A 57,671-nucleotide genomic window follows, 5' to 3' on the forward strand; every position below is an offset into this window, starting at 1 on the left:
GGCAAAGCCACGCTGGCGGGCACGCTGGTCGCCGCCTCCGCGCTCGCCGTGCGCGCCAACGCCGGGCTGACCGTGGCGGCGACCGGCGCCTTGCAGGCCGGCGTCAGCGCCACCGACGGACAGTCCGGCAGCATCGGAACGCTGACGCTCACCGCCGGTGACACCCTCGACAACGCCGGCTCGCTCGCCGCGACCGGCAGCCTCACGGCGACCGCGCAGACGCTGTCCAGCACCGGCACGCTGTTCGGGAGCGGCGTCGACCTGAGCGCCGGCAGCGCGACGATCGGCGGCAGCGTCTTCGCGCCCGGAACCGTCTCGATCCGCACGGCCTCCGGCGCGCTCGCGCTGAGCGGCATCGTGGAGGGCGGGACCATCGCCGTTTCCGCCAGGGGCGGGGACCTGGGCCTGTCGACCGACGCCCGCCTGACCGCCACCGGGACCGGCGAGGACGGGACGCTGTCGCTCACCGGCAGCGGCAACATTGAGATGCGCGGCGTGCTTGCGGCGAACAACACCGTCACGCTCGACGCCGGAGGCAGCCTCTATGTCGGCGCGGACCGCGCGGGCACAACGCCCCTGCTGGCGGTCAGCACGCTGGGCAACGCCACGCTGCGTGCCGGTGCAGGGCTGGTCAATGACGGCACGGTGGCGGGAGCGAGCCTGAGCATCACGGCCGCGCGCCTCGACAGCAACCATCTGTCGGCCACGGGCGGGATCGTCGCGGATATCGCCGGCGGAATCACGCTGCGCGGGACGACCAATGCGCGCGGCGCGGCGGGGGTGGCGCTTGCCGCGCGTGGCGGCGATCTCGCGCTGGCGGGCGGCGCGAAGGTGGAGGCGGCCGGGACCGTCGCGCTTTCCGCAACGGGCGCGCTGACCAACCAGGGCGCGATCGTCGCGGGCACGGTGGGCGACGGCGGACCGGAGGGCAGCATCACGCTGACCAGCGGCGGCGCGCTGATCTTCACCGGCGCGATCATCTCGAACAATGGGGCGGTCACGCTCGGCGGGGCCAGCCTGACGCTGGGCGGTGCGCTGGGTCAGGATGGCGGCGTCTATGCGGCGGGCACGCTGACACTGAACGCGCCCGCCGTCACCTTGCTCGCGGGCGGGCAGGCGGTGGCGAACGGCGGCCTCGCCGCGTCGGTGACCAGCCTGACGCTGGGGGCGGGCAGCCTGCTGCAATCGAACCGTGATATCGCGCTCACCCTCGGCGATGCGAACACCGCCGGCAGCTATGTCTCCGCCGGCGATCTCGTCGCGCTCGGCGACCTGTCGCTCGGCGTGAACGGCGGCGCGATCGGCAATCAGGCGGGCGGCGGCATCTTCGCCGGGGGCTCGGGCGCGGCGGCCGGCGGCGGGTCGATCACGCTGCGCGCCGATACGATCGCCAATGCCGGCGCGATCGTCGCCACCGCCGCGACGGACGGGAGCGGCGGCAAGATGTCGCTGACCGCGTCGGGCATCACCGATGCCGGGCTGCTCCATGCCGACCGGACGCTGGCGGTGACGGCGAGCAGCGTGACGATCAGCGGCGCCGCCGAAGCCGGCGACGCGATCGCCTGGTCGATCCCGACGCTCAGCGTGACGAGCGGCGGCGTGGTGAAGAGCGCGGGCGCCATCGCCCTGTCCGGCGCCAGCTTCGCCAATGGCGGTATGGTGGCAGCCGGCGGCGATCTCGCGATCACCACCAGCGGCGACCTCACCTCGAGCGGCGCGCTCACCGCACGGGGGGCGATCGCGCTGCAGAGCGGCACCGTTCTTACCCTGGCCGCCACCAGCGGGACCTGGGCGGGCGGCGTGCAGGATACGCCGGCGATCGACGGCGGCAACGTCACGCTGCGCGCGGCGAGCGCCGCGAGCCTCGGTACGCTCTCCGCGACCGGCTCGCTCGGCATCACCGCCGACGCCGCGACGATCGGCGGCGCGAGCGTCGCCAATGGCGATATCACGCTGGCCGGCTATGGCGGCGATCGGTCGGCGCTTACCGTCACCGCCGGCGGGACGCTCACCAGTTATCTCGGCGACGTGAAGCTCGGCAAGCTGTCGGGGCTGAACCTCGCCGGCGCGCTGGTCGCGACCCATGGCGGCATCGCCTTCAGCGCCGGCGGCACCAGCATCGGCGCGACCGGGCGGCTCGCCGCCGGGCAGGACGTGGCGATCACCACCACCGGCGGCGGGGCGCTGACGATCGACGGGCAGCTCGTCGCGGGCAACGACCTGTCGCTGAGCGGCGGCACGCTGGCGATCGGCGGCAGCGGGTTCGTGCAGGCGGGACGCGACCTCGCCTTCGACACCGGCGATATGGCGAACGACACCGGCACGGTGACGGTCAACGGTATTGATTATGAACGCAGCAGCCTGCCGGTCGCGGCGCGGCTGGCGGGAAAGATCAGCGCGGGGCGCGATCTGCGGCTATCCATGACCGGCGCGCTGGTCGCCGAGAGATCGGCGCAACTGATCGCCGGCAACGACATGACGCTGAGCGCGGCCCCTGCGCTGATCGACGCGCGCTATACGGTCGATAGCGCGGGCAATCCGCTGACGCTGGGCGTGATCGCCGGGCATGACCTGCGCTTCACCAGCAGCACCAACCCTGTCATCCTGCAAGGCGAGCCCGGGCTGATGCTCACCGGATCGATGCAGGCGGGCAACGACCTCAGCGTCCAGGTCAGCGGCGAGGTGAACTCGACCGCCGCGTCGCAGTTCGTGGCGGGTGTTCATCTCGCGCTTACCGGCTCGGCGCTCCGCCTTGCCGGTTTCAACTCTGGCCAGAACCAGGTATCGCTGACCGCAACCGGCGTACCGCCAACGCTGCTTGCCGCCGAAGGGGACCCTTCGGCGGTTCCGCCCGGCAGTGTTACGCTGGCCGGCGCCACCACCTCGAACGGCCGGATCAGCGTGACGGCCGCGACCGCGACGGTCACCGCCAGTGGGTCGCTCACCGCCCGGGGCGGCGCGGCCAATGCCACCGCGCTCGGCCGTGATATCGGCGCGCAGGCCAATATCGATCTGGAGACCGGCGGCGCGCTCACCAACAATGGCGCGATCTGGTCGGACGGGGTGATCTTCCTCAAGTCGTCGAGCAGTGACATCGTCAACGACGCCACTGGCACCAATGGCGGGATCACCGCCAGGACGCTGGCGATCCAGGCCGATCACGGGCAGTTTTACCAAAGTGCCGGCGCGTTCAAGGCCGACGATACCGGGCTGTTCCTCGGCGGCGACCTCGTCAACAGCGGCAGCCTCGCCCCGTCAGGCAATTTCCGGATCGAGGCGACCAATATCCGCAACTCCGGGCTGCTGGCGACCTCGGGCAACCTGACGCTGCTGGCGAGCGGCGACCTCTACAATGTCGGGACGCTCTTTGCCGGTCAGACGATGTCGCTGACCGCCGGCGGCGCGCTCACCAACGATTATGTCGGCGACGATCAGGGTAATGGCGCGCATGGCTCCATCCTCGCCCAAGGCGACATCGCCATCACCGCGCACGATGTGCTCAATCAATCTGCGACGATACAGTCGCTTGCCGCGGGCATATCAATCAATCTCTCCGGGGGCGAGCTGCTGAACTCCATAAAATATATAATGCTTAGATCCGCGAAAGCCGGAAAAGTACTGAGAGATTCAGAGCCGATCTATTGTAAGGGACTAGGCTTGCGTTCTACATGTTCACCATCCGCTGACCCAGATGAAGAGCCTCAAAAAAACGTCATTTTAGCTGAAAAAAACAGTGGGTCATCAAAGATTGTTTCAAACAATAGCATTGATATCGGAGGCGGGAATGGAAACGTGATAAACAGAAACTCATCAATCCTCGCTGGCGGAAATATTTCCATATCCTCCACCGCGAAGGTCGACAACGTTTCAGATCTGCTCGTTGAAAATTCGGGCTCTACCGCGATCAACACGATCATTCCCGGCGCCCCGACGATCATCCAGGCCGGCGGCACAGTCACGATCAACACAAAAAATTTCAACAACATTGCCAATAACCTCGTCGGCGCGGACACTTTCACCGCCAAGCAGCGGGTCGAGCATGTCGCGCCGAACGCCACGTCACAGACGACGCCGCAGACCGGCAGCACCGGTAATGGCGCTTCGGCCGTTGCCAGTATCACAAGCGCGGCGGCGACCGGTTCAGTCGCGGTCTTGGGAAGCGCCGCGGCGGGGCGGAACGACCGGGGCTGGTTTGCGCGCGAGGGACGGGGAAGCCGCACCCGCGCAGCGCTTGCGACCGACGATGTCTCCATCACCGGAACCCACGCGGCAGGGAGCGGCAGGAACCTTGCCCTCAAGACGCAGAGCGCCTCGGCGGCGGGGCCGATCGCGGCCGGGAACAGCATCGACCTCGGCGGCGTGGCCGGCGCGCAGGTGGTCGGCACGGTACGTGCGGGCTCCGATGGCGTAGCCGCGGCCGAGTTCTCCAGCACGCCGGTCAGCGGTGCCGTTCTTGCCGCGGGCGGAGCCATCGCGATCTCGACCGGGTCGGGGGCGGACCGCGTCGTGAGTGGTATGTTGTCCGCGGCGCTGGACGCGCGGTCTGCGCTCGCGGTCGATGCGGGAGGTATGCATCCTGGTGGTGCGATCCCTAGCGTCGGGCAAGGCGTCGGCCCGGTCTCTTCCGGCAAGGTCGACACTGCGACGTTCAGCACGGTGGCGCTATCTGGCGCTGCCACGGTAGCTCCAGGCCTTCTCGCCCCGGTTCCGGGGATTGACGTGTCGCTGCCTTCCGCCGCCACGATCGTGCATGGCCTCGTCTCCAGCCTCAACGACGCGGATGCACCGACACTCGCCGATCAGGGATTCGGGACGTTCCTCGGCGGCTTCCTGGCGGGCTTCAACCTTACCGGCAACACGCCATCGCTATTCACCTATAACGCCAATCCCGATTCCGCTGCGCTGTTCCACAGCGCCGCGGGGCTGTCATCGGAGGCGGATCTCTATGATTCGGCCTGGTTCTTCAAGCATTTCACGCCGGATCGGCCAACGACCTATACCCGTCTCGGCGACGGCTTCTTCGAGGCGCTGCTGGTCTCGCGCGAGGTCCAGGCGGCGACCGGCCAGGCGCAGCTGAAGCAATTCGGCTCGGTGCTCGATCAATATCAGGGACTGCTGAAGAACGCCGAGCAGGCGCGTGAAGGGCTCGGGCTGCAACTCGGCGTCGCGCTGACCCCGGCGCAGGTGGCGGCGCTCACCGAGCCACTGGTCTGGTATGTTCACAGTCAGGTCGAGGGGCGCGACGTGCTGGTGCCGGTCGTCTATCTCGCAGCGGGCGATCCAAAGGCGATCAATGGCGGCGCGCTAGTGGGGGGCAACAATGTCGCGATAACCGCCAGCGACGGGATCACTAACAGCGGAACGATCCAGGCGAAGAACATCGCCGCGCTGGCGGCGAAGGGCGGCGATCTCGTCAACGCCGGCGGCGGGACGATCAGCGGCGGCACGGTGCTCGCCAGCGCCGGGCGCGACCTGGTCAATGCCAGCGGCGCGACGATCAGGGGTGGCGAGGTGATCGCGCGGGCGGCGCGCGACGTGCGGCTCGCCGGCGGCAGCACCATCCACGCCGATGCCGGGCTCGGGCTGGACGCCGGACGCGATGTCACCACCACCACCGTCTCCACCACCAGCGCGAGCGCGACGTCGAGCTATCGCGACGGCCGCCACTGGTCGAACAGCTACAAGGTCACCGAACAGGTGACGGGCGCGTCGATCACGAGTGGCGGCGAGATGACGATCCACGCGGGCCGCAACCTCAACCTCAACGCCGCGACGCTGACTGCCGGTGGCGCGGCGCAGCTTGCCGCGGTCGGCGACGTCACGCTCGGCGGGACCAGCGCGACGACGACCACCAGCACCTCGGCGCGCACGGGCAAATATATCAACGCCACCAGCACCATGACCGAGACGCGCTTCGTCGGCACCAGCGTCACCGCCGCGGGTCCGATTACGGTCGTCGCGGGCGGAAAGCTGACGGTTACCGGCGGCACGGTGCAGACCACCGATCCGGCAGCGGGCGGCATCACTTTCTATGGCGCGCAGGGCATCTCGCTGCTGGCCGCCGAGGAACATGCGACGCTCCGCCTATCCGAGCAGACGGGCAAGAAGAGCCACAGCGACACCACCGCCAGCAGCACCACCCACCAGCTGGCGAACATCGACGCGGCCGGCGGCATCGCGCTCGTCAGCCTTGGCGCGGTGCAGGTGGCGGGCGCGAACGTGACCGGGCAGGGCAAGCTGGTGGTGGATGCCGCCAGCCTGAACGTGACCGGGGTGATCGACACGGTCGACAGCCGGGTGGACACGGTCTCGAGGCGGTCCGGATTGTTCTCCTCGACCACCCGGCGCGGCAGCACGACCAGCCATAACGAGACGGCGGTCGCCTCGACCCTGTCGGGCGACACCGGGGAGGTGACCACGACCGGCGCGGTGACGATCACCGGCGCGAATGTGGTGGGCGCGCATGGCCTGAATCTGTCGGCGGGCGGGCCGGTGACGATCGGGGCGCTGGCCACCACCAATACCGAGCAGAGAAGCTCGTCGGTGAAGAAGAGCGGCTTCTCGCTGGGCGGCGGCGGGTTGTTCCTGGGGGTCGCCAAGACCAGCACCACCGGTGGCGTGACCGATGTGACGCAGACCGGCTCGGTGGTCGGCTCGGGCTCGGGCAAGGTGACGATCCGCAGCGCGGGCGCGCTCAATATCACCGGCAGCACGGTGGCGGGCAGCGACGGCCTGCTGCTGCAGGGCAAGTCGGTCCGCATCGACGATGCGCTCGAGACGCGCGACAGCAACTCGACGACCAAAACGTCGAGCATCGGGGTGACGCTGGGTGCGCAGGGTCAGCTGGTGCAGAGCGCGACCAATCTGGTCGGGATGGTGAAACTGGCCGGTTCGACGCGCAACGAGCGGGTGGCGGCGGTGGCGGGGCTGGCCGGGGGCACGGCGGCGGTCAACACGTACAATGCGGCGGCCGATCTCGCCGATACGCTCAAGAGCGGCAAGGGCGATCTGGGCGTCGCGGTGGGGGCGAGCTTCGGCATCTCCCGATCGCGCGCGACCGATAGCGCGCATGGCGAGACGGTGGCCGGCAGCACGATCCGCGGCCATGACGTGACGATCGTCGCCGATGGTGCGGGTGCGGACGGTACGATCGAGATACGCGGCTCCAGTCTCGACGTGGGGCATGACCTCACGCTGGCGGCGAACGGCGGGATCACGCTGGCGGCGGCGACCGAGACCGACCGGCAGAGCGGTACGTCGCGGAGCAGCGGGGTGACGCTGGGCGCGACGTGGAAGCTGGGGCTGGACAAGGGCAAGCCGGGACTGGGCGGGCCGACGGTGTCGCTGGGCGTGTCGGCGTCGAACGGCAGCTACAGCGGCAGCGAGACGTACAACGCCGAGACGGTGCTGAGCGCGGGCGGCACCACGACGCTGCTGACGCCGGGGGCGCTGACGCTGGACGGCGCGGTCGTGCGCGGCGCGCGCGTGGAGAGCGACGTCGGCAGCCTGACGATCACCAGCCTGCAGGACACGAGCAGCTATCAGTCGCGCTCGACGAGCGTGTCGGCGGGGGTGAGCGTCGGGCCGGGCGGGCAGGTGTCGGTCAGCGGCAATTTGTCGAACGGGCGGCAGCAGGGCGACTTCGCCAGCGTCGCCGAACAGGCGGGGATCTTCGCCGGCGACCAGGGCTTCGGGCTGCGGGTGGCGGGCGACACGTCGCTCACCGGCGCGGTGATCGCCAGCACGGCGGACCCGTCGAAGAACAGCCTGACCACCGGCACGCTGCACGCGGTCGACCTGGAGAATCACGAAAGCTGGCGGGCGAGCCAGACGTCGCTGGGCGGCGGGCTGGGCGGACTCGGTGCTGACCGGCAGGGCCGGGCCGATCCCAATGGCGCGACCCCGCTGCCGGGGGTGCAAGTGGGCGGGCTGGGCACGCTGACGGCGACCGCGCCGCTGGCGATGGGGGCGGGCGACGGGCAAGCGGGGGTGACGCGCTCGGCGATTGCGCCGGGCGCGATCACCATCACCAGCGGCGATGCGGCGAGCCAGCGGACCGCCGATATCCTGAGCCGCGACACGCAAGGCGCGAATGCCGGCGCGCTGGTACAGCAGTTCACCGACGCCAAGCGCCAGGAGATCGCCGAGGGCTTCCAGGCCGCGCAGGTGCTGGCGGCGGAGACGAATGCGTTCCTGAGCACCCAGTCGGCGAAGGCCGACCAATGGACCAGGACGCATCCCGACGAGGACGCGAAGTCCAACCCCTATGCGCTCTGGGGCGCGGGCGGCACCGGGCGGCTCGCGTTCACCGCGATCAACGGCGCGGCGGGTTCCGATATCGGCGGCTCGCTCGGCGGCCTGGTGCGCGGCGCGATAGTCAACGTCGCGCAGCAGGAAGGCGCGCGGCTGATCGGCGAGGTTGCGCACAGGCACGATGACTTCGGTACCGCCGTCGAGGTGGCGGGCCTGCACGGACTGCTCGGTTGCGCGGGCGCGATCGCGGCCGGCGGCAATTGCAACGCGGGCGCCGCAGGCGGGGCGGGTGCGAGCCTGATCGGTGACGTGGTGACGCGTGTCGCCCCGACCGCGACCATGGCCGACAAGCAGGCTGCGGCGCGACTGATCGAGACGGTCGTTACCGGTGCCGCGAGTGCGGCGGGGCTGGACCCGGCCACGGTAGCGACGAGCGCGGCGGGCGAGGTCTATAACAACACGCTCGGGCCGCGCGGGCAGGCCTTGTACGAGAAACTGCTCGCCGGCTGCACCACCGAAAAGTGCAAACAGTCGATCGAGTCGCGGTTCCAGCGCTACAAGGATGCACCCGAGACCTACGACGATTTCCGGCTGGTGCCCGGAAGCGACCCCGCGCTCGACGGCTATGATTGCGCAAAAGGTGCGTGCCTGGAGTCAGCGGCGCCGCAAGCTGGAGCAGCGGCAAGCGCTGCCGTCTCCGGTGTCCAGGCCCAGCAGCATCACGGCATCGCCTCTGGCACGCGCGACGGCGAAACGAAGCCGGCATTAGCGGAAGGAGCGCAACCCGCCGCATCGCTGCCCGACGCCAGCGCGACCGGGCTGCTCGAAGGATTGGTGGGCAGCGAGTCGCCCGATCAGGTGGCCGCGCTCGCCCGCCTGCCGGGCGGGCAGCTCTTTGCGCCGTACGTGGAGCCGATCCGCCGCGCCACCGAGGTCACCACATCGGCACCGGAGGGCTTTGGCACCGTCGCCGGGGCCGGGTTGCTCGCGGGCGGTATCGTCGCGAACGCCGTGGCGCCGCTTGTGACGACGGCGCCCGACAGCGATGGCGCCGCCAATGCGGCCACACCGCCGCTGAACACGGTGGAGGTCACGTCGGGCGGCAAGGGAGGCTGGAGCAAGGAGCTCAACAATCCGGCACCCAACACGATCTACAAGGTGGATGGCGCCTTCACCTATACGACGGACGAGCTGGGCCGCGTCAGACAGGTCGAGGCGACGCTCAGTCGTGAGACGTCCGAAGGCGATCGCAATAACCATCAGCAATGCAAGGCGGGCAAATGCGGGCTGGACAAGGACGAAGGAGGTCATCTGATCGCCACGGTGCTGGGCGGCCCCGGAGAAGCGATCAATCTCGTGCCCATGGATGCCAACCTCAATCGCCGGGCATAGCGGACAATGGAAATGCTCTGGCAGGATACCGTCAAGAATGACAAGAAAGTTGAGGTTTCGATCGAACCGGTTTACACGGATAATACTAAACGCCCCTCCTCTTTTAAGGTAAATTACCGAATAGATGGAGGTGAATATGTTGGAAGAAACTTCTCTAATAATTCAGGTGGATAATGAAAAGCACTACTGATATTGAGGCAATGCAAAATATTGCTAGACTTGTACTTCGAAGCTCACCAGATGATGCCAAAGAGGTCTACCTTGAAGCAAACTTCCTAATTTCAGACGAAGGGGATGTTGCAACAACAAGGTGCAAATATCTAAATGAAGATGGAGGCATAATCAGTTTTCCACTGACAAGCGGAATTGACAGTCATTACATTTCCTTGTCACTAAAGGAGCATAAGGAGTTCTTCATTGAAAACGGCATGGGTGAGTGGGAAACTTTTTACCTGACGATAAATCCCGAGACGGGGAAAATTGTTCTCAATCTTAAATATGAAGAATGATCTGATATAGGAAAGTCAGCAAGCCGCCGCGGGCGATGCGGGGAGCGCCGAGCGGCTCAAGGGCGAAGCGGACGGGCTGCGCAAGGATTACGGCGCGGGGAGCCCGGCGCGTCTGATCGCCACCGCTTTGTCGGGCGCGGCGGGTGGCGACGTGACCGGATCGCTGGGCGGGCTGGCCCGGGCCTCGGCGGTGAACGTGCTGCAGGGGCTGGCGACGACGGAAGCGAAGCACCTCGCCGACGGGCTGGGCGGCAGCGGCACCGGGCGCGAGACGGCGCGCGCGGCCTTGCAGGCGGTGGTGGGCTGCGGCGGGCGGCGCGGGCGATTGCGGCAGCGCAGGCCTGGGCGCGGCCGCGGCGGTGGTGCTCAACAACCTGCTCAGGAGCGGGGCGACCACCGCCACCGACAGGGACGGCAAGCCGCTGACGCTGGAGGCGCAGCAGGCGCGCGACCATCTGGTGTCGACGCTGGTCGCGGCGGTCGCCACGGGCGCGGGGCTCGATGCGCATGCGGCGGTCACGAGCGCGCAGATCGAGACGCAGAACAATTCCGAGCGGATGGCGGACGGAAGCCTGAAGGCGGTTCCGCCCCGCCCGGTTCCCTTCTCGATCGAGGAATTGACGAAGCGGGACCCGGGCGGTTTCGGCGCCGCTGTGAAGGCGATCGCCGACGCGAAAGATGTTTCCGTCGATCAGCTTGTTGCGGCCTACAATGAATACGTAGCCTGTAAGGCAGCCCCGGGGACCGCGTGCGTGACCGACGCAGATGCGTCGCTCGACAAGCTGGCCACGCTTTACGGTCAGGCGTCTGACAAGGCGGTGCAAGCTCAGGATTTGGGCAGCACGCTATCGAACGCTGCCTCGGAGTTCCTCGACGATTTACGGAGCGACTATTTCCAAAGGGTCAATGGCAGCGTCGCGTCGATAAAGGATGGTTGGGCCACGCTCAACAATGACAGCGTATATACGAGTGGAGATGGAGTTGCCGCCAATCTGAACACGTTGTCCGGCCTCGCTTCGATCAGCGGTGGCGCTGTTCAATATGTCTTCTCGCCCATATTGGGTTCAGTCGATACGATGGTCGGACGCCCGATCGCAACGGTCTCGAATGGTGGTATCCCATCGACTACTGCCGGAGATGGCGCCCTCGCCATCGGTTCGTTATTCCTCGGCCCCGAAGTAGCAACGGGTACGCGGATCGGTGGTGCCGGTACCAGCGAAGTTTTGAGTTTGCCGGACATTGAGGGTGCGCTCGACATCACTGGTCCGCTTCGTGGAGGCGTCAATCACGAGATCGATCGATTGGCCCAACTCGGCGTGCCCAAGAATAATACGATATGGAGACCCACCCAGGCCGATATGGATAGTGATGCATTTAAGGTGATCGTTGGTGAACCTAAATTCACTGACGGTGGATTGCCGGTAGGCACAATTTTCGATGGAACTATAGGCGGAAATCTGGAAATCAAGGCTGGTTCGAGTATGCTGGACTCAAGCTATCAACTTAGGCTCCAAACTTATAAATTCTTGAAGGCGGATACACCTTCGACGATAGAGACTACGAGGCCTATTAACCCCAGCTTTCAAAGCTATCTTAATAGATGGGGTGTCTCCGTTGTAAGGCCGAAGTGATAAGTGTCTTTTTAAAGCGTCGGGAGGTAGCGCGTATGGAATTCATTATGACTAAGAGGCATGTTGCAAGAGGTGCGCGACCAGACATCGAAGCAAATAACAACCTGTATCTCATAAAGAATGTATCATCATTACGACCCACTTACCAAATACGCCTTCTTCTATATCGTGCAACCCAAGAGGGTGTAAAGCTGGTGATAGAGGTTCCAAAATCGTGTAAGATTAGTACTTCACTAAAGGCGCTTATTAAATCTAACTTACGCAATATTAGTATAAGGGCGATCTAATGGGTCTTTATCTTGCTATTTTTGATGGCGACGAAGAAATTGATGGTGTGGAGGTGGGGTCGTATGCTGATTTTGCGACCTTTCGCTCCGCTGTTTCGACCCATGTAGAAGGCGGCGTTGCGGGCTCGCGCTGCCCCACGTTGATGAACCATTCTGACTGCGACGGGCTATGGTCCCCGGAAGAATCTGCTCTTCTGCAATCCGAACTTGTCTTGATCGCTAAGAGGTTCATGGAGTTGCCGCCTGAACCCCTCGGCGATGGTTGGAAGACAGGAGTTGCAAAGATGTTCGGAATACGACCGGCCAGCCTTTATGAAAGCTTCTTCGATATAGATGGTGAGCCTCTCTTGGATCGATTGATGGGGCTAGCTCGAATAAGCGTAGAGCGGAAGCTACCGATCTTGTTCCAATAGCTCGGACCTGCTTCCAGGCCGTCATCCGCTGCCGAACTGGCGACCAAGACGTCGAGCATTGGCGTGACGCTGGGTGCGCAAGGGCGATCTGGGTGTCGCGGTGGGGGCGAGCTTCGGCATTTCCCGATCGCGCGCGACCGATAGCGCGCATGGCGAGACGGTGGTCGGCAGCACGATCCGCGGCCATGACGTGACGATCGTCGCCGACGGCGCGGGTGCGGACGGTACGTTCGAGATACGCGGCTCCAGTCTCGACGTGGGGCATGACCTCACGCTGGCGGCGAACGGCGGGGTCACGCTGGCGGCTGCGACGGAGACCGACCGGCAGAGCGGCAGGTCGCGGAGCAGCGGGGTGACGCTGGGCGCGACGTGGAAGCTGGGGCTGGACAAGGGCAAGCCCGGGCTGGGCGGGCCGACGGTGTCGCTGGGCGTGTCGGCGTCGAACGGCAGCTACAGCGGCAGTGAGACGTACAACGCCGAGACGGTGCTGAGCGCGGGCGGCACCGTGACGCTGCTGACGCCGGGGGCGCTGACGCTGGACGGCGCGATCGTGCGCGGCACGCGCGTGGAGGGGGAGGTCGGCAGCCTGACGATCACCAGCCTGCAGGACACGAGCAGCTACCGGGCGCGCTCGACGAGCGTGGCGGCGGGGGCGAGCGTCGGGCCGGGCGGGCAGGTGTCGGTCAGCGGCAACCTGTCGAACGGGCGGCAGCAGGGCGACTTCGCCAGCGTCGCCGAACAGTCGGGGATCTTCGCGGGCGACCAGGGCTTCGGGCTGCGGGTGGCGGGCGACACGTCGCTCACCGGCGCGGTGATCGCGAGCACGGCGGACCCGTCGAAGAAGAGCCTGACCACCGGCACGCTGCAGGCAGTCGACCTGGAGAATCACGAAAGCTGGCGGGCGAGCCAGACGTCGCTGGGCGGCGGGCTGGGCGGACCCGGGGCTGACCGGCAGGGCCGGGCCGATCCCAATGGCGCGACCCCGCTGCCGGGGATGCAGGTGGGCGGGCTGGGCACACTGACGGCGACCGCGCCGCTGGCGATGGGGGCGGGCGACGGGCAAGCGGGGGTGACGCGCTCGGCGATCGCGCCGGGCGCGATCACCATCACCAGCGGCGATGCGGCGAGCCGGCGGACCGCCGATATCCTGAGCCGCGACACGCAAGGCGCGAATGCCGGCGCGCTGGTGCAGCAGGCCGCGTCAGACAGGTCGAGGCGACGCTCAGTCGTGAGACGTCCAAAAACGATCGCAATAACCATCAGCAATGCAAGGCGGGCAAATGCGGGCTGGACAAGGACGATGGCGGGCATCTGATCCCGACGGTACTGGGCGGCCCCGGAGAGGCGATCAATCTCGTGCCCATGGATGCCAACCTCAATCGCGGGGTATGGCGGACAATGGAGAAGGAATGGCAGGATGCAGTTAAGAATGACAAGAAAGTGGAGGTTGCGATCAAACCGGTTTATACGGATAATAGCAAGCGACCCTCCTCTTTTGAGGTTAATTACCGAATAGACGGATGTAAGTATGCCGAAAAGGAGTTTTCTAATTCTCCAGGGGGGAAATGGTGACTACCGCTGACATTGAGGCGATGCAAAACATTGTCAGAATTCTTCTTCGGCACGTTCCAGGTGACGCCAGAGAGGTTCAGATGGAGGCAAATTTTCTGATTTCTAAGGAAGGAGATGTTGCAACAAGAATGTGCGAATACATTAGTAAGAATGGAGAGAAGATTAGCTTTAGGATAACTAACGGAATTGACAGTCTCGATATTTTGAAGTCTCTTAAGAAGCATAAAGAGTTTCTTATTGCAAGTGATGCAGGTGAGTGGAAAGTTTTTTACTTGACTGTAAATTGCGAGACAGGAAAGGTTACTCTAAATCTTAAGTATGAAGAATGATCTGATGTAGGAAACCAGCAAGCCGCGGCGGCGGGTGATGCGGGGAGCGCCGAGCGGCTCAAGGGCGAAGCGGACGGGCCACGCAAGGATTACGGCGCGGGGAGCCCGGTGCGTCTGATCGCCAGCGCTTTGTCGGGCGCGGCGGGCGGCGACGTGACCGGATCGCTGGGCGGTCTGGTCCAGACCTCAGATCGATGGCGTGCAGGATGACGGCGACGCGGCGGAAAAGCTCTCCCCATGTGCGCCGCTGGAGCTAAGCTCCCGCATGGTTGACCCTGAAAATGCCGGAGCGCGGCACGAACGACACCGCTCGACGATTATGAGCGCCGCATCCTCCGCGAGCTGTAGCGCGACGGGCAGCAGACCGTCGCAGAGATCGCCTTCAAGATCGGCCTGTCCGCCTCGCCGTGCTGGCGCCGCATCGAACGGCTCGAGCGCGAGGGCGTGATCCGCGGCCGCGTCGCACTGGTGGATCGCCGCAAGGTCGGGCTGAGCGCACACATCTTCGCGCAGGTGCGGCTCAACGCGCACGGCCGCGCCAACCTCGACGAATTCACCGAGGCGATCTGCGGCTTTCCCGAGGTGCTCGACGCCCACATGGGGCGCGTGGTGCGTGGCCGCGCGTATCGGGACGGCGCACCAGGCGGATGTCGCACCAAGGCGGCAGACTGGAGCTGGCGGAGAGACGCCGCCGACGCGCGGAGGTGCGCCGGTTCGCGACGCGACGAGGACGGTTCTTCAGCAAGCCGTTCGGCTGATGAACTCGTATAGCTCCGGCGCTCCGGTTCGTGGGAACAGGATGAAGCTTTCGCGCGCAGGGCATGTGTTGACGAGTGCCATTGGCGCTATATCGCTGGAAGAAACATGGCGATCTTCGTAAGTCTTCGCGGGCAAGCGCGCCGCTTGAAACAGATTTTACATGGGCGTCAGACAAACGGATCGGCGCCGTCCGGCAAGTCCCATTCGTATTGTCGAGTGGTCGCCGGCGAAGTGAAGCGCCAGGTCTCGGGCGTCTGCGAGATAGCGTCGGGGACCGGATGACCGGCGGGATTTCCCACGGCGATCGCAAACGCCGCGCGCACGGCGGCCCGCGCTTCGTCGGACATGGCGTCAGGCGCGGGGGCGACGAACAAGGCCGTCCCGCTGCGCGCCACCACGTCCAGCCACTGCGCAGTCAGCCGCCAGGGGATGATCCGCGTGATTGCGACGATGTCGGGATCGGCGTGGAAGAAGGTGCGGTGCTGCGGCATGCGATAGGCCAGCGCGTTGACGCCGAAGCGGCGCGTCCGTTCCCACTCGCGCCCGCTGGTATCGTCAGAGATGCGCTGCGTCTCGAAGATGCCGGCCGCGAGATGGCCGAAGGTATTGCAGCCCAATATCGTGCAGCCCGACCCCGCGGCCGACCGGATCGAACGATACAGGTCGAGCACGATCTCCGCGGTTGTTCGTGTTGCGTCGGCAAACCGCCAGCCGCGCCTGCCAGGCTGCGCGCCCATGTCGCGACCCCATTGGCCGAAAAGCTCGAAGGTGGTGAAGTCGTGCTTGATGAACTCAAAGCCTTGCGCACGGGCGTCGAGTACGGAGCGCAGGGTGGCGTTCATGCCATCGGGCACCGACGGATCATATGCCGAGATTTCCTCCGCAGCGGCGTCTCCGAAGCGCTTTGGCGGCAGCCGGGTGGCGCGGACCCGCTCTTCAGCGCGGAGCGGCCGTATCCAGATGCCGGGCCGCGCACCGCTCGCACGCATCTGCGCGGCCAGGTCGGCGAGATCGGGAAAGCGCTGCTTGTCCTGCCATCCGTCGTCGATGACGACGAATGGCCGATGACCTGGCGGTGAAAGCTCGACCATCAATCGGGCGTCGCGCAGGATACCTGCCGCCGTGTTGCGGCCATAGGCATAGTTCCAGTCGTTGCTGCCCACGATCGGACCGGCGGGCAGCAGCGGCCGCTGGCACATGCGCGCGCAGAAGGCGCGGAGATTGCTGTAGGGATCGCCGTGGCCGCCCCATTGCGTCGAGAGCACGCGGCACAACGCCAGACGACGGCCGGACAGGTGCGCGGGCTCACCGCCGTTGCGCAGGTCGATCCACAGGGAGATGCCGTCGGGGTCGCATTGCCAGAAACAGAAAGCGTTGGGCTGCGTCTCCACCCCGAATGCCGCGACATCGTTGCCCTGTGCCAAGTTGAAATACCAGGGGAGAACCCGCTCCGGCGAGAGGCCGCGCCAGCCCAATTCACCGTAAGCGCGCTCCCACGTATCCGCGAGGACGCGCGCGTCGGGTTTGATCCGCCGTCGCCAGCGCAGGCGCAGGAAGGCGACGTCGTCGCGGGCGCTCTCCAGCGCGACGTTCAGGCCGGAGCCGTTCGCCTCACGGTCGTTATTGACGGAGACCTTCAGCCCGGTCGTGCTCCACCTCGAGCCCTGCCGGGTCATTGCGGTCATCGCGCCATCGGCGGCGCGCGCCGCAACCGCATCGGGAGCGTCGAGATGATCGGACATGCCGCGCCCGTGAGGAGCCGCATCGGCCGCGCTCGCAAACAGCGGCGGCGAGAAACCGAGCACACCCGCCTGGGTGACCAGATCACGACGATTGATCAGCATTCTTCGTGTTCTCCGCGAAGCCGGGAAGGCTGGGCGACATGGTGGTACGCGTCCTGCACGCGACCGGCGTCGGCCAAGCAGCGGCCCGCCTAGAATTTGATGCGTGCACCGAAATTGTACCGCGCGCCCGTCTCCTGAAGCAGCAGGAACCGCTCCTCGATCGCCGACCATTCGTGAATGCGCTGATTGGTGACGTTCACGCCCTGAACGTAGAGTTGCAGGTTGGGCGTGATGTCGTAGCCGACGTTGAAATCGAATTGGCCGTAGCTTGAGCGGTTGCGCGGGCGGCTCTGATCGGAGCGGCACGAGCGAAGATAATCCGACCGCCAATTGTATGAGCCGCGCGCGGAGAGGCCATATTTTTCGTAGAAGAGGCTGCCGTTGGCGGAGTGCGGCGAGAGGCCGTTATACCCGCAATCATAGTCAGCGAGCGACGCGTCGCGCTCGGCCTTGCTTTCGACATAGGTGTAGTTGCCCGCCACCCCGAACCCTGACAGCACGCTCGGCAGCCAGTCGAACGTATATTGCCCACCGACCTCAACGCCGCGGATGTAGCCGCTCTGCCCGTTGCGGGTGCGGGTGTCCTGATAAGTCCGGCCGAACCGCTGCACCGGTACGGTTTGCAGTTCGAGAAAGTTGCTCAATTCCTTGTAGAACCCGCCGACGCTGACATAGCTGATCGAGTTCAGGTAATATTCGATCGAGAGATCGTAATTGGTCGATTTAAACGGCTCGAGCGTGGGATTGCCGCCGCTCGACAGCGGGACAGAAATACGGCCGCCAAACGAGTTGTCGACGCCCAGATCGGTCAGCGTCGGTCGCGTGACGGTCTGCGAGAAGGCGGCGCGCAGAATCAGTTTTTCGGTGGCGTTGTATTTGATGTTCGCCGAGGGGAGCGCGTTGACGTAGCTGTTGCGAACCGCGATCGGCGTCGATGGGCCAAAAGTGTAGATCAGCGTGTCGTCACCGCGCGCGTTGGTGACGTCGATTACCGGCTGGTCGAAGCCGCGTGAGATCGTCTGCGTGCGCACCACGCGAACGCCCGCATTGGCGCTCCAATTTTCCCCGCCGAACGACATGGCGATATAGGCGGCGAGCAGCCGTTCGTTGACGTTGGCGTTGCTGCCGGGGTTTTCGCGCAGGCCGAACGGACCGCCCGGCAGCGCCAGCAGCCGCGCCGCCTCAGCGGCCTGCTCCGCTGCGGTACGCCCCTGACGCGGCAGCGCGAGTGTCCTCGGATCGGAGAGGAAGGCGATGATGGCATTGGGATCGTAGGTGAAGAACTGTCGCGGCGCGCTCTCGCTGCCGGACACGCCAGGAAGGAAGTTGTCGAGCGTGTAGGTCGACAGCAGCGACGGATCGATCGGGATCTCATAGCCGGTGTAGGCGCTGTTCCCATCGCGGTTGCTGAACGAGCGACGATCCTTGGTCCGGTCCGAATAGGCAACGCCGATCCGCACCGAACGCAGGATGCTGTCGTGGATCTTGTAGTCGGTGTCGAGGTGGAACTCGGAGCTGGTGTCGCGCACCCGGTCGGCGTCGACCCCGGTGTAGTGCGCACGCATCAGCGAGGGATCGGTGATGTTGCCGAAGTTCGACGCGATCGGCAGGTCGCCGTCCTTGTTGAGATCGAAGCGCGGGCTGGTCTGCGCCAGTGAGCCGACCACGACGAACTGGTTGGGGGCACGCCGGGTCGCCCGGGTCGTCGAGGCATCCAGGCGTACCTCAACGTCCTCGGCGGGGTTCCACTTCAGATTGCCGCCAATCTGATAGGTCTGCGTCTGACGGATGTTCTTGCTGACGATGTTGTCGTTCTGCGACAGCGACACCAGGCCATTGAGCGCCGGATTGGCAGCAAGGAACTGCTGGCCGGGCCGGTTGAAGCCGATTGCCGAGTTGGTATCGTCGAGCTGTACACCGATATACGGGCTCGAATAGAAATTGGCGAAGGTGTTCGCGTCGGCGAAGACATCGAACTTCGAATAGATGCCGTCGATGGTGAGCAGCAGTTGGTCGCTGACCTGCGCCTGCACTGCTCCCGCCACGTTGATGCGGCGACGGCGATTGAGTTCGCGCCGGTAGTTGACGCTCTGTGGCACATTCACGGTCGTACCGGTGCTGGTGATCGCACCTGGCAGCAGCCCGACGGAGTCCGGGGTGCCGTTTACGAAGTTCTGTGGGCCGTAGAGCCAGCCGCCGATATCGACGGAGTCGATCTGGCTGCGCCGGTCGGTGTACGAGCCGGACAGCACGATCCCGAGCGTCTTGGCCTCGTTGGTGAGGGAGGTCACGGCCGAAAGGTCCGGGCTGACCTTCTCGCGCAGCGTGTCGTAGATCCCGCCCGCCGAGGCGGCGACATGGAACCCGCTGCGTCCGTCGAGCGGGCGCGCGGTGATGATATTGACGGTCGCGCCGATGCCGCCTTCCTGCAACTCGGGCACGCTCGACTTGAAGACGTCCGTGCGCTGGATCATGTTCGACGACAGCACGTCGAACGAGAACTCGCGGCCGGGATTGTCGGTCGCCATGATGCGGCCGTTGACCAGCACGGTGTTGAACTCGGGCCCGAGCCCGCGCACGGTGATGAACTGGCCTTCACCGCCGGACCGATCGATCGCCACACCCGTGATGCGCTGGAGCGACTCAGCGATGTTGGCGTCGGGGAACTTGCCGACGTCTTCGGCCGAGATGCTATCGACGATCTGCTGCGCGTCACGTTTGATCCTCGCGGACGACGCAAGGCTGCTGCGAATGCCTGTGACGACAATGTCGTTTGCGGCGTCGCTGGCGCCAGGACCGACCTGCGCCGCAACGGGCGTCGGCTCTTGCACGGCGCCGTCCGGGCTCACCTGCGGCGCGCCAGCGGCCGGCTGGGTGGCGTCCTGTGCGATCGCCGGCACGGCGAGCATGGCACCGCTCACCAGAAGCGCGATCTTCAATCGTAAGGCCATTCAACCCCTCCCGGATGATTGTTTCTCTCTGGATACGAGTCGCTCGACACCCGACCTGATGATCGTGGTGCTTCGAATCCAGTAACGGGCAGCACGGAGCAACGCCGATTAACTTCGTTCATGTGCCGCTACATGCATCGATCGGCCGATACTCTGCTCGAGAATTAGCACCGGCCCATGCTGGATATCGGTGGTGGCTTCTGCTCAACTGAGCGTCGCTAAGTTCAATTCCACGCCTACTGGCAGCAGCTTTAATCGGATAAAAAGTTTCCGCCAAGCGCTTTTTTTGTCCACCTATCTGATTTAACAACAGAAAACGCTGACTCGCGCAACGATACGTCGGATTGACGGTCGGCGGAGTAACAATCTTGTCGGCACGCTGCGGGGCTGCCCGCCACCGTTTGCGACAGTCAGGCGCAGGTGCGTTTTATGGGGGAGGCGCTGTGGCTATCGTGGTATTCGGCGCTTTGCGCTCGTGTTTGCGCCATCGTCTTGTCGGCGCTTACGCGCACCGGTGGCTCCAACCCGTAAGCCACCGGTGCAAGCGACACGCGGCGCGCGCATCAGGGTATCTGACGCTTGCTGCTGCGCTCGCGGGATGCCTCCTTCCATCGGTAGCGCCAGCGCAAGCCACAGCGGCCGTCTCGGCAGAGAAGCAGCGAGTGGTGATGGTCGCGGGACGGGAGGTCGCCGTCGTTGGCGATCTCGACGGCTTTGCTCTGAACCTTCGAACAGAACCGATCGCATCGGGTGTGGACCGGCTGATAGTGACGCTGACCCGCGCCACGCCCGCCCCGCCGCCGCGGCTGACGATCCGCTGGTCGCAGCCGTCGGTCGACATGGCGGGGATGTGGACGCCGGACGCAGGACTGGGCCGAACGATCGTGCCCGATTTCGCAGCGACGAGACTGCGCTCGACGCTCACCGCCGCCGCGCCGGTGCTGACGCTGTACGGACGCGACGAGCAGAACCGGCTGACGGTTTCCGCCGAGGACGCAGTAAACCCCGTCCTGCTCGCCGCCAAACTGCGCGAGGAGGACGTGCGGGTCTACAGCAGCGTCGAGCTGTTCAGCGAACGCCATGCGCCGCTCACGCGCTATACAACGAGCCTGCGCTTCGACACGCGCGCGATCCCCTTCTCGGCCGCGCTCGGCGATGTCGCGACCTGGTGGTCGCGTCAGCCGGGCAAGCAGCCGCTCGCGGCGCCGCCCAGCGCCCGCGAGCCGCTCGACTCGACATGGGTCAGCTACCACCAGAACATACCCGAAGCGGTCGTTCTGGCAGAGGCCGATGCGGCGGCGCGGCATGGCCTGAAGGTGATGATCGTCGACGACGGCTGGCAGACCGGCGACAGCAACCGCGGCTATGCGCATGCCGGCGACTGGCAGCCCGAACGGCTGCGCCGGATGCGGGTCGTCACCGACGCGCTGCACGCGCGCGGGATGAAGGGGATGCTGTGGTTCTCGGTGCCGCTGGTCGGGGACGAAGCGGCGGTGCTGCCGCGCTTTCGCGGCAAGATCCTGCGACGCTGGGCCGACCAGCGCACCAACGTCCTCGATCCGCGCTACCCCGAGGTGCGCGCCTATCTGATCGAGACCTTTCGCCGCGCGGTGCGCGACTGGGGCTGGGACGGGCTGAAGCTCGACTTCATCGACATGTTCAGCAGCGACGAGACCACCGTGCTCAACCGCGCCGACGGGCGCGACATGGCCTCGGTCTATGAGGCCGTGAACCGCCTGATGGTCGATGTGATGGCGGCGCTGCGCGCGGTCCGTCCCGATGTAATGATCGAGTTTCGACAGCCATACAGCGGCCCGGTGATCCGCACCTTCGGCAACATGCTGCGCGCATCCGACACGCCCAACGCCTCGATCCTTAACCGCCAGCGTATCGTCGACCTGCGGCTGCTGGCCGGCGCCACCCCGGTCCATGCCGACCCGATCGTGTGGCATCCGGACGAGCCGAGCGACAAGGCGGCAGTGCAATTGCTCGACACGCTGTTCGCCGTCCCGCAGGTGTCGATGCGGCTCGACAGCCTCAGCCCGGCGCATACCGCGATGCTGACGCACTATCTTGCCTATTGGCGCGCCAACCGGGAAGTTCTGCTCGACGGACGATTCAGGCCGGAAGGGATCAACGCCCAATATGGTCTGGTCCGCGCCGTGACGGCGAACAAGCAGATCGTCGCCGCTTATGCCGATCGTGCGATCGTGCTTGACGCCGCTGCACCGGCGATCGACCTCGTCAACGCCACGGCCTCGGCGCGGCTGGTCGTGGACGCGACCCGCGACCTCGGCCGCTACGAGGCGCGCGCGACCGACGCGGAAGGACGGGAGGTGTCACGCACGGCGCTCGACTTGACGCGCGGCACCCATGTCGTCGCCGTGCCGCGCGCGGGTATCGTTGCGCTGGTTCGACGGCCGTGAGCGGCGTGGCCGTGCTCGCCGCGCCCGGTGAGGTGTCTGGCGCGGCGGCGACCGCGCCCGATGCGATCGCCCCGGGCAAAAGCCATTATGTCGTGCTCGACGGGCTGCGCGGCGTCGCGGCGCTGATGGTGGTCATGTTCCACACGTTTGAGGCCTATTCGTTTGGCGATCCGACGCGGCAGATCATCAATCACGGTTATCTTGCGGTCGACTTCTTCTTCCTGCTGTCGGGCTTCGTCATCGCCTATGCCTGTGACGATCGCTGGGGCCGCATGGGCGCGTGGGACTTCTACAAGCGGCGGTTGATCCGGCTTCAGCCGATGGTGGTGCTTGGCAGCGTGATCGGTGCCGCGCTTTTCTACCTGCAGGCGGGGGCGCTGTTCCCGAAGATCGCGGCGACGCCGGTCTGGCAGATGTTGCTGGTGATGCTGCTCGGCTGCACGCTGCTGCCGCTGCCCAAGCAGCTCGATATCCGCGGGTGGGACGAAATCCACCCGCTGAACGGACCGGCGTGGTCGCTGTTTTACGAATATGTCGCGAACGTCGCCTATGCGCTGGTGCTGCGGCGGCTGTCAGTGCGGGCGCTGACGATCCTGGCGGTGCTCGCGGCGGCGCTGCTGCTCCAGGTCGCGTTGCTCGGCGAACGGCGCGACCTTGTCGGTGGCTGGTCGCTCGATGCCGCCGGCATCCATGTCGGGCTCGCCCGGCTATGCTACCCGTTTCTCGCCGGCATGCTGCTGATGCGGTCGGGGTGGCGGCTGCGCAACCCGCAGCCATTCGCGATCAGCACCATCATGTTGATCGTCGCCCTGGCCCTGCCCCGGATGGGGGACACGCCCCACCATCGGACGAACGGCCTGTACGATGCGGCCTGCGTGTTGCTGCTTTTCCCGCTGGTCGTCGCGATCGGGGCGGGGGTCAAGACGGTGACGGGCGTGAGCGTGCGCGTCGCCCGCTTCTTCGGCGCGCTGTCTTTCCCGCTCTACATCACGCATTACCCGCTCATCTATTTCTACACCGCGTGGGTGATCGACCATAAGGTGCCCGCAAGTATCGGCGCACCGGTTGGGGTGGCGCTGGTCGTCGCGGCTGTCGCGCTCGCTTATGCCAGCCTCAAGCTCTACGACGAGCCGGTGCGACGCTGGCTGGGCCGACGCTTCCTTTCTCAGGTCGCTCGCCGACTCGTCCTCAAAGGGCGCGAGGTTCTTGAAATGCGCGGGGCAGCAGCAAACGGGTACGGCCTGATCACTCGCCCGTCACCCGGCACAACAGAACGGGCGTCGTTGCCCCGCTCATTGCAAATTGACGAACGCGCCGCCGTCGACCAGCAGCGCGGCGCCCGTGACGTAGCGTGCGAGGTCGGAGGCCATGAACACGATCGGCCCGGCGAGATCCTCCGGTTCGCCAAGCCGGCCCAGCGGAATGCGCGCCGCCATGCGCGCGCGCTTGTCAGGATCGGCGAGGTCGTCCTTGTTGATGTCGGTGAGGATCGTCCCCGGCAGCACCGAATTGCAGCGGATGCCGTACCGCCCCAGCGCAATCGCGGCCGATTGCATCAGCGAGTGCACGCCGGCTTTGGTCGGCGTGTAATGCGTCTGATACTCGCCGCCGACCAGCGCCGAGATCGACGACACCGCGATGATCGCGCCGCCGTTGCCCTGCCGCACCATCTGGTTGGCGGCAGCCTGGACCATATAGAAGGCGCCATGCAGATTGACTCGCAGCGTGCGCTCGAGCGTGGCGGCCGGCATGTCGAGGAAGGCGTGAAAGGGGCAGATGCCGGCGTTGCTGACGAAGACGTCGACGCCGCCCAGCGCCGCGGTGGCGGCGGTGACGAAGGCGGTGGCGCTCGCGGGCGCGGCGACGTCGCCGTCGACGGCGATCGCCTGTCGTCCCAGCGCGCGGATCGTCGCCACGACCGAGTCGGCGTGGGCGCGATCGTCGAAGTGGTTGATCGCCACATCGGCACCCTGGCGGGCGGCTTCGATCGCGGCGGCACGTCCGATCCCGCGCGATCCACCCGTGATCAGAACGCGTTTTCCCTCCAGCAACATGCTCGGTCCCCCTACCATTCGATCCCCAACGCGCCGCGACCCCTTCGCCATTTACGCGGCTCGGTTGACGGGCGCGCTTCCATTTTATAATCAGCAAACTCACCATGTGGCAAAACAATCCGGCTGGTGGTGGCCGGATCGGTGCCGATCGGGGGAGGGTGCGCGATGGGGCTGTCGAAGATCAAGCACGTCCGCGCCTTCACCGCGACGGGGGGCGGCGCCGACTATCACGACCAGCAGGGCGCACACTGGATCGACGATCATATCGCCACCCCGATGAGCCGCTATCCCGAATATCGCCAGTCGCGGCGCTCGTTCGGGATCAACGTGCTCGGCACCCTGGTGGTGGAGATCGAGGCGGAGGACGGCACGATCGGCTTCGCGGTGACGACCGGCGGCGAGCCGGCCTGCTATATCGTCGAACGGCATCTTGCGCGCTTTCTCGAGGGGCGCGATCCGGTCGAGGTCGAGAAGATCTGGGACCAGATGTATTTCTCGACGCAATATTACGGGCGCAAGGGGCTGGTCATCAATGCGATCTCCGGCGTCGATCTCGCGCTGTGGGATCTGCTCGGCAAGCTGCGCGGCGAGCCGGTGTGCCATTTGCTCGGCGGCGCGGTGCGCGACGAATTGCAGTTCTACGCCACCGGCGCGCGGCCGGACATCGCGCGCGATCTGGGCTTCATCGGCGGCAAGCTTCCGCTGCATCACGGACCGGCGGAAGGGTCGGAAGGGATGGAGAAGAACATCGCGCTGCTCGCCGATATGCGCGGCAAGTGCGGCGACGATTTCTGGCTGATGTACGATTGCTGGATGAGCCTCGACGTGGATTATGCCACGCGGCTGGCGCAGCGCGCCTGGGACGAATGCGGGCTTAAATGGATCGAGGAGGCGCTGAGCCCCGACGATTACTGGGGCTATGCGCAGCTGAAGAAGAACGCGCCGCGCGGGCTGCTGGTGACGACCGGCGAGCATGAGGCGACGCGGTGGGGCTTCCGGATGCTGCTCGACATGGAATGTTGCGACATCATCCAGCCCGACGTCGGCTGGTGCGGCGGCATCACCGAACTCATCAAGATCGCCCATTATGCCGACACGCGCGGCGCGATGGTCATTCCGCACGGCTCGTCGGTCTACAGCTATCATTTCGTGGTGACGCGCCACAATTCGCCGTTCGCCGAATTCCTGATGATGCACCCCGGCCCGACCGAGGTGGTGCCGATGTTCGCGCCGCAACTGCTGGGCGAGCCGGTGCCGGTCAATGGCCGCATCCGCGCGTCGGCGCTCGATCGCCCCGGCTTCGGGGTCGATCTCAATCCCGACGTTCCGCTTCACCGTCCCTATACCCATTGAGGACCTGCCGATGAAATTCTGTCGTTTCGGTGCGATCGGTGCCGAACAGCCTGGCGTGATCGATGCACAGGGCCGCGTGCGCGACCTGTCCGCGCAAGTGCCCGACCTGACCGTCGACCGGCTGGCCCAGCTCGCGGCGCTCGATCCGGAGACGCTGCCGCTCGCGCCCGAAGGCGTGCGTTACGGCGTGCCGGTCGCGGGCGTCGGCAAGATCGTCGCGATCGGGCTCAACTATCGCGATCATGCGCTCGAATCGAACCTGCCGATCCCGACCGAGCCAATGATGTTCATGAAGGCGGTCACCAGCCTGTCCGGCCCGAACGACGACGTGATGCTGCCCGAGGGCGCGACCCACGGCGACTGGGAAGTCGAGCTGGGCGTCGTGATCGGGCGGGCGTGCCGCTATGTCGCAGAGGCCGACGCGCTCGATCATGTCGCGGGTTATGTGCTCGCCAATGACGTGTCCGAACGCTTCAACCAGAAGGAGCGCGGCACGCAATGGTCGAAGGGCAAGGGGCACGATACCTTCTGCCCGGTCGGGCCGTGGCTGGTGACGCCCGACGAGGTCGGCGATCCGCAGGCGCTGGACATGCGGCTCGACGTGAACGGCGTGCAAATGCAGACCGGCAACACACGCACGATGATCTTCGGCGTCGCCGAACTGATCGCCTATGTCAGCCGCTTCGTCACCTTGCTGCCGGGCGATCTCCTGATCACCGGCACGCCGCCGGGGGTGGGCGAGGGCAAGAAGCCCGACAAGATCTTCCTCAAGCCGGGCGATGTCATGGAACTGGCAATCGACAAATTGGGAACGCAGCGCCAGCAGGTCGTCGCCTTCGACCGGGCGAGGCTGGGATGAGCAGCTTTGCCGGGCGGTTCGAGGGGCAGAGTGCGATCATAACCGGCGGCGCGTCGGGGTTGGGGCGCGCGGTCGCGGCGCGGATCGTGCGCGAGGGCGGCCGCGTCTGCCTGTGGGATCGCGACTCCGAAGCGTTGCAGGAAGCGGCGGCGGCGATCGGCGCGGCCGGCAGCTATGCGCTCGACATCACCGATGCGGAGCGGGTCGCCGCGGCGGCGCAGGAGAGCGTTGCCTTGTTCGGCAAGGTGGACGTGCTCGTCTGCTCCGCAGGGATCACCGGCGCGACCGCCCCGGTCGAACGCTATCCGATCGACAGCTGGCAGCGCGTGATTGACGTCAACCTCAACGGCCTGTTCTATTGCTGCCGTGCGGTCGTCCCGCACATGCTCGCCAATGGCTATGGGCGGATCGTCAACGTCGCGTCGGTGGCCGGCAAGGAAGGCAATCCGCAGGCCTCGGCCTATTCGGCGTCGAAGGCGGGGGTGATCGGCTTCACCAAATCGCTGGGCAAGGAAGTCGCGGGCAAGGGCGTGATCGTCAATGCGCTGACCCCGGCGACGTTCGAGAGCCCGATCCTCGCGCAGCTTCCGCAAAGCCAGGTCGATTACATGAAGGGCAAGATCCCGATGGGGCGGCTCGGCGAGGTCGAGGAATCGGCGGCGATGGTGTGCTTCATGGCGTCGGCGGAGTGCAGCTTCACCACTGCATCGACCTTCGATACGTCGGGTGGTCGCACGACCTATTGACCAGCGCGCGGATGCGACCCGCAAACGCGGGCGCGTCGATGGGGAGGGAAGGGCATGGCCGACGTTCCGTTCGTGGATGCGCATATCCACCTCTGGGATGTGCAGCGGATCCGCTATCCATGGCTGACGCCGCCGTTCGCCGATGACGGGCCGAACGGCAGCGTCGCGGCGATCGCGCGGGATTTCACCGTCGCCGAGTATCGCGCGCAGGCGGCGCGGTGGAACATGGTCGGCGCGGTGCATGTGGAGGCCGGTGCCGATCCTGCGCAGGCGCTCGATGAAACCCGCTGGCTGGAAGCGGTGGCGGACGCCGAGCAGCTGCCGACCGCGATCGTCGCTTTCGCGGCGCTCGACGATCCGCAGGTCGAGCAGGTCCTCGCGGCGCAGGCCGCGCAGCCGCGCGTGCGCGGCATCCGCCAGATCGTCAACTGGCATTCCGACGCGCGACGCAGCTACCAGCCGCGCGACCTGACGCGGTCGGCGGCGTGGCAGGCCGGTTTCGCAATGTTGAAGCGGCATCGGCTGTCGTTCGACCTGCAATGCTATCCCGGCCAGATGCCGGCGCTGGCGGCGCTGATCGCGCGGCACGCCGAGGTGCCGGTCATCATCAACCATCTCGGCATGCCGGTCCTCGCCGATCCGCACGGGCGGGAGGAGTGGCGGGCCGGGCTGCGCGCCCTCGCCGCACTGCCCAACACCGCGATCAAGCTCTCCGGGCTCGGCTTCGTCGCGCGCGACTGGACCGACGCGCTCGTCCGCCCGTTGCTGGCGGAGGCGATCGACCTGTTCGGTCCTGCGCGCTGCCTGATCGCCAGCGATACCCCGACCGACACGCTGTTCGCGCCGTTCGACCGCTGTCTGGGTGTGCTGGCCGATGCCACCGCCGCTTTCTCACGCGACGAGCGGCGCGCGATGTGGGGACGCAACGCCGAGCGCCTCTATCGTCTGGGGCTTGGCGCCCGGCTCGACATCGCCGTTGAAACGCGGAGCACCTCATGCCCAACCCTTTGATTGGTGTCTTATATCATTGGCTCGGCGGGCTGTCGTCCGCGAGCTTCTATGTTCCGTATCGCGGGGTGCGCGGCTGGAATTGGGAGGTGCTGTGGCTGACCGGCGGGCTGTTCTCGTGGCTGGTCGCGCCCTGGCTGTTCGCGGCGGTGATGACGCGCGATCTGGCGGGCGTGCTCGCGCAGACCCCCGCGCCAGTCGCCGGCTTGTGCATCCTGTTCGGCGCGCTTTGGGGGTTCGGCGGGCTGACCTATGGGCTGACGATGCGCTATCTCGGGCTGTCGCTGGGGATGGCGGTGGTGCTGGGGCTGTGCACCGTCTTCGGCACGCTGATCCCGCCGATCGTGACGGGCGATGTGGCGGCGAAGCTGCTCGACACGGCCAGCGGGCGGACCATCCTGCTCGGGCTGGCGGTGACGGTCGCCGGGATCGTTGTGGTGGCGGTAGCGGGTTCGCGAAAGGATGCGGCAGACAAGGCCGCGACGATCGCGGAATTCGATTTTCGGAAGGGGATCGGTGTCGCGATCTTTTCCGGCATCATGTCGTCGTGCTTCGCCTTCGGGCTCGCCGCGGGCGCGCCGGTCAAGGTGCTGTCGGCCGCGGCCGGGACGGGGCCGTTGTGGACCGGGCTGCCGGTGCTGTGCCTCGTCATGTTCGGCGGGCTCGTCACCAATGCATTGTGGTGCGCATGGCTGATCCTGCGCAATCGCTCGGGCGGGCAATGGCTGGGGCGCGCCGCCGCGACGGTCGAGCGCCCGGCCCTGGCGCGCAACTATCTGCTCGCCGGGCTGGGCGGGACATTATGGTATCTGCAATTCTTTTTCTACACGATGGGCGAGAGCCAGATGGGGCGGCTCGGCTTCTCCTCCTGGACGCTGCACATGGCGTCGATCATCATCTTCGGCACGTTGTGGGGCTTCGCTTTGCGCGAGTGGAAGGGCGTGCGGGCGGGGGTGCGCGCGACGGTGGGGGCGGGGATCGCGCTGCTGGTCGGCGCGACGGTGATCATCGGCTATGGCAACAGTCTGGCGTAATGGGCCGCCGCCCGGGCGCTTGAGGTTGCGAACGTCACTTCCGACCGAAGGGGCAGGTTAACCCGTCATGCTCTGAAAGGTCGTCACGGTCATGTCATGCCCAGGCGACCGGGTTTGAAGGAGCTTCAGGACGCAAGGATCAGACCGGCCTCAGCAGCTCGGCAGCAATCGCCGCGACGTTCTGCCCGAGCTCAGCGGTCGCATAGCCGCCCTCCATGACCGTCACGATCGGCAGACCGGTGGCGGCGATCCGGGCGCCCAGCTTCGCGAAGTCCTCGCGCGCGAAGGCGAAGTGCGAGATCGGGTCGCCCGCGTACAGGTCGGCGCCGAAGGACAGGACGAGCAGCCGAGCACCGTAAGCGGCGATCGCTTCGAGCGCCGCTTCAAGGGCGGGCTCATAGGCAGTCCAGCCCGTGCCGCGCGGCAGCGGCAGGTTGCGCGTCGTCCCGCGTCCGGCACCGTCACCGGTCTCGTCCGCATGGCCCCAATAGAAAGGATAGTCGGTGGCCGGATCGGCGTGGATCGACACGAACAGCATCTCGCCGTCATCGTAGAAGATGTCCTGCGTGCCGTTGCCGTGATGGTAATCGACGTCGAGGATCGCGACCGGGCCGAGCCCGCGCTGCCGCGCTTCCGCGGCGACGATCGCAGCGTTGTTGAGGTAGCAATAGCCGCCGAGATAATCGCGCCCGGCATGATGACCGGGGGGCCGGCAGAGCGCAAAGGCGCGGCGCGTCGCGCCGGCCGCGAGCTGGTCGAGCGCGGTAAGCGCGGTCTGCGCCGACCAATAAGCACCCTCCCATGTCCCGGCGGCGATCGGGGTCGCGGCATCGTAGCTGTAGCGCCCCAGCCGCGCGTCGATCCGGGTGAGATCGAGCGTTCGTCGCCGCACGATTGGCCAGGTGTAGCCGATCGCGTCGCCGCTCCGCTCCGCGGCGATCCAGTCGCGATGCGCGACCTGCAGAAACGCCAGATAGTCGGCATCATGGACGCGTTCCAGCGGCGCGATCCCGAAGTCGCTCGCCGCAACGGTCGGACCGAACGCCGCCCGGATCGCTTCAGCGCGCGCGGGGCATTCGTTATAGGCCGTCCAGTCACCGTTATGCAGTTCGCGCGCGGGGGCATGGACGAGTTGCCGCGGGTCGAACACGATCGTCATGCGAAGCTCCCGTCGACGCACCCCCGCGCAAAGGCATAAAGGCGCGCCATCTTGTGATTGACCGATTCACGCCCGGCGCTGCCCTGATGTCCGGCCGTCAGGTCGGTCGTCAGCAACGCCGGTGCGGCGGAGGTCGAGGCCTCCCGCACCGCGGCGACCAGCTTGGCCGGCTCCCAATAGCCGACGCGATCGTCCTTCAGCCCGGCGGTGGTATAGAGCGGCGGATAAGCGGCGCGGTGGACGTTCTCATAGGGGGAGATGCCGCGCATGTAGTCATAGTCCGCGACGCTCGACAGCGGATCGCCCCAATCGGGGCGGAACAACGGAACGAGCGGATGGTCCGGGTCGCTCATCGTGTTGAGCATGTCGACGAACGGCACCGTCGCGATCACCCCTGCCCAGACGTCGGGCGCCATGTTCATCGCGCCGCCGACGAGCAACCCGCCCGCGGACAGCCCATAGGAGACGATGCGGTCGCGCGCGGCATGGCCGGTCTCGGCAAGGTGGCGCGCGCAGGCGACGAAGTCGCCGAAGCTGTTGTGCTTGCGGTGGCGACGCCCGTCGAGGAACCAGCGCCGCCCTTTCTCGGAACCGCCGCGGACATGCGCGATCGCATAGTTCCAGCCCCGGTCGACCAGCACGGTCGGCGCAACGTCGAACAAGGCCTCGCTGGACACACCATAGGCGCCGTAACCGTAGAGCAGCAGCGGCGTGCGGCCGTCGGCACGCGCGCCGCGGCGGGTGAGCAGCGTGATCGGCACCTGCTCGCCATCCGGCGCGGTGGCGTAGAGCCGCCGGACGTCGAACCGCGCCGGATCGTAGCCGGCGTAACGCTGCGTCGTCAGCGTCGTCGCACGCGCGTCGTCGCAATCGATCGCGATCCAGCGCGGCGGATCGGCGGGCGTCTCGACCATCACGCGGCACGACGGGGCGGCATAATCCTGCTCGGCCGGAACGGTGAGCGCATAGGCATCGCCGGTGAAGCGCGCCTCGCGCACCGCGCCGCGCGGCGACAGCAGCATCAGTCGCGGCAGCGTGTCGCGCCGCTCGACCCAGGCGAGCGCGCGACGGAACGGCACCAGTTGCAGGATCTGCGTGCCAGCCCGGTGCGGGACCAAGGTGCGCGTCTCGGCGAAGCTGCGGCGGTCGAGGCGGGCGATGCGTCCGTCGACGGCCTGCTCGTCCTCGACCAGCGCGATCAGGTCACCATCCCATTCGTCGATCTCGTAGCGGCGGCTCGGCTGGCGCGGCCAGACGATCGCCGGTGCGCGATCCTCCGCCGCCGCGGCGACAAGGCGCACCTCGCTGGTGTCGGGACCGGAGAGCGTGATCGCGACGAAGCCGTCCGCGGCGGTGCGGCGCAGCGCCATGAAGATCGCCGGATCGCGCTCTTCATAGACCAGTTGCGGCGCGCCGCCGGTCACCGGGGTGCGATACACGCGGGTCGGGCGGTTCCTCGCGTCGCGCCAGATCCAGAACAGCCAGCGCGACGAGGGTGAGAAGACCAGCCCGCCATAGCCATAAGCGTCGGTGTCGACGACGACGCTAACCGTACCGGTGGCGAGATCGCGGACGCACAGCCGGTGGCGATCATTACCGCCGATATCCTCGGCCCAGGCATAGAGCCGGCCGTCGGCGCTCATCTGCTGCCCGGTGGTCCGGTAATAAGCGTGGCCGCGCGCGCGCGCATTCTCGTCGAGCAGCAGTTGGGTCGTGCCCTTGTCGCCGCGGCGGCGCAGGTAGCGCGGGTGCGCCCCGCTGCTGCCGTCGGTGACATAGGTCCAGCCCCCGCGCGTCACCGCGGGCTCGCCGCCGCCGAGCGGCACGCGCGCGGCCAACGCGTCGCGAAAGCCGCGTTCCTGCGCCGCGACGCGCTCCATGACGGCGGCGGCATAGGCGTTTTCGGCGCGCAGATGATCGCGGATCATCGGCGGCATGGTGGCGAGGTCGCGCTGTCCGGTGGCCGGAACATATTTGAGCCACGCATAGGGATCGTCGCGCGTGCGCCCGAGCTGCTGGCGGGTGAGCGGAACGCGCGGCGTCTGCGGGGGGCGCGGCAGCGCCGGTCCGGCAGCGCGCACCGGCCGCCCGACCGCCGCCAGGAGCGCGGCGGCGCTTGCCCCGACGAGGAAGCGGCGGCGGGCCAAAGGCAGATGGGTGGCGGGCATGGCGGTCGTCGATCCTCGCTCGATGCGGTCGCCCCGACGTTAGAGCCGCGCCGCGCCGGCTCGCAATCGCCGGGCACGAAATGGCCCGATCGCGATGGCGATCGGCCCTGTCCGCGCGGTCACGCCGCAAGAATGCGCGTCAAATACGTACGTTGATGATATTGCAGGGAAGGCGGGGGCAAAAAATGCGCAAGATCCTTTCACATCGTATCGGGGCCAGCATCCTGGCGACGGCGGCGTTGCTCGCAAGCGGCGCGGCAACGGCGCAGACCGCGCCCGACGCGCCGCCGGAGGCCGGAAGCGACCGCGACATTGTCGTCACCGCCACCAAGCGCAACGAGAGCGCCAGCGATCTCGCCGGATCGGTGTCGGCGGTGACGCAGGACGATCTCCAGCGGCTCAATGCGCAGAGCCTTTCCGACTATATCACGCGCGTGCCGGGCGTGGTGTTCAACGATTATCAGCCCGGCGTGTCCGAGGTGGTGATCCGCGGCGTCGCCTCGACCACCTACCATGAGGCGAATCAGGCGACGACCGGCTATTACATCAACCAGATCCCGCTGGTGGAGCCGGGTTTTCCGCTCGTCATCCCCGACATCGACGCGTTCGACGTCAAGCAGGTCGAGGTGCTGCGCGGCCCGCAGGGAACGCTGTTCGGATCGTCGTCGCTGGGCGGCGCGGTCAATTACGTTGTCAACGAGGCCGACCCGACCCGGATCGACGCGGGGGCGGAGGGGATCCTCTCCAGCACGCGCCGCGCCGGCGACGCGAGCTATGCCGCGAAGGCGATGATCAACGTCCCGGTGGTCAACGACAAGCTCGCCGTGCGGCTGGTCGCGCTGCAACGTGATGACGCCGGCTATCTCGACAACATCGGCACGGGCGAGAAAGGCAGCAACGATCTGCGCGTGCGCGGGCTGCGCGGCTCGGTGGTGTGGCAGCCGGGCGAGACGACCAAGCTGGCCGCGCTGGCGATGTATCAGCAATATGAACTCGCCGATCAGACCTATGTGCTGTTCGGCGACAAGCCAAAGACGTTCGAGCGCAACACCAACGTCGACGAATATCAGGATACCGAGATCCAGCTGTACAGCCTGCGGCTCGATCAGGAGCTCGGCGCCGCGAACTTCACCGCGATCGGCAGCTACACGCAGAAGAAGGCCGATCTGGCGTTCGACGATTCGATCTTCCTCGGCATCGACGCGCGCACCGGCACGCCGCAGCTTTCCAGCTCGACCGGCAAGTCCACGACCTATTACGGCGAGATGCGGCTCGCCTCGAACGGCGACGGACCGTTCACGTGGTTGCTCGGCACCAACTTCACCAAGCTCCGCTCGGACTCGACCGACGGCGCGCGACTTGATGGCATCGGCGCGTATATCGACGCCCATCCCGGCGATTTCGGCGGACAGCCGAGCAGCGTGATCGCGCCGGGCGATCTGCTGCGGCGGACGGTCAGCACCAATCGCGTCCGCGAGATCGCCGCGTTCGGCGAACTCGGTTATACCTTCCTCGACACGCTGACGCTGACGCTCGGCGGGCGCGTCTTCCAATATGAGTCGCGGCCGCGGCTGCAATTCCTCCCCAATGCCGCGCTGATTGCGCCGTTCGACTATCAGCCCGGCTCGCAGAAGGAATCGGGCTTCGTCCCCAAGGTGTCGCTGGCGTGGAAGCCGACCACCCGCTTCACCTTGTACGGTCTGTATTCGGAAGGCTTCCGGATCGGCGGCGTCAACGTCTACAGCGCCGCGACCGGCACGCCGCTGACCTTCGGCAGCGACAGCACGCAGAATTACGAGGTCGGCGCGAAATTCGAGTTGGTGCCCGGCGCGATGTCGTTCGACATCGCTGCGTTCCACATCAAGTGGAACGACATCCAGTCGCGGCTGTTCACGCCGATTACCTTCGACGCCTATACGGTGAACGGCGGCGGGGCGAAGATCGACGGTGTCGAACTGTCGCTCGTCTTCCGCCCCAGCCGCAATCTTACCTATTCCGCGAACGTGACCTATAATGACGCGCGATTGTCCGGGCTGCTTCCCGACAGCAGCGCGCCGGGCGGTGGCTATGCCGCCGGAACGCAGCTGCCGGGCGCGTCCGACTGGATCATCGCCAACCAGCTCGACTGGGAGCTGCGCAGCTCGCCGCTGCGGCCGCGGGTCGGGATCGCGCATCGCTATCTGTCGGCGGCGCCGGTGGCGTTCGGCGCGACATTGCAGAAGGGCGACTACAGCCTCGTCGATCTCAACGCGGCGATCCAGATTACCGATGGCGTCGAGGCGGGCGTGTTCGCCAAGAACCTGTTCGACGCCTACGGCATCCTCAACGCGCCTTTCTCCTTCGCGGGCAGCGTCACCCGTCCGCGCACGATCGGCGCGAGCCTGCGTTTCGCGCTGCGGTGAGCGTCGCCGTGCCGCTGATGCGCCGCCCCGACGCGGCGGCATTTAGCCCGGCAAGGCGCGGACTTGCCGGACGGTCGGCAGCCTGCCATCGTCGCGACGATGACGCGGCAAGCATCGTGATCGGGCCAGGTGGCACCGCCGGGTGCCTCCGCCCGCCGGTGCGCGGACTGACCGACGAATATGGCGCGGGCTTCGTCGATCCGATGCATGCGCACGAATGGATCCAGGTTCTGTACGCCTGTTCGGGGGTGATGTCGGTGGTGACCCCGTCGACCAGCTTCGTCGTGCCGCCGCAGCGCGCACTGTGGTTGCCGGCCGGGCAGCGGCACGAGGTGTCGTGCCGCGGGCCGGTGTCGCTGCGCACGCTCTATGTCGACCCGGCGCTCTATCCCGACCCGCCGCCATGCCGCGTCATCGAGGTGAGCGACTTCCTCAAGGCGCTTATTCTGAAGACCGTTTCCTTCGGTGCCGATTACGACCCGCAGGGCCATGCCGGCCGGGTGGTCACGGTGCTGCTCGACGAGATCGCGGCCATGCCGGTCGCACCCTATGGCGTGGTGATGCCGGGCGACGCGCGGCTGTTGCGGGTCTGCCGTGCGATCCTCGCGCATCCCGCCGACAATCGCGACGTCGACGACTGGGCGCGCGTGGCGGGTATGGGACGGCGCACTTTCACGCGCGCGTTCAAGCGTGAGACCGGCATGGGGCTGGCGGTGTGGCGCCAGCAGGTGCGGTTGATGGAAGCGCTGTCGCTGATGGCGGCGGGCCGCCCGGTGACGACGATCGCCTTCGATGTCGGCTATGACAGTCCCAGCGCGTTCACCGCGATGTTCCGTCGCGCTTACGGGGTGCCGCCCAGCCTGTACGCGCTGCCGTGACGCGGCCCGCGCGCGGCAGTGATCGGCCCGGCTGCGCGGGGCAGGCCAGCGGCTTTCCGTGCCACAGGTGGATGCGAGGACGCAGCAGCGAGACGGGCCGGCAACGCCCGCGCGAGGAGCAGGACGCATGACACTGACCACCGAGGCGCTGGCCGCGCACGACGATGTCGATCCCGAGATCCGGCGCTTCGTCGTCGCGCTCAATCATGGCTACGGGCAATTCTCCGACTTCGCCGCGCTGTCGCTGCCCGAGCGTCGCGCTGCGGCCGAGATCGTCCGTGCGCCGTGGCGCGCGGGTGGCCCGGTAATGGCGAAGACGGTCACGGCCGAGCTCGCCGGATGCCGCGCCCGCTTCCACTATCCGCAGCGATCCGACACGCCGCAACCGGCGCTGCTCTACATCCATGGCGGCGGCTGGACGATGTTCAGCATCGACACGCATGACCGGCTGATGCGCGAATATGCGGCCCGCGCCGGCGTGGTGGTGGTCGGCATCGATTACAGCCTGTCGCCCGAGGTGCGTTACCCGGTCGCGCTCGATGAGATTGTCGCGGCGTATCAGGCGCTGCGTGACGATGCGGGCGACTTCGGGATCGCACCGGCGGCGATCGCGATCGGCGGGGACTCGGCGGGCGGCAATCTCGCCGTCGCCACCAGCCTGCGGCTGCGCGACGCCGGGGAGCGACCGCCGGCGGCGATGCTGCTGAATTACGGCGCGTTCGATCCGGCGCCGACCGCCAGCTATGCGCGCTATGACGGTCCCGCCTATATGCTGACCGTGGCGGAGATGGACGGCTTCTGGCGCGATTATGCCGGCGATCCCGCGACGCTCGTCGATCCGCTCGTCGCGCCGTTGCGCGCCGATCTGACCGGGCTGCCGCCGAGCTTCCTCGCCGTGCCCGAATGCGACATCCTCGCCGACGCCAATCGTGCGATGGCGGCGCGCCTCGGGTCCGCTGGCGTGCCAGTCGAGCTGCGGCTCTACGCCGGCGCGACCCATAGCTTCCTGGAAGCGGTGTCGGTGTCGTCGCTGGCGAGTGCGGCGTTCGACGAGGCCGCACGCTGGCTCGCCGCGACCCTGCGGCGCGCACTGGCATGAGCTTCGTTCCGCGCACGCCGGGCGAGATCGCCGCGCTGATCCGCGACCATCCGCTCGCCTGGGTCACGTCGCGCGACCTCGATGCGACCCTGCTCCCGTTGATCGTGGAAGGTGACGCGCACGGGACGCCGGTGGCGCTCGTCGGCCATTATCCGCGCCGCAACCCGCAGGTCGCTGCTTTTGCCCGCGATCCGCGCGCGCTGATCCTCTTCACCGGGCCGCAGGGCTATGTGTCGCCGACGCTGGTGTCGAACCCGACCTGGGGCGCGACATGGAATTATGCCGCGCTCCGGATCGTCGCGACGCTGACCTTCGTACCTGACGAGACCGAGGATGCGCTGCGTCGTCTCGCCGCCCGGCTCGAACCCACGGGCGGCTGGCGCCCCGAGCAGATGGGCGAGCGCTTCGATCAGCTCGCACGGCACGTCGTCGCGTTCCGCGCGCAGATCCTTTCGTGCGAGCCGCAATTCAAGCTGGGACAGGACGAGCGCGTGGCGACGTTCGCTGAGATCGTCGCCGGTCATCCCGACCCGGCCTTGGTGATGGCGATGCTCAGGAACCGACCTCACGACCACGATTGAGCATCAAGGTCTATGGATCCTTGCTTCGGGTTAATCGCGAGATCGGCTGGAAGGTCTTAGCGGCCACCGCAACTGCCCTTCCGTCCAAACCTTCCTGACGTACCAAGCACACATGCCCGCCCGGTGCGCCGAAACATTCTCCCAGCCTCAGCCGAGAACCTGTGGCGGGGCTGTCGAGTCGCGCTCGACAAGCGTATAGTCCAGCATTCGCGCGATATGGTGAGCCCCCTTGCGTTGTGGGGCGCGCATCTCGTCGATGAGCAGGCGCAGCGCTTCGGCCGCCAACTCCTGCACGGGTTGCCGGATCGTCGTCAGCGGCGGCCAGAGCGTGGTGGCGGCGATGCTGTCGTCGATGCCGGCGATGCTCAGGTCGCGCGGCACTTCCAGATGACGCCGGTGCGCGACCGACACTACCGCCGCCGCCATGTCGTCGTTACTGGCGAGAATGGCGGTGGGCGGGGTCGTGTCGTTCAACAGCAGCTCTCCGGCAACCAGCCCGGAGGTATAACTGAAGTCGCCGTGCGCGATGCAGGTCTCGACACCGGCCTCGGCAGCGGCGGCCGTAAAGCCCGCCAGTCGCGCCAGGCTGGCGCTCTGGTCGGGGTTGCCGACGATGAAGCCGAGCCGGCGATGGCCGAGCGCGATCAGATGGCGGGTCATGTCGCGCGCGGCGTGGTGATCGTCGATCCCGACCGAAATCGCGTCGGAGACCCGCCCGGCCACCACGGCCATCGGCAAGCCGGCCGCACGGAGGATCTGCCGCACCTCCACCGATTCGCCGAGCGGCGGGGTCAGGATCACGCCGCCGATCCCGGAGGCGATCAACTGCTCGATCTCGGCATGCGTCGGCACGCCGCCCTGCCTGCCCTTTAGCAGGATGAGCTGCGCCGCGCGGGCTGAAGCTTCCTCGAAGACGCCGGCGAGAAAGCCGCTCATGAACGCTGCGCTGGGGTTGGCGTAGATGACGCCGATCCGCAGTTCGCGCGAGGTGACGAGGCTGCGCGCCGAAAGGTTGGGGGTGTAGTTGAGCGTGCGGATCGTCGTCGTGACGAGCTCGCGGGTTTCGTCACGCACGCCGGGGTCGCCGTTGATGACGCGCGACACCGTCATCGGCGACACGCCGGCCTGCTTGGCGACATCGATGATCGTCACCCCGCGGCGACGTCCTCTCGGCTGGGGCACGCTCATCCCGTCATGGCGCCGCCGACTGCCGCCGCCGCCCTCATGCGGATCGATCTGCCTCGCCGCATCCCGGTCCGTCAATCACCGATCGCGCAAAGGCACTTGTCAGAAGCCGCCAGCCGCGGGTACGAAGCCATGATAACGTTACCATCGAGGAGGCGGGGTGGCACGATTTCCTTACGTGCGCTGGACGATCATCGCGCTGTTCGTAGGCGCGATGGTCATCAACTATCTCGCGCGCAGCGTGCTGGGCGTCGCCGCGCCCGCGATCATGGCCGAACAGGCTATCTCGTCTGAGCAATATTCCTGGATCACCGGCGCCTTCCAGCTCGGCATCATGTTCCAGCCGGTCGCGGGCTATCTGCTCGACCTGATCGGTCTGAAGATCGGGTTCACGCTGTTCGTCGCCCTGTGGTCGCTCATCACGATCGGTCATGGCCTGGCGAGCGGGTGGATGGGGTTCGCGGGCCTGCGCGGTGCGCTGGGGCTGGTCGAAGGCTCGGCGCAGCCCGCCGGCATGAAGGTGGTCGCGGAGTGGTTCCCGGCGCGCGAACGCGGCGTGGCGGGCGGCATCTACCAGATCGGCGCGTCGTTCGGCGCGGTGTTCGCGCCGCCGCTGGTGGCGTGGGCGATCCTCTACGACAGCTGGCGCGCAGCGTTCTTCGTGGCGGGCGGGCTCGGCATCATCTGGGTGCTGCTGTGGCTGTTCTGGTATGCGCCACCCGCGCGGCACCGCGCGATCTCGCCGGACGAACAGCGGCTGATCGCGGAAGGGCAGGAGGCCGCGCTGGCGCGCCGCCGCCGCCGTCCGCCGCTCGGCGAGTTGCTCCGTCGGCGCAACCTGTGGACGATCGCGGGCGCGCGCTTCCTCGCCGATCCGGTCTGGGGCATGCTGTCGCTGTGGATGCCGCTGTACCTCGTGCAGGTGCGCCACTTCGACCTCAAGCAGATCGCGCTGTTCGCCTGGCTGCCGTTCCTCGCCGCCGATCTCGGCTGCCTGTTCGGTCCTGCGGTCGTCGCGTGGCTGCAACGCCGCGGTGTCGGCCTCATCGATGCGCGGCGCTGGGCGTTCACGCTCGGCGCGGTGCTGATGACCGGGATGATCTTCGTCGGCACCGCGACCAGCCCGGTCGTCGCGATCGCCTTGCTGTGCCTCGGCGGCTTCGCGCACCAGACGTTGTCGGTGACCGTGATCACGATGGTTTCGGATCTGTTCCCGCAGGATCAGGTCGCCACCGCGACCGGCGTTTCGGGCACTGCCGCCAATCTGGGCGTGCTGATCTTCACATTGGTGCTGGGGTCGCTGGTCGATCAGGTCGGTTACCAGCCCTTCTTCATCCTGCTCGGCCTGCTCGATCTGGCGGGTGCCGCGCTGCTCTGGACGAATATCCGAAAGCCGTCATGACCATTCGCAATCCCATCCTGCGCGGGTTCAACCCCGATCCTTCCATCGTGCGCGTCGGCGACGATTATTACCTCGCCACCTCCACGTTCGAGTGGATGCCGGGGGTGCAGATCCACCATTCGCGCGATCTCGCCGACTGGCGGCTCGTCGCGCGTCCGCTCAACCGGCCGAGCCAGATCGATCTGCGCGGCGATCCCGATTCGTGCGGCGTGTGGGCGGCGGACCTCAGCTACGTCGGCGGGCGTTTCCACCTCGTCTACACCGACGTGAAGCGCTACGGGCGCACGACGGTCGACGGAGCGGTGGGCGCATCGCTGCGCGATTTCCACAATTACTGGGTCTGGTCGGATCGCATCGACGGCGACTGGTCCGATCCCGTCCATCTGAACAGCAGCGGTTTCGATCCGGCGCTGTTCCACGACGATGACGGGCGGAGCTGGCTGCTCAACATGCTGTGGGACCATCGGCCGGGGCGGCCGCGCTTCGGCGGGATCGTCGTGCAGGAGCTGGACCTGCGCGCCGGCCGGCTGACCGGCGAGCGCCACAACATTTTCGGCGGGACGCCGCTGGGCTTCACCGAGGGGCCGCACCTCTACAAGCGCGACGGCTGGTATCATCTGTTGGTTGCGGAGGGCGGGACCGAGCGCAACCATGCCGTGGTGATGGCGCGGTCGCGTCACCTGTTCGGCCCCTATGAAGTGCATCCCGACGGTCCGGTGCTCACCGCGCAGGGGCGCCCGGCAGCGGCGTTGCAGCGAACCGGTCACGGCGACCTGGTCGACACGCCCGCGGGGGCGACGTGGCTCGTCTATCTGTGCGGCCGCCCGCTACCCGCCAGCGACCGCTGCGTGCTGGGGCGCGAGACCGCGATCCAGCCGGTCGTCTGGGGTGACGATGGCTGGCTGCGCACGCGCGACGGTACGGCGATGCCGATGGGGGAGGTGCCGAGCGATGCGACGTGCGCGACCGCCGCGCAGATCGACGAGCGCACCGACTTTGCCGGCGCGACGCTGCCCGACGCATTCCAATGGCTGCGGACGCCGTGTCCCGACGACATCTTCAGCCTTTCCGCGCGGCCTGGCTGGCTGCGGCTGCACGGCCGCGAGACGATCGGCAGTCACTTCACCCAGTCGCTTGTCGCACGCCGGCAACAGGCGTTCCGCTACAGCGCCGAGACGTTGCTCGACTATCGCCCCGACACCTTCCAGCAGGCGGCGGGGCTGGTCTGTTATTATAACTCGAGCAAATTCCACTATCTCCATATCACCGCCGATGACGACGGTGGGCGCGTGCTGCAGGTGCTGTCGGCGCTGCCGGTCGGCGACGGCACCAGCGCCATCACCGCGCCAATCACGATCGGTGCAGGGCCGGTCGCGCTGCGTGTGGAGGTGGATCACGAGGCGCTCCGCTGCGGATATCGCGTTGGCGATGCGGGCGAGTGGCAGTGGCTGGACGAGACCTTCGCCGCGGACCTGTTGTCGGACGAGGCGACGATCGCGGGGCTGCCCAATTTCACCGGCACCTTCGTCGGCATGGCATGTCAGGACGTGTCGGGTGCCGGCAAGCCCGCCGACTTCCGCTATTTCCATTACATGGAGCGCTGAAACCCGCCGCAATGCTGCTCGTCGTCAAAACAAACAAGGCAGGTTGCGGCGTACAATCAATGCTGTAGAACATATCAGATAGGATTCGCCGACCCGGAAACGAGGATCGGGAACCAGGGAGAGGAATGTCGATGAGACTGGCTTCAGTTATCACGCTGGCGTGCTCGATCGCGGCGCCGACGGCGCTCGCGCAAGCGCAAGCGCCTGCGCCGACAGCCGCGACGGCGATCGCCGAGGACTTCAAGCCGTCCTCGCTGAACCAGCCCGGCCAGTCGTTTCCGGAGATCAACTCGCAAGGTTATGTCCGCTTCCGCGTGCTCGCCCCGGAGGCGAAAAGCGTCAGGGTGAGTCTCGGGCTGGGCGGTCGCGGCGGCACCGTGCTCGCCAAAGGGGCGGACGGCGCGTGGACGGCGACCTCCGAAGGGCCGCTCGACGAGGGCTTTCATTACTACCATCTCACCGTCGACGGCGGAACGTTCAACGATCCCGGCACGCTCAACTTCTATGGGTCGACCCGTTGGGAAAGCGGGATCGAGATCCCGGCGCACGACGCCGATTTTTACGCGATGAAGGACGTGCCGCACGGGCGGGTCGAGCAGATCCTGTTCGCGTCGCCGAGCACGCGGTCGCAGCGCCGCGCTTATGTTTACACGCCGCCCGGCTATGACGCGGCGGCGCGCACCCGCTATCCCGTGCTGTACCTCCAGCATGGCTGGGGCGAGGACGAGACGGCGTGGTCGAACCAAGGCCATGCCAATCTGATCATGGATAATCTGATCGCCGCCGGGAAGGCGCGTCCGTTCATGATCGTCATGACCTACGGCATGACCAACGACGTGCGTCCCGGCAGCCCCGGCGGGCTCGCCAGTTTCGACATCGCGCCGTTCCGCACCGTGCTGATCGACGAGCTCATCCCCTATGTGGATCGTCATTTCCGCACCCTCCCCGACCCGCGGCACCGCGGCATGGCCGGGCTGTCGATGGGCGGGTTCGAGACCAAGCTAATCGCGCCGAAGAATCTGGACACTTTCGGCTATATCGGGCTGCTGAGCGGCGGCACCGTGGCGCCGGAAGATGTCGCGCAAGCGCCCGGCTATAAGGACAAGGTGCGATTGACGTTCGTCAGCTACGGCAGTCGCGAACTGGAGAACGGCAAGACGCGCGGATCGCCCGCCCGGCCAAGCACCGACCCCGCCGCCAACGCCGCGGCGCTGACACGCGCCGGCCTCAACAGCGTCTTCTACGTGTCGCCTGACACCGGGCACGAGTTCCAGACGTGGCGGCGGAGCCTGCATGAAATGGCGCCGTTGCTCTTCCGCGACTGATCGCCCGGCTCGCGTGCCACCGACCGGATCGTAAACCGGCAGCGACACAGAAAAACACGCATCTCACGTATTGACAAGGATTACCCTGAGTATAGTCTTTGATGGTAACGTTACCTTATTACGGTAAAGGAGCGATGGTGAACGTTCTGCGCGTTGGCGGAAGATGATAGGATGGTCGATAGACGACGTATTCACCGCCAGGCGTTGAGATAGACACCGTTCCTGCAAAGCGCAGGGTCAGATAGAAGGGTTCGTCAATCGTCAGGTCTTGGCCTGCGGTAGTGGACCTGTGTCAAACGCAGATAGCATTGATCCGGGCGAAGTCGCCCGGCCTGTAACCCGCGAGGCGGCAAAACGATCGCCCACAGCACAGCGATATAAACAAGGGAGCTAGGGGAAGATGATGAAAGCGTTGATCGAAGGGCGTCGTGCCCGGATGCGGACCGGCGTGGCCGTGATCGCATTGATTGCCGCGGGCGCTGCGCCGTCGCTGGCGCAGGCGCAATCGGCGCCCGCCGGGCAGGAGGCCGGTGCGGCCACGACGCCGCCCGACGTGCCGCCGCAGCTCGACACCACCGCGGGATCGACCGCGCGCGCCGATCCGGCGAGCCAGACCGCCGAGGACGATGCCGCGCGTGACGTGATCGTCACCGGCTCGCGCATCACGACCGGCGGGTTCACGGCCCCGACTCCGACGACGGTGATCGATTCCGGCGCGATCGCCGCCAACGCGCAGCCGAACGTCTTCACGACGATCTCGCAATTGCCGTCGTTGCAGGGGTCGACGGGGACGAGCGTCAACACCTTCAGCACTTCGAGCGGCGCGCAGGGGCTCAGCTCCTTCTCGCTGCGCGGGGTCGGCGCGATCCGCACGCTGACCCTGATCGACGGCCAGCGTGTGGTCGGCGCCAACGTCACCGGCGTGCCCGACGTCAGCCAGTTCCCGCAGCTGCTCATCAAGCGCGTCGACGTCGTGAACGGCGGCGCGTCCGCGTCTTATGGTTCGGATGCGGTCGGCGGCGTGGTGAACTTCATCACCGACACGCGGTTCAAGGGCGTGAAGGGCAATGTGCAGGGCGGCATCACCGATTATGGCGACAACGAGCAGGTGCTCGTCCAGCTCGCCGCCGGCACCAGCCTGCTCGACGACCGGCTCCATATCGTCGGCAGCACCGAATATGCGCGCGACGAGGGCGTCGGCGGGGGTGAGTTCGGCATCGGTCTGGCGGGTGGCCGCGACTGGTTCAAGCAGACCACGCTGGTCAACCGCAACGTCACCAACGACGGGGCGCCGCAATATGTGCTGCGCGACTATGCGCAGTCGATCACCTTCACCAAGTACGGCTTGATCACCGCCGGCCCGTTGCAGGGCATCGCGTTCGACCAGTCGGGCAAGCCGTTCCAGTTCCAGTACGGCTCGAACGGCGTGCCGTCGCGGACCTCGTCTGGCGCGGTGATCGGCTGTTTCGCGGGCTTCTGTCAGGGCGGCGACCTGTCGGGCAACGTCGATGCCGGACGCTCGCTGCTGTCGGGGCTGGAGCGGCTGAACAGCTATGGCCGGATCGGCTTCGACTTCGCGCCGAACAACGAGATCTATCTCACCTCGAACATCGCGCAGGTGAAGAGCAACAACCAGCCGGTCGGCGGCCAGAATCGCCCCGCGCTGACGATCCAATGCGCCAACCCCTACGTCCCCGCCGAGGTCAAGTCGGCCTGTGCGACCGCGAACATCACGTCGTTCCAGTTCGGCACCAGCAACGCGGCGCTCGGCAACACGCAGGTCCACACCGACCGCCGCCAGTATCGCTTCGTGGTCGGCGCGAAGGGGCGCCAGCCGGTGCTCGGGTCGGAGTGGAGCTACGACATCTACGTCGAGCACGGTACCAACCGCACCAGGATCGACGTCGACAACATCCTGCTCACGCAGCGCTATAACGCCGCGATCAACGCGACGACGCTGAACGGCGCGATCGTCTGCGCCAATCCGGTCGCCCGCGCCGCCGGGTGCCAGCCGCTGAACGTCTTCGGCGGCAGCCCGTCACAGGAAGCGCTCGACTATGTAATGCCTGCCAACGGCCCGCGGCAGCGGACGCGCCAGACGCAGGATGTCGCCAGCCTCAACTTCTCGGGCTCACCGTTCAGCTCGTGGGCGGGGCCGGTGTCGGTCGCGTTCGGCGGCGAGTTCCGCCACGAATTCTACAAGGTCACTGCCGATCCCTATGGCGCGGGGATCGACAACCAGCCCTATGACTCGATCTATCCGGCGGATCCGCTGCAATTGCCCGCGGGCAACAATTGGTATGCCGGCAATTACAAGAACGGCACCGGCGCCTATAGCGTGAAGGAAGCGTTCGTCGAGGTCGACGTGCCGCTGCTCAACGGTGACTCGGTCGGCCGGGCGAGCGTCAACGGCGCGGCGCGCGTCACCGACTACAGCACCTCCGGCACGGTCTGGGCGTGGAAAGTCGGCGGCACCTGGGATCTGCCGATCGACGGCTTTCGCCTGCGCGGCGTCACCTCGCGCGACGTGCGCGCACCGAATTTGTCCGAGCTGTTCGCCGCGCCGGTCACCACCACGCAGCCGAACTTCTTCGATCCGTTCCGCAACGTAAACGTGCTCGCGATCCAGAACACGATAGGCAACCCGAATCTGACGCCGGAGATCGCGCGCAACACCACCGCGGGGATCGCCTTCTCGGGCGCGAGCTGGCTGCCGGGGGTGAGCCTGTCGTTCGACTGGTACAAGTTGAAGATCACCGACGTCATCTCCAGCCTCGGCGCGGGTGACATCGTCGACCTCTGCTACCGCAACATCCTTCCGGGAACGTGCAGCGCGTTCAATCTCAACAACCAGGCCGGGCCGAATTTCATCAACGTGCAGGCGTTCAACCTCGCGTCGATCGATACCTCCGGGTTCGACATCGAGGCGAGCTACCGCTGGCAGCGGCCGCTCGGGCTGCCGGGTAGGCTGACGCTGCGCGCGCTGGCGACGCATATCAGCAAGTTCGTCACCGACACCGGGCTGGTCGGCACGATCCCGAACGACACCGCCGGGGTGAATACCGGCAACACCCCCGACTGGAAGTGGCTGGCGGTGCAGACCTACGAGGGCGATAATTTCTCGCTGCTGCTGCAGGAGCGCTGGTTCAGCGACGGCGTGCTCGGCAACCAATATGTCGTCTGCCAGGCCGGCACCTGCCCGGTGTCGACCAATCAGCATCCGACGATCGATCAGAACTTCATGCCCGGTGCCTTCTACATGGATGTCGGCGGCACCTATAACATCTCCGAGGCGGTGACGGCTTATGCGAAGGTCGACAACCTCTTCAACCGCGATCCTGCCAAGTCGCCGTTCTTCGTCAACCCGGCATTGTACGACGTGCTCGGCCGCACCTATCGCCTGGGGGTGAGGTTCAGCTTCTGAGGTCGAAAGAGGGGCCGTGCGCGTCGCCGCACGGCCCTTCGCGCCGCAGCATCTTACGTACGGCGTCCAAACCCTATATGATCGGGTTCCTGATCTCTCCCGGAACGGCGACCCGACTTGCGGCATATCGACACGAAGAGCCCTGCGATGGCTACCTCCCGCGCGTCGCGGTCGGCACCGGTGCCAACGATGGTCGAGCGCGCCTACGACCATCTGCTCGACATGCTGATGAGTCTGAAGATCGCGCCGGGCGAGCGGATCGCGATCGACACCGTCGCACGGCAGCTCGGCATCTCCCAGACCCCGGTGCGCGAGGCGATGAGCCAGCTCGAGGCGGAGAAGCTGGTCTACAAGATGCCGAACGTCGGCTATCGCGCCAGCCCGCAGATGACGCGCGAGGAAGTGCGCGACCTCTACACACTCCGGCAACTGATCGAGCCCTATGCCGCGGCGCGCGCGGCGGAGGCGATGACCGACGGCGCGATCGCGGCGCTGCGTGCGATCGATCACGAGATGTCGAGCGTGGTCGAGGGCGACGCCCGCGCCTATTCACGGTTCGCCGAGGCCGATGCCGCGCTGCACCGACTGATCGCGACCGGGAGCGGCAACCGGTTGATCGCGGAGACGGTCGAACGGCTGCATGCACACCTCCACATCTTCCGCGCGCTTTACGCCACCAACGCCCCGCACGCGGCGGCGCGCGAGCATCGCGCGATCATCGACGCGCTCGTCGCGCATGATGCCGGCGCGGCGGAGCGCGCGGTGCGCCATCATCTCGAATGTTCGCAGCAGCGGATGGACGACGTGCTCGCGGAGCGTGCGCCAAGCACCTGACATCATTCGCTTCGTGTCGCGTCGCGGCGCTTGACAGCCACCGACCTGCTACCTACTCAGATCATATAGGATATGACTTGGGGAGGAGTGCGATGCGGCGGATTCGCCCAGCTCGCGCGCGGGCGATGATCCGCGTCGGCGTCGCGTTGGTGGCGCTGTGTCTTGGTGGCGGGGCGGCGGCCGAGACGGTGGTGCTCGACCATGTCACGCTGTTCGACGGCACCGGCAGCGCCCCGCGCGCGGATCAGGCGCTGGTGATGACCGACGGGCGGATCACCTGGGTCGGGCCGTCCGGGCGCCGACCAATCACGGCCGATGCCACGATCACCGACCTGCGCGGCAAGTTCCTGATGCCCGGCCTGATCGACAGCCACGTCCACCTCGGACTGGTCGATGGTGTCGACCAGAGCTTCACCAAATATTACGACCGCGCGAATGTCGAGGAGCAGCTGAAGCTGTACGCCGCTTATGGCGTCACCTCGGTCTACACGCTCGGCACCGACGGCGACCTGATCCATCAGGTGATCGCCGATCAGCGTCGCGTCGGTCGGATCGAGACGGCGCGCGCCTATACCGCGGGGCGGGGCGTGGTCTACAAGGACAGCTATGGCGGCGTGCCTGGGCTGGAGCAGTCGGTTGCGACGCCCGCCGAGGCGACGGCGATGGTCGAGCGCGAGACTGCCAAGGGCGACGACTTCGTCAAACTGTGGATGGACGACGAGTTCGGCACCGTCGCCAAGCGCATGCCCTATGCGGTCAGCACGGCGGTGATCGACGCTGCGCACAAGGCGGGAAAGAAAGCGGCGGCGCACATCTTCTATTACGACAATGCCGCCGAGTTGACGCGCGAGGGCATCGACGTCTTCATGCATCAGGTCCGCGACCACGTTGCCGATCCGGCGCTGACCGCGGCGATGAAGCAGCGTGGGACGTGGCAGCTGGCCTCGACACTCAGCCGCGAGGCGAGCTTTACCTACACGCTGCTGCCGTTCGTCGACGAGCCGTTCTTCGCACGCGGGGTCGCGCCGTCGACGATCGCCACGCTGAAGAGCCAGGAGCGCCAGCAGAAGCTCGCCGCGTCGCCGCTGTTCCCGAAATATCCGCCGGTGCTGCGCAACGCGATGGCCAGCCTCGCCGCCGAGGCGAAGGCGGGGGTGCGCTACGGCATGGGCACCGACAGCGGCCCGACCGCGCGCTTCCCCGGCTATTTCGCGCATTGGGAGCTGGAGCTGATGGTCAAAGCCGGGCTGACGCCGCTCCAGGCGCTGACCGCGGCGACCGGCACCAACGCCAGCTTCCTGCGCGAGAACGAAAGCGGCGTGCTGAAGCCGGGTAAATGGGCCGATCTGCTGGTGCTCGATCGCGATCCGACGCGCGACATCCGCAACACGCGCGCGATCAGCGCGGTCTATGTCGCCGGACGCAAGGTGCCGACGATCTGGGAGACCTGCGTCGGCCGTGCCGCCGACGCCTGCGGTGCGGCGAAGCCGTGAGTGCGTCGGGCGCGCTGGTCGAGCCGGTGAGCGTCACGGGCGAGCAGGCCGTGCGCCCGACGCGGGTGCGGCACGCGGTACTGTGGCTCACCGTGCTGGCCTATCTCATCACCTATATGGACCGGGTGGTGATCGCGACCGCGGCACCGTCAATTCAGAAGGAATATGGCTTCTCGCTCGTCACGATGGGCTGGATCTTCGCCGCCTTCCAGTTCGCCTATGCGCTGTTCCAGATCCCCGGCGGGTGGCTCGGCGATCGCTTCGGCCCGCGCCGCGCGCTGACCGGCGTGGTGGTATGGTGGTCGACCTTTACCGCGGCGACCGCGCTGACCTGGTCGGCGGGGTCGATGATGGTGTGCCGCTTCCTGTTCGGCATGGGAGAAGCGGGCGCATTTCCGATCGCGACCCGCTCGCTGTCGCGCTGGATGCTGCCCGCCGAGCGCGGCTGGGCGCAGGGGCTGACCCATGCCGGCGCGCGGCTCGGCGGGGCGGTGACCCCGGTGTTCGTCGCGCTGCTGATCCTCGATTTCGGCTGGCGGATGCCGTTCCTGCTGTTCGCGGGCGTCGGGCTGGTCTGGGCGCTGTCGTGGTTTCTCTACTATCGCGATACGCCGCGCGAGCACCGCGGCGTCAACGCGAGCGAGCGCGCGATGATCGAGGGCGCGCTCGGTGCCGGACCGGCGCGCGCCAAGGTGCCGTGGCGGCGGTTGCTGCGCCAGCCGCAGCTGTGGACGCTGTCGGCGATGTATTTCTGCTACGCTTATTGCATCAACATCTTCCTGACGTGGTTCCCGAAATATCTCCACGACGCGCGCGGCTACGATCTCGCGGTGATGGGGCTGTTCGCCAGCCTGCCGCTGATGGCGGGCGTGGTCGGCGATCTCGCCGGCGGCTGGACCTCGGATCTGTTGGTGAAGCGCGGGGCGGGGCTGAAGCTGGCGCGCCGCGCAGTGGCGGTCACGGGGTTCGTCATCGCTGCGACGATGATGCCGCTCGCCGCCGCGATCGACGCGCCGGTGGCGAGTATCGTCTGCTTCTGCGTGGCGGTGTTCGGGCTCGAGCTGACGGTCGGCGTATCATGGGCGGTGACGCTCGACATCGGCGGCGAGTTCGCGGGGTCGGTTTCCGCGGTGATGAACACGCTCGGCAACCTTGGGGCGGCGATCGCCGCCGCGGTGACCGGTTACATCGTGACGGTCAGCGGCTGGTTTCCGGCGTTCATGGTGCTCGCGGTGCTGTGCGCGATCGCCGCGCTTCTGTTCCTGCGGATCGACGCGTCGCGGCAGCTCACCGCTGCCGACGAGGTCGCCGCGGCATGATTTATGGAGATACTCGCATGACGTCCGATCCGACCGCGCCCGCCCTGTTCGGTGCGGCGCGCCTGCCACGCGCGATCCTGTTCGGCCGCGGCCAGCGCGCCGCGCTTGGGTCGGCGAGTGCGCGGCTCGGTCGGCGCGCGCTGGTCTGCACCGACGAGCGTCAGGCCGCGCAGCCCGAATTCACCGCGATGCTCGCCGATCTCGCCGCCCACGGTGTCGAGACGCGCGTGTTCGACGGCACCGTCCCCGATCTGCCGCTTCGCTCGATCGACGCCTGTGTCGCTGCGGCGAGCGGCTTCGATGCGGATGTGGTGATCGGCATCGGCGGGGGCAGCTCGCTCGATCTCGCCAAGGTGGCGGCGGTGTTGCTCACCCACGGCGGCAGTGTGCGCGACTATTACGGCGAGTTCGCGGTGCCTGGCCCGGTGATGCCGCTGATCGCGGTGCCGACCACCTCCGGCACCGGGTCCGAGGCGACGCCGGTTGCGGTGGTGGCGGACGAGGAGCGCGGCGCCAAGGTCGGGATCGCCAGCCCGCACCTGATCGCGCAGGTCGCGATCTGCGACCCCGAGTTGACCGTCAGCTGCCCGCCCGCGCTCACCGCCTTTTCGGGGGCCGACGCGCTGACCCATGCGGTCGAGGCCTATACGACGCTGGCGCGGCCGATCGACGCGATGCTGACCGAGCAGCATGTGTTCGTCGGCAAGAACGTGCTGTCCGATCATTTCGCGACGCTCGCGGTGACGAACGTGTTCCGCTATCTCGAACGCGCGGTGGTCGACGGCAGCGATATCGAGGCGCGCGAGGGCGTGATGCTGGCGTCGCTGGTGGCAGGCTGCGCGTTCGGCACCGCCGGCACCGCGGCGGCGCATGCGCTGCAATATCCGGTCGGAAACCTGACGCATACCGCGCACGGGCAGGGGGTGGCGACGCTGCTGCCCTATGTGATGCAATTCAACCGTCCCGCCTGCGCCGACGGCTTCGCCGAGCTGGCGACGCTGGTCGGGATCGGCGGCGCGAGCGTGGCCGAGCGCGCGCAGGCGTTCATCGACGCGGTCGACGCGTTGTTCCAGCGGATCGGCGTTCCGAGGTCGCTGGCCGACCTGGGACTGCGTGCCGAGCAGCAGGACCATGTCGCCGAATATTCGCTCAACGCGGCGCGGCTCATCAAGAACAACCCGCGACCGCTCGACCTCGCCGCGATGCAGACCATCACGCGCGCCGCCTTCGCGGGCGATCGCGCCACGCTCCTTCACGCCTGATGCACGGAACGCTTTCGATGACCAGCTACACCCCGCCCGGCGACGGCCCGTTCGCCATCCCTACCGGCCTGCTGATCGGCGCGCACTGGACCCCCGCGGCGAGCGGCGCGACGATCGCGGTTGACGACCCCGCCACCGGCGCGACGCTCACGTCGGTTGCCGATGCCGCGGTGGAAGAAGGGATCGCCGCAGTCGACGCCGCCGCGGCCGCCGCGGCGGACTGGGCCGCGACGCCGCCGCGGAAACGCGCCGACGTACTGCTCGCCTGTTTCCACGCGATGATGGCGCAGCAGGAGTGGCTCGCGCAGCTGATCGCGCTGGAGAACGGCAAGGCGCTGACCGATGCGCGCGGCGAGGTGGCCTATGCCGCCGAATTCTTCCGCTGGTATGCTGAGGAAGCGGTGCGCATCCCCGGCGAGCTGGGCATGTCGCCGGCCGGCGGCAATCGCATCATGGTGCAATATCAGCCGATCGGCATCGCGTTGCTCATCACACCGTGGAACTTCCCCGCGGCGATGGCGACGCGCAAGATCGCGCCGGCGCTGGCTGCCGGCTGCACCTGCATCCTCAAGCCTGCGTCGGAAACGCCGCTGACCGCGCTGGCGGTCGCCGAGATCATGCGCCGCGCCGGGGTGCCGGCGGGGGTGGTCAACGTCGTCACCACGAGCCAGCCCGGCCCGGTGTGCAGCGCGATCCTCCACGACGCGCGCGTGCGCAAGCTCTCCTTCACCGGTTCGACGCAGGTCGGCCGCGTGTTGCTGCGCGAGGCGGCGGACCAGGTGATCAGCGCGTCGATGGAGCTGGGCGGCAACGCGCCGTTCGTGGTGTTCGACGACGCCGACCTCGACGCCGCGATCGAGGGCGCGATGGTCGCCAAGATGCGCAACGCCGGCGAGGCGTGCACCGCCGCCAACCGGCTCTACGTGCAGCGCGGCATCCACGACGCCTTCGTCGCAAAGCTGGTCGAGCGCATGGGAGCGCTGACGGTCGGTCCCGGCACCGATCCTGCCACGCAATGCGGCGCGATGATCAACCGCAAGGCGGTCGACAAGATCGAGCGGCTCGTCGCGGATGCGGTGGGGAAGGGCGCGCGCGTCGCTTTGGGCGGCGAGACGCCCGCCGGCGACGGCTATTTCTACCCGCCCTCGGTGCTCACCGACGTACAGCCCGGCTCCGAGATCCTGCGCGAGGAGGTGTTCGGCCCGGTCGCCGCGGTGACGGTGTTCGACACCGCCGATGAGGCGGTCGCGCTCGCCAACGACACCGAATATGGCCTTGCCGCCTATGTCTATTCGGGCGACCTCAAGCGCGCGCTGGCGGTCGCGGAGCGGATCGAATGCGGCATGGTCGCGGTCAACCGCGGGCTGGTGTCGGACGCCGCTGCGCCGTTCGGCGGCATGAAGCAGAGCGGGCTGGGCCGCGAGGGATCGCACCACGGCCTGCTCGAATATTGCGAGGCGAAGTACATTGCGGTGACGTGGTGACCGCCGCGGTGTTCACGCGTCGCCAGTTGCTGGCGGGCACCGCCGCATCGGCGCTGGTGCTCGCGATCGACCCCGCCGCGCTGGCGGCGCCGATGCAGGACGCCGACGCGCCGGCGCCTGACACCGAGTGGCGCAGCTACGCCGCCGACAAGGCGAACACCCGCTACTCGCCGCTCGACCAGATCAACGCCGAGAATTTCAACGATCTCGAGATTGCGTGGAGCGTCAAGACCGACGTGTTCGGCGCGCGCAAGGAATATCAGTTCGAGCCGACCCCGCTGCTGGTAAAGGGCAAGCTGTTCCTGCCCGCCGGCTCGCGCCGCGACTGCGTCGCGCTCGACGCCGCGACCGGCGAGCTGCTGTGGATGCACCGCGTCGACGAGGGGCAGCGCGCGCTCAACTCGCCGCGTCAGCTGTCCGGCCACGGCGTGTCCTATTGGACCGACGGCACGGTCGAGCGAATCCTTTATGTCACGATCGGCTATCAGCTGGTGTCGCTCGACGCCAATACCGGCATCCCCGATCCGGCGTTCGGCACCAACGGGATCGTCGATCTGAAGAAGGACTTCGATCAGGAACTCGATCTCGAAACCGCCGACGTCGGGCTGCACGCCACGCCGATGGTGGCGCGCGACACGGTGGTGGTCGGCGCCGCCCATACCGCGGGCGACGTGCCGGCGGTGCGCAAGAACGTGAAGGGCTATATCCGCGGCTTCGACGTGCGCACGGGCAAGCGCAAGTGGATCTTCCACACCATCCCGCGCAAGGGCGAGTTCGGCTACGAGACCTGGCTCAACGGCGATGCCGACGAGGCCGGCAATGCGGGCGCCTGGGCCGAGATGTCGGCGGACGAGGAGCTCGGGCTGGTCTATGTCCCGGTCGAGCTGCCGACCGGCGACGAGATGGGCATGTTCCGCCGCGGCAATGCGTTGTTCGGGGAGTCGCTGGTCGCGCTCGATCTCGAGACCGGGCGGCGGCGCTGGCATTATCAGATGGTGCATCACGGCCTGTGGGACCGCGACATCCCGTGCGCGCCGATCCTGTGCGACATCCCGGTCAACGGGCGCACCGTCAAGGCGCTCGCCCAGCCGACCAAGCAAGCGTTTCTGTACGTCCTCAACCGCGAGACGGGCGAGCCGATCTGGCCGATCCCCGAGCGCAAGGTGGCGCGCGGCGACGTGCCCGGCGAATGGTACAGCCCGACCCAGCCGGTGCCGTCCAAGCCGCCCGCCTATGACGTGCAGGGCGTCACCGAGAACGACCTGATCGACTTCACCCCCGAGCTGCGCGCCAAAGCGGTCGAGTTCGTCAAGTCGTACACGATCGGCCCGCTGTTCACCCCGCCGACGGTCAGCAAGCCGGGGCGGTGGGGGACGATCTCGGCGCCGGGCATCCAGGGCGGCACCAACTGGCCCGGCGGCTGCTACGATCCCGAGACGCACATGGTCTATGTCTATTCCAAGACGCAGCCGTCGCTGATCGGGATCGTGCCCAACGATGACCCGAAGGTCTCCGAGTTTCCGCAGGTCCATGGCGTCGCCGGGCGCGAGGCACGCGCGATGCCGGCGATGGGCGCGTCGCGCGCCGGGATGCGCAACATGGAGGCGCCGCCTGCTTCACCACCGGCCGGTGGCGCGCCGGCGGGCGCGTCGAAAGGGCCGCCGCCCGGCTTTCTCGCCGTCGATGGCCTGCCGTTGCTCAAGCCACCTTACGGTCGGATCACCGCGATCGATCTGAGCAAGGGTGACCTCGCCTGGCAGGTCGCGCATGGCGAGACTCCCGACAACGTCCGCAATCATCCCAAGCTCAAGGGGCTCAAGATCCCGCGCACCGGACGCGCGGGCAATCTCGGCCCACTGGTGACCAAGACGCTGGTGATCTGCGGCGAGGCCGGCTTCTACACCAACGAATATGGCATCCGCGGCGCGATGCTGCGCGCCTATGACAAGGCGACCGGCGAAGAGAAAGGCGCGGTGTACATGACCGCGCCGCAGAGCGGATCGCCGATGACCTACCGGCTGAAGGGCCGGCAATATATCGTCGTCGCCACGGGCGGCGGCAATGCCAGCGCGGAGCTGGTCGCCTACCGTTTACCGGGAGCAGCGTGATGATCGAGCGAGTGACGAGATATAGCGGCTGGCTGTTCGGCGCGGCGGCGCTGACGCTCGGCAGTGCGGTGATGGTCCGTGCGCAGGGCGGGCAGCGCGACGTGTGGAACGGCGTCTACACCGCCGAGCAGTCGGCGCGCGGCAAGGTCGCCTATGCCGAGAATTGTGCCGCCTGCCACGGCGATACGCTCGCCGGGATCGACGTGGCGCCGGCGTTGGCGGGCGGCGGCTTCCTCAACAACTGGACGGGCACCTCGGCCGGCGATCTGTTCTCGCGGATCAAGACGACCATGCCGCTGAGCGCGCCCGGCAGTCTGAGCGGGAAGACGGTCGCCGACATCGAGGCCTATATGTTCGAGGTCAACGGCTTCCCGGCGGGCAAGCTGCCGCTGCCGCCAAGTCAGCCGATGGCGGCGGGGATCATGATCGCGCCGAAGCCGGTCGGGTAAGCTCCGCCCGGCCGACGAGGGCAAACGGGGCGTGGTGGCGCTACTCGCCGCGCCACGCCGGCACGCGCTTCGTCTTGGCAAGAAAGTCCGCGACGCCGCGCCGGAAGTCCGCGCTGCCATAGACCTGCTCAATCAGCGGCTCGATCGCGGGCAGGGCATCGAAGGTCATTCGCCGCAACGTCTCCTTCGTGACTCGCGTCGTAAGCGGCGCATTCTCGATCGCGCGCGCACAGAGCTCCGCGATCTCGGCATCAAGCGCGTCCCGTTCGACCACCTTCAGCAGGAACCCGCTCGCGCGCAATTCCTCCGCGCCGACGATCTCGCCCAGCAGCACCATCCGCCGCGCGACCGATACGCTCACCGCGCTGCCGATCCGCGCCACGCTGGCGGCGGACAGGCAATTGCCGATCGTGCGGCCGATCGGTGAGCCGAAGCGCGCGTCGGGGGTCGCGATCCGAAAATCGCACGCCGCGCTGATGTTGAGCCCACCGCCGACCGCCCAGCCTTCCACCACCGCGATCGTCGTGCAGGGGATGGCGTCGACGGCCGCCATGCATTCGTCGATCTCGCGCTCATAGGCGACGCCCTGTGCGCCGTCGCGATAGTCGGCGAATTTGCTGATGTCGGTGCCCGAGATGAACGCCTTGCCCCCCGTGCCGCGAAACGTGACCACCCGCACGCCCGGATCGTCGGCGATCGTCCGCGCCGCATCGCGCAGCGCGAGCCACATCGCGCCCGTCAGCGCATTGTGGGCGGCCGGATTGTCGAACCGGACGTGGACCGCCGCACCGTCGCGCGTGACGACGACGCCGCTCATTCCGCCGCCTCCGCTGGGTCGGGCAGCAACCCGCGCTCGGCCAGCTCGCGGCGGATCTCTGCGTCATGCTCGTTGAGCAGCGGCGGGGGCAGGCGCAATTCCTGCGGCGTGCCGCGCATCTTGACCGGGAAGCCGAGCGCCTTGAACTCGCCCTCCACCGGGTGCGGCACCTGCATCACCATCTCGCGCGCGACCGCCTGTTCGCTGACCACCGCCTCGCCGTAATCGAGGATCGGCGCGGCGGGGACGCCGGCGGCGAGCAGCGCGTCGATCCATTCCTGGCTGGTGCGGGTCAGGAAGGTCGGCGCGAGGTCGTCGATGAGCAACTGGCGGTTTGCGACGCGCGCGGCGTTGGTGGCGTAGCGCGAGTCCTCCTGCAGCTCCGGACGCTCGACCACCTTGAGGAAGGTGAGCCATAATCCCTGATTTGCCGCGCCGATCACGAACCAGTCGTCCGACGCGCGCACCGCCTGATAGGGCGCGGACATGCGATTGGCCGAGCCGATCGGCGCCGGCGCGCGGCCGGTGCCCCAATATTCGGTCGTCTCCCAGATCGAGAGACCCATTGCCGCCTCGAGCAGCGAGGCGTCGATATATTGCCCGCGGCCCGAGGTCTGTCGCCCGATCACCGCGCTGAGAATGCCATAGACCGAGAAGAGCCCCGCGCCGAGATCAGCGACCGCGATCGAATTCTTGGCGGGCTCCATCCCAGGAAAGCCGTTCGAGCTGAGCACGCCCGACATCGCCTGCGCGATCAGGTCGAATCCCGGGCGCTGCGCCCATGGCCCGGTCTGGCCAAAGCCCGAGATGCTGGCGTAGATCAGCCGCGGGTTGAGCGCGGCGAGCGTGTCATAGTCGATGCCGAGCCGCTTCGCGACGCCGGGGCGGGCGTTCTCGACGACGATGTCGGCGGTCTGCACCAGCGCATAGAGCACCGCGCGGTCGGCGTCGTCCTTGAGATCGAGCGTGATGCTGCGCTTGTTGCGATTGAGCGCGAGGAAGCCGGGGCTGTCCTCGCCCTTCAGGCGGAAGCCCATCGAGTGCCGGGTCGAGTCGCCGGTGCGCGGCGGTTCGATCTTGATGACGTCCGCGCCCATGTCGCCGAGCAGCATGCAGCAGAACGGCCCCGCCATCACCTGCGAGATATCAAGGACCCTCAGCCCCTTCAGCGGCAGTTCCAACATGCGCAATCTCCTCTCCCCCTGATCGCCCGATAGAGGCGGACGATCAACACGGATCATATTGTATAGGATCGTGC

General features: G+C 67.0%; 34 protein-coding genes and 4 pseudogenes (1 of these 38 only partly in view). 30 read left to right on the plus strand and 8 right to left on the minus strand.

The window, feature by feature from the left end; all coding sequences use genetic code 11:
- From FHS97_RS12700 to FHS97_RS17545, 8 genes and pseudogenes are all read left to right on the plus strand, one after another.
- Positions 1 to 9,819: pseudogene (locus tag FHS97_RS12700) on the plus strand (two-partner secretion domain-containing protein) (it extends 7,491 nt beyond the left edge of the window).
- On the plus strand, positions 9,819 to 10,154 hold the full coding sequence (locus tag FHS97_RS12710; protein ID WP_184038325.1) for a hypothetical protein: 336 nt from the start codon (positions 9,819 to 9,821) through the stop codon (positions 10,152 to 10,154). Before FHS97_RS12700 ends, FHS97_RS12710 begins: the two are co-directional and overlap by 1 nt.
- A 359-nt stretch (positions 10,155 to 10,513) precedes the next feature.
- Positions 10,514 to 11,785 carry a hypothetical protein gene (locus FHS97_RS12715; RefSeq protein ID WP_184038328.1) on the plus strand — a complete coding sequence of 424 codons (1,272 nt, stop codon included), beginning with the start codon at positions 10,514 to 10,516 and terminating at the stop codon, positions 11,783 to 11,785.
- Positions 11,786 to 12,071: 286 nt separating this feature from the next.
- The gene (locus tag FHS97_RS12720) at positions 12,072 to 12,485 is read left to right on the plus strand and encodes an Imm70 family immunity protein (RefSeq protein ID WP_184038331.1); all 414 of its coding nucleotides are present in this window, start codon (positions 12,072 to 12,074) and stop codon (positions 12,483 to 12,485) included.
- Positions 12,486 to 12,585: 100 nt separating this feature from the next.
- A complete protein-coding gene (locus FHS97_RS17280) occupies positions 12,586 to 13,800 on the plus strand; it encodes a hemagglutinin repeat-containing protein (RefSeq protein WP_343053451.1) in 1,215 nt (404 codons plus the stop codon).
- A pseudogene (locus FHS97_RS17730) lies at positions 13,737 to 14,057 on the plus strand (DNA/RNA non-specific endonuclease); the annotation flags it as partial. The gene FHS97_RS17280 and the pseudogene FHS97_RS17730, both read left to right, overlap by 64 nt.
- Positions 14,054 to 14,386: a hypothetical protein gene (locus FHS97_RS12730; protein WP_184038333.1), complete on the plus strand. Its 333-nt coding sequence runs from the start codon at positions 14,054 to 14,056 to the stop codon at positions 14,384 to 14,386. The pseudogene FHS97_RS17730 and the gene FHS97_RS12730, both read left to right, overlap by 4 nt.
- A gap of 330 nt (positions 14,387 to 14,716) precedes the next feature.
- A pseudogene (locus tag FHS97_RS17545) lies at positions 14,717 to 14,986 on the plus strand (Lrp/AsnC family transcriptional regulator); the annotation flags it as partial.
- Between the two features lie 326 nt (positions 14,987 to 15,312).
- Here the strand turns inward: FHS97_RS17545 and FHS97_RS12740 are convergent.
- Positions 15,313 to 16,989, minus strand: a complete 1,677-nt coding sequence (locus FHS97_RS12740; protein WP_184038336.1) for an alpha-amylase family protein — start codon at positions 16,987 to 16,989, stop codon at positions 15,313 to 15,315.
- Positions 16,990 to 17,078: 89 nt separating this feature from the next.
- Entirely contained in the window at positions 17,079 to 19,928 is a 2,850-nt protein-coding gene (locus FHS97_RS12745) for a TonB-dependent receptor (protein WP_184038339.1), read from the minus strand.
- Positions 19,929 to 20,692: 764 nt separating this feature from the next.
- On the opposite strand from FHS97_RS12745, the gene FHS97_RS12750 reads away from it, so the two are divergent.
- The gene (locus FHS97_RS12750; RefSeq protein ID WP_184038342.1) at positions 20,693 to 22,366 is read left to right on the plus strand and encodes an alpha-galactosidase; all 1,674 of its coding nucleotides are present in this window, start codon (positions 20,693 to 20,695) and stop codon (positions 22,364 to 22,366) included.
- 92 nt (positions 22,367 to 22,458) lie between these two features.
- Positions 22,459 to 23,463 (plus strand): annotated as a pseudogene (locus FHS97_RS17550) (acyltransferase family protein); the annotation flags it as partial.
- A 195-nt stretch (positions 23,464 to 23,658) separates the two neighbouring features.
- Here the strand turns inward: FHS97_RS17550 and lra1 are convergent.
- Positions 23,659 to 24,420: an L-rhamnose 1-dehydrogenase Lra1 gene (gene lra1, locus FHS97_RS12760; RefSeq protein WP_184038503.1), complete on the minus strand. Its 762-nt coding sequence runs from the start codon at positions 24,418 to 24,420 to the stop codon at positions 23,659 to 23,661.
- 165 nt (positions 24,421 to 24,585) lie between these two features.
- Between lra1 and rhmD the strand changes: the two genes are divergently transcribed.
- Genes rhmD through rhaT form a run of 5 tightly spaced genes read left to right on the plus strand, consistent with a single transcriptional unit; the run spans position 24,586 to position 29,420 of the window.
- On the plus strand, positions 24,586 to 25,773 hold the full coding sequence (gene rhmD, locus FHS97_RS12765; RefSeq protein WP_184038506.1) for an L-rhamnonate dehydratase: 1,188 nt from the start codon (positions 24,586 to 24,588) through the stop codon (positions 25,771 to 25,773).
- A 10-nt stretch (positions 25,774 to 25,783) separates the two neighbouring features.
- A complete protein-coding gene (locus tag FHS97_RS12770; RefSeq protein ID WP_184038345.1) occupies positions 25,784 to 26,632 on the plus strand; it encodes a 2,4-didehydro-3-deoxy-L-rhamnonate hydrolase in 849 nt (282 codons plus the stop codon).
- Positions 26,629 to 27,378: an SDR family NAD(P)-dependent oxidoreductase gene (locus FHS97_RS12775; protein WP_184038350.1), complete on the plus strand. Its 750-nt coding sequence runs from the start codon at positions 26,629 to 26,631 to the stop codon at positions 27,376 to 27,378. Before FHS97_RS12770 ends, FHS97_RS12775 begins: the two co-directional genes overlap by 4 nt.
- Positions 27,379 to 27,432: 54 nt before the next feature.
- Positions 27,433 to 28,389, plus strand: coding sequence for an amidohydrolase family protein (locus FHS97_RS12780; protein ID WP_184038354.1), 957 nt, complete (start codon positions 27,433 to 27,435; stop codon positions 28,387 to 28,389).
- Positions 28,374 to 29,420, plus strand: a complete 1,047-nt coding sequence (gene rhaT / locus FHS97_RS12785; protein WP_184038357.1) for an L-rhamnose/proton symporter RhaT — start codon at positions 28,374 to 28,376, stop codon at positions 29,418 to 29,420. The genes FHS97_RS12780 and rhaT overlap by 16 nt, the downstream gene beginning before the upstream one ends.
- 139 nt (positions 29,421 to 29,559) lie before the next feature.
- Here the strand turns inward: rhaT and FHS97_RS12790 are convergent, their stop codons facing one another.
- Together FHS97_RS12790 and FHS97_RS12795 are read right to left on the minus strand one after the other, a co-directional pair.
- The gene (locus tag FHS97_RS12790; RefSeq protein WP_184038362.1) at positions 29,560 to 30,579 is read right to left on the minus strand and encodes a histone deacetylase family protein; all 1,020 of its coding nucleotides are present in this window, start codon (positions 30,577 to 30,579) and stop codon (positions 29,560 to 29,562) included.
- Positions 30,576 to 32,747, minus strand: a complete 2,172-nt coding sequence (locus tag FHS97_RS12795) for a prolyl oligopeptidase family serine peptidase (protein ID WP_184038365.1) — start codon at positions 32,745 to 32,747, stop codon at positions 30,576 to 30,578. Before FHS97_RS12795 ends, FHS97_RS12790 begins: the two co-directional genes overlap by 4 nt.
- Positions 32,748 to 32,932: 185 nt before the next feature.
- Between FHS97_RS12795 and FHS97_RS12800 the strand changes: the two genes are divergently transcribed.
- From FHS97_RS12800 to FHS97_RS12815, 4 genes are all read left to right on the plus strand, one after another.
- The gene (locus FHS97_RS12800; RefSeq protein WP_184038368.1) at positions 32,933 to 35,149 is read left to right on the plus strand and encodes a TonB-dependent receptor; all 2,217 of its coding nucleotides are present in this window, start codon (positions 32,933 to 32,935) and stop codon (positions 35,147 to 35,149) included.
- On the plus strand, positions 35,146 to 36,027 hold the full coding sequence (locus tag FHS97_RS12805) for an AraC family transcriptional regulator (RefSeq protein WP_343053446.1): 882 nt from the start codon (positions 35,146 to 35,148) through the stop codon (positions 36,025 to 36,027). The genes FHS97_RS12800 and FHS97_RS12805 overlap by 4 nt, the downstream gene beginning before the upstream one ends.
- A 127-nt stretch (positions 36,028 to 36,154) precedes the next feature.
- Positions 36,155 to 37,126, plus strand: a complete 972-nt coding sequence (locus FHS97_RS12810) for an alpha/beta hydrolase (RefSeq protein WP_184038371.1) — start codon at positions 36,155 to 36,157, stop codon at positions 37,124 to 37,126.
- Positions 37,123 to 37,707 carry an FMN-binding negative transcriptional regulator gene (locus FHS97_RS12815; protein WP_184038374.1) on the plus strand — a complete coding sequence of 195 codons (585 nt, stop codon included), beginning with the start codon at positions 37,123 to 37,125 and terminating at the stop codon, positions 37,705 to 37,707. Before FHS97_RS12810 ends, FHS97_RS12815 begins: the two co-directional genes overlap by 4 nt.
- Before the next feature lie 147 nt (positions 37,708 to 37,854).
- On the opposite strand, the gene FHS97_RS12820 is transcribed toward FHS97_RS12815, so the two are convergent.
- Complete coding sequence (locus FHS97_RS12820) at positions 37,855 to 38,859, minus strand: LacI family DNA-binding transcriptional regulator (protein WP_311770286.1); 1,005 nt, start codon at positions 38,857 to 38,859, stop codon at positions 37,855 to 37,857.
- A gap of 193 nt (positions 38,860 to 39,052) precedes the next feature.
- On the opposite strand from FHS97_RS12820, the gene FHS97_RS12825 reads away from it, so the two are divergent.
- The 11 genes from FHS97_RS12825 (at position 39,053) to FHS97_RS12875 (ending at position 55,596) form a co-directional block, all read left to right on the plus strand.
- The gene (locus FHS97_RS12825) at positions 39,053 to 40,294 is read left to right on the plus strand and encodes an MFS transporter (protein WP_343053447.1); all 1,242 of its coding nucleotides are present in this window, start codon (positions 39,053 to 39,055) and stop codon (positions 40,292 to 40,294) included.
- Complete coding sequence (locus FHS97_RS12830; protein WP_184038377.1) at positions 40,291 to 41,898, plus strand: glycoside hydrolase family 43 protein; 1,608 nt, start codon at positions 40,291 to 40,293, stop codon at positions 41,896 to 41,898. The genes FHS97_RS12825 and FHS97_RS12830 overlap by 4 nt, the downstream gene beginning before the upstream one ends.
- Before the next feature lie 131 nt (positions 41,899 to 42,029).
- On the plus strand, positions 42,030 to 43,223 hold the full coding sequence (locus tag FHS97_RS12835; RefSeq protein ID WP_184038380.1) for an alpha/beta hydrolase-fold protein: 1,194 nt from the start codon (positions 42,030 to 42,032) through the stop codon (positions 43,221 to 43,223).
- A 403-nt stretch (positions 43,224 to 43,626) separates the two neighbouring features.
- Positions 43,627 to 46,647, plus strand: a complete 3,021-nt coding sequence (locus FHS97_RS12840; protein WP_246346648.1) for a TonB-dependent receptor plug domain-containing protein — start codon at positions 43,627 to 43,629, stop codon at positions 46,645 to 46,647.
- 147 nt (positions 46,648 to 46,794) lie between these two features.
- The gene (locus FHS97_RS12845) at positions 46,795 to 47,481 is read left to right on the plus strand and encodes a GntR family transcriptional regulator (RefSeq protein ID WP_184038383.1); all 687 of its coding nucleotides are present in this window, start codon (positions 46,795 to 46,797) and stop codon (positions 47,479 to 47,481) included.
- Between the two features lie 125 nt (positions 47,482 to 47,606).
- A complete protein-coding gene (locus tag FHS97_RS12850; protein WP_184038398.1) occupies positions 47,607 to 48,974 on the plus strand; it encodes an amidohydrolase family protein in 1,368 nt (455 codons plus the stop codon).
- On the plus strand, positions 48,971 to 50,293 hold the full coding sequence (locus FHS97_RS12855; protein WP_343053448.1) for an MFS transporter: 1,323 nt from the start codon (positions 48,971 to 48,973) through the stop codon (positions 50,291 to 50,293). Before FHS97_RS12850 ends, FHS97_RS12855 begins: the two co-directional genes overlap by 4 nt.
- 17 nt (positions 50,294 to 50,310) lie before the next feature.
- A complete protein-coding gene (locus FHS97_RS12860; RefSeq protein ID WP_184038401.1) occupies positions 50,311 to 51,555 on the plus strand; it encodes an iron-containing alcohol dehydrogenase in 1,245 nt (414 codons plus the stop codon).
- 17 nt (positions 51,556 to 51,572) lie between these two features.
- On the plus strand, positions 51,573 to 53,039 hold the full coding sequence (locus FHS97_RS12865) for an NAD-dependent succinate-semialdehyde dehydrogenase (protein WP_246346649.1): 1,467 nt from the start codon (positions 51,573 to 51,575) through the stop codon (positions 53,037 to 53,039).
- Positions 53,036 to 55,147, plus strand: a complete 2,112-nt coding sequence (locus tag FHS97_RS12870; RefSeq protein WP_343053449.1) for an outer membrane protein assembly factor BamB family protein — start codon at positions 53,036 to 53,038, stop codon at positions 55,145 to 55,147. The genes FHS97_RS12865 and FHS97_RS12870 overlap by 4 nt, the downstream gene beginning before the upstream one ends.
- Positions 55,147 to 55,596 carry a c-type cytochrome gene (locus tag FHS97_RS12875; RefSeq protein WP_221233288.1) on the plus strand — a complete coding sequence of 150 codons (450 nt, stop codon included), beginning with the start codon at positions 55,147 to 55,149 and terminating at the stop codon, positions 55,594 to 55,596. The genes FHS97_RS12870 and FHS97_RS12875 overlap by 1 nt, the downstream gene beginning before the upstream one ends.
- Before the next feature lie 40 nt (positions 55,597 to 55,636).
- On the opposite strand, the gene FHS97_RS12880 is transcribed toward FHS97_RS12875, so the two are convergent.
- Both FHS97_RS12880 and FHS97_RS12885 read right to left on the minus strand, forming a co-directional pair.
- Entirely contained in the window at positions 55,637 to 56,413 is a 777-nt protein-coding gene (locus tag FHS97_RS12880) for an enoyl-CoA hydratase (RefSeq protein WP_184038409.1), read from the minus strand.
- On the minus strand, positions 56,410 to 57,597 hold the full coding sequence (locus FHS97_RS12885; RefSeq protein ID WP_184038411.1) for a CaiB/BaiF CoA transferase family protein: 1,188 nt from the start codon (positions 57,595 to 57,597) through the stop codon (positions 56,410 to 56,412). Before FHS97_RS12885 ends, FHS97_RS12880 begins: the two co-directional genes overlap by 4 nt.
- Positions 57,598 to 57,671: the final 74 nt, after the last annotated feature.

The organism is Sphingomonas endophytica (assembly GCF_014199415.1).
In the GTDB taxonomy this organism is placed as follows: Bacteria; Pseudomonadota; Alphaproteobacteria; order Sphingomonadales; family Sphingomonadaceae; genus Sphingomonas; species Sphingomonas endophytica.

What these genes read in the sequence shown, in the direction of transcription:
- rhaT (WP_184038357.1), top strand. Translation starts at nt 28,374, where the DNA reads ATGCCCAACCCTTTGATTGGTGTCTTATATCATTGGCTCGGCGGGCTG.
- rhmD (WP_184038506.1), top strand. Translation starts at nt 24,586, where the DNA reads ATGGGGCTGTCGAAGATCAAGCACGTCCGCGCCTTCACCGCGACGGGG.
- FHS97_RS12770 (WP_184038345.1), top strand. Translation starts at nt 25,784, where the DNA reads ATGAAATTCTGTCGTTTCGGTGCGATCGGTGCCGAACAGCCTGGCGTG.
- FHS97_RS12850 (WP_184038398.1), top strand. Translation starts at nt 47,607, where the DNA reads ATGATCCGCGTCGGCGTCGCGTTGGTGGCGCTGTGTCTTGGTGGCGGG.
- FHS97_RS12835 (WP_184038380.1), top strand. Translation starts at nt 42,030, where the DNA reads ATGAGACTGGCTTCAGTTATCACGCTGGCGTGCTCGATCGCGGCGCCG.
- FHS97_RS12815 (WP_184038374.1), top strand. Translation starts at nt 37,123, where the DNA reads ATGAGCTTCGTTCCGCGCACGCCGGGCGAGATCGCCGCGCTGATCCGC.
- FHS97_RS12710 (WP_184038325.1), top strand. Translation starts at nt 9,819, where the DNA reads ATGAAAAGCACTACTGATATTGAGGCAATGCAAAATATTGCTAGACTT.
- FHS97_RS12795 (WP_184038365.1), bottom strand. Translation starts at nt 32,747, where the DNA reads ATGCCCGCCACCCATCTGCCTTTGGCCCGCCGCCGCTTCCTCGTCGGG.
- FHS97_RS12740 (WP_184038336.1), bottom strand. Translation starts at nt 16,989, where the DNA reads ATGCTGATCAATCGTCGTGATCTGGTCACCCAGGCGGGTGTGCTCGGT.
- FHS97_RS12865 (WP_246346649.1), top strand. Translation starts at nt 51,573, where the DNA reads ATGACCAGCTACACCCCGCCCGGCGACGGCCCGTTCGCCATCCCTACC.
- FHS97_RS12720 (WP_184038331.1), top strand. Translation starts at nt 12,072, where the DNA reads ATGGGTCTTTATCTTGCTATTTTTGATGGCGACGAAGAAATTGATGGT.
- FHS97_RS12775 (WP_184038350.1), top strand. Translation starts at nt 26,629, where the DNA reads ATGAGCAGCTTTGCCGGGCGGTTCGAGGGGCAGAGTGCGATCATAACC.
- FHS97_RS12860 (WP_184038401.1), top strand. Translation starts at nt 50,311, where the DNA reads ATGACGTCCGATCCGACCGCGCCCGCCCTGTTCGGTGCGGCGCGCCTG.
- FHS97_RS12780 (WP_184038354.1), top strand. Translation starts at nt 27,433, where the DNA reads ATGGCCGACGTTCCGTTCGTGGATGCGCATATCCACCTCTGGGATGTG.
- FHS97_RS12830 (WP_184038377.1), top strand. Translation starts at nt 40,291, where the DNA reads ATGACCATTCGCAATCCCATCCTGCGCGGGTTCAACCCCGATCCTTCC.
- FHS97_RS12840 (WP_246346648.1), top strand. Translation starts at nt 43,627, where the DNA reads ATGAAAGCGTTGATCGAAGGGCGTCGTGCCCGGATGCGGACCGGCGTG.
- FHS97_RS12810 (WP_184038371.1), top strand. Translation starts at nt 36,155, where the DNA reads ATGACACTGACCACCGAGGCGCTGGCCGCGCACGACGATGTCGATCCC.
- FHS97_RS12790 (WP_184038362.1), bottom strand. Translation starts at nt 30,579, where the DNA reads ATGACGATCGTGTTCGACCCGCGGCAACTCGTCCATGCCCCCGCGCGC.
- FHS97_RS12800 (WP_184038368.1), top strand. Translation starts at nt 32,933, where the DNA reads ATGCGCAAGATCCTTTCACATCGTATCGGGGCCAGCATCCTGGCGACG.
- FHS97_RS12885 (WP_184038411.1), bottom strand. Translation starts at nt 57,597, where the DNA reads ATGTTGGAACTGCCGCTGAAGGGGCTGAGGGTCCTTGATATCTCGCAG.
- FHS97_RS12875 (WP_221233288.1), top strand. Translation starts at nt 55,147, where the DNA reads ATGATCGAGCGAGTGACGAGATATAGCGGCTGGCTGTTCGGCGCGGCG.
- FHS97_RS12845 (WP_184038383.1), top strand. Translation starts at nt 46,795, where the DNA reads ATGGCTACCTCCCGCGCGTCGCGGTCGGCACCGGTGCCAACGATGGTC.
- lra1 (WP_184038503.1), bottom strand. Translation starts at nt 24,420, where the DNA reads ATGTTGCTGGAGGGAAAACGCGTTCTGATCACGGGTGGATCGCGCGGG.
- FHS97_RS12880 (WP_184038409.1), bottom strand. Translation starts at nt 56,413, where the DNA reads ATGAGCGGCGTCGTCGTCACGCGCGACGGTGCGGCGGTCCACGTCCGG.